Source organism: Acetivibrio cellulolyticus CD2 (assembly GCF_000179595.2).
GTDB lineage: Bacteria > Bacillota > Clostridia > Acetivibrionales > Acetivibrionaceae > Acetivibrio > Acetivibrio cellulolyticus.
Genome location: NZ_JH556653.1, coordinates 3346 through 61016, shown reverse-complemented (window position 1 = coordinate 61016; position 57671 = coordinate 3346). Strand labels below are relative to the sequence as shown.

The window sequence follows — 57671 nt, the reverse complement described above, 5'->3', positions numbered from 1 at the left end:
CAAATACGAATACTTGGGGGATTTACTGGACAACGAGCAACAGACCGAAGACTTAAGATACTTATCGACTCCCTATATATAGAAAGACACAGAATCATATATGGAGTTGCAGGACTTTACTTTGTAACAAAGACAGGGCTTTCTTTTTTTGGAATCGACACAACACCAAGTAAGCCAAGATTAGACCAGATATACCATGACATAGCTGTAGTTGACACTGCCATATACGTTATGAAATCCAGAAATATAAAATCCAGTGACATCAAAACTGAAAAGCAGTACAGAAAAGAACAAGGCTTTAACCCAAGAAAGCATCTACCTGACTATATATTTATAAAAGATAACAAAACCTACTGTGTAGAGGTTGAACTAAGCCTAAAAAGCAAACCAAGACTAGAAAAAAACATAGCAGAAAACTATTCTAACTATGACAGTCAATGCTTCATCGTTCCAAGGAATAGAGGCATTATAAAAGAAAGAGTAAAGGATATAAGTAAAAAATACACAGATATAGAGCTTATAGACTTAGAGGACATAGAGCAGTATGTACTGGGGTTATAATATCATTCTTTTGGTGGTGTATATAATGAGTAGTGAACATGAAGACCTTAAACACCCAAAGGATAAGGAAGATAAAAGTAATAAAACTGAGAAAAAAGCAAAAAAGGAAACAGCTATAAAAATAACAAGAAGCTTTAATGAAACTGGCAAGCCCTTCCACGAACTAATGAAAGACATATTCATTTATCTAATGGATATGTAATAACCACTAATCACTAATCACCAACCCCCAATCACCTTAAAAAATTTCCAAAAAATAAATGTAAAACATTGCTCAAACCCTTGAAAAATCTACATTTTTATGATATACTATTGGTAATTGGTAGGTAGTTATCTAAAAAACTTTGAGCGAAAAAGGAGACGTGAAAATATGTTTGCTCTTATAGATAACTACAGTAAAAACATAGATAAAAAAATATATAATGCAGGTCTTTACCTCCGAATATCCAAGGAAGATGAAATTTCTGGTGAATCGGAAAGTATAACAAATCAAAAGGACTATATATCAAGATATGTAATAGAAAACGGTTGGAATTTAACAGATATATATATTGATGATGGTTATACAGGTACAAACTTTAATAGACCTGAATTTAAAAGAATGTTAAAAGACCTTGAAGCAAAGAAAATAAATATGGTAATCACCAAAGACATGTCAAGACTTGGAAGAGACTATATAGATACAGGCTACTATATAGAAAGATACTTTCCAGAGCATGATATAAGGTACATAGCAATTAATGACGGAATAGACACCTTTGCACTAAACAACAGTAACAACGATATGAGTCCTTTTAAGTCAGTAATGAATGACATGTATGCAAAAGACATATCAAAGAAAATAAGAACATCACTGAGCGTAAAAAAGAGAAACGGCGAATACACAGGAGCATTTACACCATATGGTTATATAAAAGACCCAAAAGACAAAAACAAGCTACTAGTAGACCCAGACACAGTAGGAATAGTAAAAAGAATATACGAAATGTATGTGGGAGGACAAAGCTTCAGACAAATACAAACAACACTAAACAATGAAGGAATACTATCCCCGGGAGCATACAAACAACAAACCACTACATACAAAAACACATCACGCTATGGCTTATGGTCATTTGAAGGAGTTAAACAGATACTTATAAACCGTACCTACACAGGAGATATGACACAGGGGAAATTTGTAAAACTAAGCTACAAAATAAAAAAATCAAAACAGCTATCAAAAGACCTATGGGTAACAGTAGAAAACACCCATGAGCCGATAATAGATATAGACACCTTCGAGCTAGTACAAAAAATGATAGCAAGAAACGCAAGTTTTGACTTTACAGACAGAGCAAAACCCCATTTATTAGCAGGGCTAATGTACTGTGCTGACTGTGGCGGACGAATGACATTCATGCAAAGTGGACAAAAAGACGGAACAAAAATATACTATGCTGTATGTTCAAGCTACAAAAGATATAAAAAATGTACACGTCACTCAATAAAAGAAACTGACCTTGAAGCCTGTGTAATAAATGACCTAAAGCAAATATCAGAATACACGATAAACCGAGAAAAATTCCTCGAAGCAATAAAAGACAAGCCAAAAAAATCAAAAACAGAAACAACAGAAAAAGAAATAAAAGCTATAGAAGTGAAGCTCCAAGAGATCAAGAAAATAATCAAAAGCCTATACGAAGACAAAATAAAAAACATCATAGACGAAACAACCTTCATGGAGCTAACAAAAGACTACAGCAAAGAAAGAGACCAACTACAAACAAGACTTGTAAACCTAGAAGAAGAACTAAAAAAGCACACAGAACAAAAAGAAAAAAACAACGATATGTATAAAATGATTACCGAATTTTTAGACCTAGAAAACATCAATAAAACAATGTTGACACAATTAATTGAGAAAATAGTAATTGATGAAAATAGAAATGTTGAGATTAAATACCGCTTCAATAAACCTTTCTAAAAAGATGGAAAAGCATACCAGTAAATTTGTTCCAAATTAAAGTAAGCATATGATGACAGTGGAAATATTATTGAGAAGACTGATAGAAGAAATAGCACTTTTAAGTTCAATTATGATGGTATGAACAGGCTTACATCATCTTTTGTATCATGTTCTGACAGCAGCGGGAATGCATACTATGTTTACATGTATGATGGATTTGGAAACAGAATAGGTACGAGAGGCGGAACGATAGAAACTCTGACATTCAACGATATGGGATATGCAATATCAGATAAAAACTCAAAGGAAGAAATAAAACCTGCCTTTTCATCAAGAGTTGACTTAAGATGTGAAACAGGCGTAAAATTTGGAGCCTCTTCTTATGATAAAAGAGCAGATGGGAAAATCCTTGCCGCATATACAAAGGACAATTTAGTTGTGATTTCTACTGCTGACAGTGAAGAAGATGTATTTAATAATGCTAATGAGCTTGCAGCGAATGAGTCAGTCATTTATACTAGTTATTCTGGCATAGTTTCAGGCAAGATAACAGACCTACAGAAGCTTGCAAACGGCAATTACTTGCTATATGTAAATGAGCGTGGGGTAAAGGGAGATTCTGGTAAACCCAATAAACTGATAGTTTATGAAAGCACAGACGGAGGGCACAACTTCAGCTATAAGTCCACAATAAGAAGCTTTAATATGTCTCCAATCACAACTACAGTTCAAGATAATTGTGTTGTAGCAGGAAATGCAATACAGATGCCATCAGGAAGAATAATAATCCCGTTTGGCGGTTATACAGTACGTTACACTTATCAAGGCTGGGGAGGAGTGCTTTGTGCCTACTCGGATGATAATGGTGCAACGTGGTCGGTGGTAGATTTGTATACCAATACATACGCAGCCCCAACCTTCGGAATTGCAAAAATGGGAAATATGCTTGTAATGCAGATGAATAATTACTATGGTTCAGGAAGTTCATTTTTTAAGTATTCTACAGACAATGGCGAATCATGGTCAAGTATGAGTGTTAATTCTACTGGTGGTAACGGATTATACTCACAAATTTACTGGGGAGAAGGGGACGGATACTCATACTGGGTGCAGAGGAATCTAACGCCGGAACAAGTGTGGATATACAGAAGAAAAGATACGGCGGCTTTACCTACAACAGGTCAGGATCCATATATAAAGGGAGGTTCAAGTGCAACATGGGAAGGGCCGCTAAATACAAGCGCATTACCTATATCCATTTTAGATTTGTTTATTACATCTGAAGGAAGTATTGCTCTCACTGGAAGTTATTCGTATTACGGTAGTGATAGGTCTTGCGTAATACAAGGAAGCAGAAAGGTTAAAAAAACATGTGACTATAATGCCAAAGGATTGATTGTGGAAGAGTTAATGTTCAATATTGCAGGATTGCAGATAGAGAATATCACGTATTCATACGATAAACTGGACCGTCTTGAATATGTGTATGAGAATAACCAGGAAATAGCTCATTACACATATGATGATAATGGGAACAGAGCCAGCTTGGCATATAGCAACGGTAATTCGGCGGTATATACATATAACCTTGCGAACAAGCTGGTGTCACTGTCAAATTATGATGGTAACACCTTGGTATCCCAGTATACTTACACTTATTATCTGGATGGAAATATGGAAAGCAAGACTGATTCAAATGGCGCAACTACGTATGAATATGATGGCCTTAGCAGATTGTACAATGTGTCAGAGCCGGATGGAGCAGTAACTACATATTCATTTGATGATTATAACAACAGAAGTTTAAAAACAACAGTAAGCGGACAGACAACAACTGTGGTAAGTTATAGCTATAATCAAGGGTGTAGACTTTTGAGTGAGACTACTACTGTTAATGGAACACCAACGTCTACAGTAAACTACCAGTATGACGATAATGGAAATATGACATCGGATGGTACAAAAACATACAAATATGATGGTTTTAATCAACTGAAAGAGGTACAGGTAGGAACATCAAAGTATTTGTACAGTTACGATGGAGATGGTTTGAGGACCTCAAAGGTTATAGACGGAGTAGCAACGAATTTTATTAATAAAGGCGGAAACGTAGCACTTGAACTTGACGGCAGTGGAGTTATGCAAAGAAAGAACATATGGGGTATAAACCTGATTGCATCAGATTATAACGTAAGTGCTTCAAAAGATGACGTCTAGCTATATCACGATCATTGCGATAAGCTAATGGTGTCATTTTTTGAAGCACTTTTTATGTTTATGATTCAGCCTGCATTCTTCCGGTAAATCCTTTGACCAAGGCAGGTACTTGTCCAGAAGTTCTGGGTGGTTTTTAAAATCTGTATTAGGCATTGCTTCAAGGATATATTTTAGATACTCATACACATCCAAAATATTTGCTTTAGCAGATTCCACCAATGTATAAAGGATCGCATTAGCAGTTGCTCCCTTTGGAGTGTCAGCAAAAAGCCAGGCTCTTCTTGCTACGGCATATGGTTTGATATTTGCCTCGCAAAGATTGTTGGAGATGGGAAGCCTTCCGTCTTCTAGAAATGTTTCAAGATACTTTTTTTGATTCTTAGCATAATTTAGAGCTTTTGTTAGGTTCTCATTTGTAGTAGAAATTGCAGAGGTCTCTTCAACCCATGACCAAAAGGCATCAAGAATGGCACGTGACGCCTCCTGACGCTTCTCTTTCTTTTCGTCATATGACAGTTCCTTTATCTCATCTTCCAGTTTGAAGAGAAGATTGATGAATTCCCTTCCTTCAGCTCCTTTGGAACCCGAGATCTCTTTTCCTTTATTGTCCAGCGGAATACTTTCTATGAAATAGCGTCGACAATGAGCCCAACAAAGATTTCTTTTAATGTTCTCCGCTTTCTCATAAGCACTATACGCATCCGTGGTTAGATATCCATGAAACCCTTGTAATAGTTGCTTTGCAACATCACCGCTTCGGCTTCTGGAATAGTGGAAGAAAGCTGCCTTGATCTCTTCACAAGCTGCACTTCGCATGACCCACATGAAAGAATCACTGCTAGCTTGTTTGCCTTCTTCCTTATTACACTGGATTCTTGTTTCATCCATGTGAAGGACTTCGCATTTTAAAAGCTCCTCATGAATCCGGTTGTAAATCGGAGCCAGCCATTCTTCACTACACCGAATCGTCCAGTTTGCCATATTAGATCTTGGTAGCACCAGACCTATACGGTACCAATCGTTCTCTTGACGGTTGAAAGGAATCCCCATTGCAAACTTCTGATACATGACTTGTGCCACAAGGGATGCAGTTGCTATGGAGTGTGGCAGAACTGAAGTTGGAACCGCAGCTTTCTGGAAATGGTCTTTGGGATTTTCGCTACCTTCATTTCCACAGTTGGTACACTTAGCAACTTCCTGGAGAACCTGTACTACTTTCAGTTTTGACGGAATAAATTCCACTTCTGTGCGTACAAGCTTTTACCAATGACTTTCAGTTCTGCTCCGCACTCGGAACAGTTTTCTTCCGGAGGAATGATATATTCCTCCACCTCTTTCGGAATATTTACAAGCATTTCAACTCTGACACCAGGCTGTCTGGCAGTTCTTTGGTGGCTTGGAACGGTTATTTTTTCTGTTCCTTAAATAATTCCGCTGCCAGTTCCTGCGTTGTTTCAAACAGATTTATTTGTTCGCCTGTCTGTCTGGTAATCTCAGAAGGGCTACCAAATAGTTTCTTGCGAGCGTGCAGGAGAGCCTGAATCATGTTCTCAAGCTGGATATTTTGTTTTTGAATGATCTTATCTTTTGCTTCAAGTTCCTGCTTTTGTTTTTCAACTAAAGCCCGAAGCATTTCCAGTTCTTCATGTTCTGTCAATGGTATACACGTCCTTTTTTATCTGGTTTAAGTATACCACTTTTTAATGCCTTTTTCTATATTTTAGGAGATATTAATGGGCAAAAAAATGCTGATTTTATGCGGGTTTTTAGCCGTTTTTTCGGCATATTCACCAACCCTAATAACAGGTTTTTTCGGCACTCATTTCAACAGAATAATGTGCCTTTTTCTGTTCTATATTAAGTCCCTGAAAGAGCCATTCCATCTGCTGTAATGTAATCTCTTTTACTTCCGACGGGCTCTTGGGCCATTGAAACTTCATTCCTTCCAAAAGCTTCTTGCTGGCAAGGATAAACCCATTTTTATCATATCTCAAAACTTTAATAGCTGTTTTTCTTTTATTGCAGAAGATGAAAGCGCAGCTGTCTGAAAATGGATCGAGTTTAAACTGTAGATTCACAATCGCCACCAATCCATCAATCTGCTTCCGAAAATCTGTGGAATTACAGGCTATGTAGATATGTTCAGCTCCCTGGGTAAATCCGCCTAACATATTGAACGCAGTGTTTTTAACACTGTTGCTAGCAACTGAAGATCAGTCTTTTCGTGTATATCCAATACAAAATTGTCATACCGTATTGTGATGGAAGCAGAACCCGGATGCCTTATCACTTCTTCTGGAATTTTCATTTCTGCCCAGCATATATCTGTTGCTGAGTTCTTTTGCTTATTGAGTCTTGTAAGCCAATATTTGTAGGTTGACAATTTTATATTATTTTTTTCACACCATTGCCTAGCAGATAAGCCACTGGCTTTACAATCTAAAATTGTCTGCTTCCATATTGTCTCGGATTTTCTTTGTGCCATTTTAAAATGCCTCCTGACTTCATGAGTTTTATATCAGAAAGCATAACAGAAGTAGTTGTTAATTACACTACGGTATGTTTTGAAGCACTTACGATTATAACAGTGACAGACAGTTCTATCTGTTTAATGGACATGGCGATGTAGAGCAATTAACAGACACATCGGGAGGTGTTATAAAGGGGTATGACTACGATGAGTTTGGCAATGAAAGGAATATCGATGCAAATGATGCTAATCCGTTTAGGTATTGTGGCGAATATTACGACAAAGAAACTGGCACTATTTATCTGAGGGCAAGGTATTATAATCCTGCTACAGGTAGGTTTATAACTGAGGACAGCTACTGGGGTGAAGATATCGACCCGTTAAGTTTGAATTTGTATACGTATACAGAAAATAATCCGATATGTTACCTTGACCCGAGTGGACATATTCCTACAACATATGAAGCTGCGAATATGGCAGAACATATTTATGATGGAAAGAAAGGAGACAAAGTTTCTGGCTGGACATTGAATACTATTATAATAAATGATGAAGGACTTAAAATGGGAGTTTATTCAAGAGTAAAAGCCGATGGAACAACTGAATATTCGCTAGTTAATAAAGGTACAACGCCTACGAATTTTAGTGATTGGGTAAATAATATTCAACAACCAATAAGTTACTCAGATGACATGAAAGACTCGATTTCGGAATCAACTAAATTTGTGAATGACCATCCAAATAATGAAATAACAATGGTAGGGCACTCAAAGGGTGGTGCTGAGGCTACTGCAAATGCAGTAGCAACAAATAAAAATTGTATTATATTTAATCCTGCTACCGTAAATTTATCTGCATATGGCTTAAATACTAAAGGATATACTGCTAATATGACAGCATATATTGTAAAGGGTGAAATATTGAACAACATATTTGGTTCAGTTAGCAAACCAATAGGTAAAGTGGTTTACTTACCCAACCAAAATAAGACACCATGGTGGGTTCAGGGACTAAGTAGAGATGTTGTTAATCTTTCTAATTCAATACAAAACCATTTGATGGGATCAGTCAAAAAAGCGCTAAAGGAGGAAGGGTATAATTGAAAATAAAAATACTCATAATGATAGGAGTACTGGTATTATTAATATTTGCGGTAGTAGTATATTTTGTTGTTTGGCCATGGGCTATGATTGCTCTAGGAAATTCCTTTTTGCTAAATCCACCAAAACCTGAAATAACATATGCAGAATTTCCGTTTCGTTTGGAATATGAAATAAACGGAGAACGAAAAATTATTGAAGACACCTTAATATGTGAATATGACGGAATTGGGATGGATGAGGGACAAGGTAAATATCGTAAATGGAAGGAGCGTTTAGCCAGTGGAAAACAAAAAATAATATTAGTGAAAGTTGATGATACAAAAGAAATTTATTATCCAACTGGAAGTGCGCGATATTATATGGGGGATATGAAAGAGTATGAAAGTTATAAACAATCTTTCCCAGATGCCGCATTCGTTGAAAAAAGGGGGCGAATCACTGAAGATGGAATAATACCCTCAGATGAGTTGTTTAAAAAGTACAAAATTAAATTGATTAGTTGGGATATTAGTAAACCAATAAAGAATAATTTTCCTACAACCAAAACCAAAAAGTGAATGGTGTAAAGACTACCCATGTTTGGGACGGGCCAGTAGATGATAGCTGAATTAAACAGCTCAGGTACTGTAGCTAACTAAATAGTATAAAAAATAGGTGTCACAGGTAAAATTTGCATTTGCAATATAAAACCAAGCAAGGAGTTTATCGGGAAAAGTATAAAAGTTTAGTGTATTGCTTGAATTGTTGAGAACATCAAATAATTTCTTCTTACAGTCTAAATAGTCTAAATAATAAAAAAATAATAGCTAAATTGCGGCGAGTACATACTCCCCGGGTAAGCGGTTTACCGGTTCTTTCCAGAGTTTGTTGATTCAATTGTAAAATTGTAAATCTCATTTAATAGCAGCTTTGTCTTTAATAATTCGTAAGCGATGGAACAAAAGCCGTAGTGTAAACCCCTCCTATACTTGATAGTATTATTAGGAATAATAAATACAAGTTGGGAGGGGTTTTAGTGCCAATTAGAGATATGCAATTAGAAAAGGGAACCGGTTTACCGTTTACGTATAAACCTGAAATAATATTAGATGACGAGATGACGAGGATTATGAAAGAGTTGGGCAATTTAAATGGATTATTGATTATTGTATTCCTAAGATCAGAATAAATGGTGAACTCATGAAAATTTCTCAGTTGATTTTTGATGCTGGCAAGTCGGATGTTGTACTGCATAAGAATGGAAATATTTATGATTTTTGCAGGGATAACTGTTCTGTATGTGACGCTCATACTTATAAATATAGGTGTCTGGCTGAAGCCATATATTATGGTGTAGCTAAAGCTAAAAAGGCATGGGCTGCCAAGGTTTATGATACAGGCATAAAACAAAGCTATGAGACTTATCATTCTGAGTGGGAGGCTACAGTTGCAGCAGATTATCATGCAATAATCAAGTATAAGGATTTTGCGTTGAGGAACTTTCTGGAAGTTGGGATTTAAAAGTTAAAGCTTAATTATGAAGAAATTCTGAAAGCGAACCAGGAATATATTCCGGAATACAAAGCTCTTGTGAGGCAGGGGAAAAAGGTAAAGAGCAGAGAAGTCACATCAAAGTATGTTGGAGTTTCATTTAATAGGCGAATTAATAGATGGACTGCACAGATAACTTATAATTATAAAATGTATCATTTGGGAAGATTTGATGATGAAATAAAAGCGGCAAAAGCTTATGATAAAAAAGCCCTGGAACTGTTTGGCGAAAAGGCAAAGTTGAATTTTAAGGATTAGTAAATTCAATATATAATTTTAAATTGGGGTTTTACATGAATGGACGAATTCTTATCTATGTGTTATAATATGCCGTAAACTAAAAGAAGGATGGATGTAGATATGATTCATGCAAGTGGAATATCCCTAAGATATGGTGGACGTGCACTGTTTGAAAATGTGGATATAAAATTTACGCCCGGCAATTGTTACGGACTTATAGGAGCTAACGGTTCAGGAAAGTCAACTTTTCTAAAAATCCTCTCAGGAGAAGTAGAAGCAAATAAAGGGGAAATAAATATAACTCCAGGAGAAAGGTTGGCAGTATTAAAGCAGAACCATTATGAATTCGACGAATATGATGTTTTGAAGACGGTTATTTTGGGACACAAGAGATTATGTGAAATTATAGATGAGAAGGAAAAGCTTTATTCTAAAGCTGATTTTTCAGAAGAAGATGGTATAAGAATATCCGAGCTTGAGGGTGAGTTTGCCGAGTTGAACGGATGGGAAGCTGAATCGGAAGCAGCCACTCTTCTAAATGGTCTGGGAATTGGTGAAGAATTTCACTACAAAAAAATGAAGGATATGGATGCAAACTTAAAAGTAAGAGTGCTGCTGGCACAAGCCCTGTTTGGAAATCCTCACATACTTCTTCTGGACGAGCCTACAAACCACCTGGACATTGAGTCGATAACATGGTTGGAAAACTTCCTTTACAATTTTGAGAACACTGTTATAGTTGTATCCCATGACAGGCACTTTTTAAACAAGGTGTGTACGCATATAGCGGACATTGACTATGGAAAAATACAACTCTATGTAGGAAACTATGATTTCTGGTATGAATCAAGTCAGTTGGCACTTCAACAGGCAAGGGATTTAAACAGGAAAACAGAGGCTAAGATTAAGGAACTTCAGGAGTTTATTCAAAGATTTAGTGCAAATGCTTCAAAGTCCAAGCAGGCTACATCGAGGAAAAAGATGTTGGATAAGCTTACATTGGAAGACATTAAGCCATCATCAAGAAAGTATCCGTTTGTCGACTTTAAGCCTGATAGAGAAGCGGGTAATGACCTTCTTATGGTTAATGGTATAAGTATGACAATCGAAGGAGAGAAGCTCCTTGATAATGTTAGTTTCACTGTTAACAAGGGTGATAAGATCGCTTTTGTTGGCCCAAATGGTCTTGTTAAGTCAACTCTTTTCAGAATACTTATGGACGAACTTAAGGCAGATAGTGGAGATTTCAAGTGGGGTATAACTACTTCGCAGGCATATTTCCCAAAGGACAATTCCGAGTACTTTGATGGAGTAGATTTATCACTTGTTGATTGGTTAAGGCAGTATTCAAAAGATCAGACAGAGACTTTCCTCAGAGGCTGGCTTGGAAGAATGCTTTTCTCGGGAGAAGAAGCATTGAAAAAGGCGTCTGTGCTTTCAGGGGGAGAGAAGGTTCGATGTATGCTGGCAAAAATGATGCTTTCAGGTGCTAATGTTCTTATATTGGACGAGCCTACAAACCACCTTGACCTTGAATCCATTACCGCCTTAAATAATGGACTGATAAATTACAAGGGTACGTTATTGTTCGTATCTCATGACCATCAATTTGTTCAGACTGTTGCCAACAGGATAATTGAAATAACACCTAAAGGCTTGATAGACAGACCTGTTACTTATGATGAGTATTTGGAAAACGAAGAGCTTACTGCACTTAGAAAGAGCATGTATGCTTAATTAGGACAATACTTAGAACCTCTTTATCATTTTAAGCTTATTCCTATGAAATGGAGCTTAAAGATAAAGAGGTTCTTTTTCTCGAAAACCTACCATTAAAAATCACCGCTGTGAAACTTTTGAAAATGGAGGCTTTGGTTAAACTGTCGCTTGTTTGTTCTTACCCAAATTTTATAGAAAAACTACTAAATTTAATAATAAAAAAGTTATGATTTTTGTGAGTTTTGTTATATAATATTTCACAGAGCTCAATGGTGAGCAAGCTCAATGATGAGGAGTAGATATTATGCCAAAAAGATCTGATATTAACAAAATAATGATAGTAGGCTCAGGTCCGATTATTATCGGGCAAGCCTGTGAGTTTGACTATTCAGGTACTCAAGCCTGTAAAGCACTTCGTAAATTAGGTTACCAGGTAATACTGGTTAATTCAAATCCAGCAACAATAATGACTGATCCCGGGATGGCAGATGCAACATATATCGAGCCATTAAACGTACCACGCCTAACTGAAATAATCGATAAAGAGCGTCCGGATGCAATTCTTCCTAACCTTGGTGGTCAATCAGGATTAAATCTTTGCTCTGAACTGGCAAAAGCAGGGGTGCTAGATAAGTACGATGTAAAAGTAATAGGTGTTCAACTTGATGCCATCGAACGTGGCGAAGACCGTATAGCATTTAAGGAAACCATGAAAAGATTGGGTATTGAAATGCCTCAAAGTGAACCTGCATACACAGTGGAAGAGGCAAAAGAAATTGCAAAAAAACTAGGTTTTCCTGTTGTAATCCGTCCTGCTTACACTATGGGAGGTACAGGCGGCGGTTTGGTTTATAATATGGAGGAACTCGAAGTTGTTGCAGGGAGAGGAATATCAGCAAGTATGGTAGGTCAGATACTTGTAGAAGAATCAGTTTTAGGTTGGGAAGAACTTGAACTCGAAGTTGTTCGTGACTCAAAGAATCAAATGATTACAGTTTGTTTTATTGAAAATATTGATCCTATGGGAGTTCACACAGGAGATTCCTTCTGTTCTGCACCTATGCTGACTATCAGCACAGAACTTCAGCAAAGACTGCAAAAATACGCATACTCTATTGTAGAGGCAATTGAGGTAATAGGTGGTACCAATGTTCAATTTGCACATGATCCAAAAACCGACAGGGTTGTAATTATAGAAATAAATCCAAGAACTTCACGTTCGTCAGCTCTTGCTTCTAAGGCAACAGGTTTTCCTATTGCATTGATTTCTTCACTTCTTGCAGCTGGTCTTACTCTTGATGAAATTCCATACTGGCGCAGTGGAACACTTGATAAATATACACCATCAGGGGATTATATAGTAATCAAGTTTGCTCGTTGGGCATTTGAGAAATTCAAAGGAGCAAAAGATAAGCTCGGAACTCAGATGAGAGCCGTCGGTGAAGTAATGAGTATAGGTAAAACCTATAAGGAAGCATTACACAAGGCAATCCGTTCATTAGAAATAGGACGCAGCGGTATGGGCTATGCAAAGGACTTTAACACAAAGACTCTTTCGCAGCTCATGGAAATGCTTGCAGAGCCAACAAGTGAAAGACAGTTTATTATGTATGAAGCCTTGAGAAAAGGTGCAGATGTTGAAGAACTTCATAAGCTTACACATATAAAGAAATATTTTATAGAGCAGATGAAAGAATTGGTATTGCTCGAAGAAGATATGCTCAAATACAAAGGTGGAACTTTACCGGATGAGTTACTTATTCGTGCAAAAAAGGATGGATTTTCAGATAAGTATATTGCAAAAATTCTTTCTGTTGAAGAGTCTCAAATAAGAAGCACACGTACAGAACTTGGTGTTGTTGAAGGATGGGAACCGGTGCCTGTAAGCGGGGTGGAAAATGCTGCATATTACTACTCGACTTACAACGCTCCTGATAAAACACCTGTAAGTAACAATAAGAAGATTATGATACTTGGAGGAGGTCCTAACAGAATCGGGCAGGGTATTGAGTTTGACTACTGCTGCGTCCATGCAGCATTGGCAATACGTGAAATGGGATTTGAAACCATTATGGTAAATTGTAATCCTGAAACAGTATCAACAGACTATGATACATCCGATAAACTGTACTTTGAGCCTCTTACAGTTGAAGATGTTTTAAGTATATATGAAAAGGAAAAACCTTTAGGTATAATTGTTCAGTTTGGAGGACAGACACCTCTTAATATAGCGTCAGAGCTTGTACGTGCAGGTGTAAAAGTATTAGGCACAACTACAGATGCAATAGACCTTGCAGAAGATAGAGATCGCTTCCGTATTATGATGGAAAAGCTTGAAATTCCTATGCCTGAATCAGGTATGGCAAGCAATATGGAGCAAGCTGTGAAAATAGCAAACAGGATTGGATATCCATTAATGGTGCGTCCTTCGTATGTTTTGGGTGGCCGTGGTATGGAAGTTATACATGATGAAGAAATGCTCAAGCAATACGTTGAAGCAGCTGTTGATGTGACTCCAGAACGTCCAATTCTGATTGACAAGTTCCTTGATAATGCAGTAGAAGCTGAGGCAGATGCCATTTCTGACGGAAAAGACGTATTTGTACCTGCAGTAATGGAACATATTGAATTAGCTGGAATTCATTCAGGAGATTCAGCATGTGTTATTCCAACTATCAGTATACCGGAGAAGCATCTTGTCACTATACGAAAATATACTGAACAGATTGCAAAGGAACTTAATGTTATAGGATTGATGAATATGCAATATGCCATTGCAAACGATAAGGTATATGTACTGGAAGCAAACCCACGTGCATCAAGAACTGTTCCGCTTGTTTCAAAAGTATGCAATATTAAGATGGCACATATTGCAACTGAGCTTATGATTTCGAATATGGTAGGAGGCAGAAAGTTCTCCGACTATAATTTCAAACTCCTTGATGTACCTCATTACGGTGTTAAGGAAGCCGTTTTCCCATTCAATATGTTCCAGGAAGTAGACCCAATCCTTGGACCTGAAATGCGTTCGACTGGTGAAGTATTAGGGCTTGCCGATTCATTCGGTCTTGCTTTCTTCAAAGCTCAGGAAGCTACCCAAGTATCACTGCCTGAATCGGGAACTGTTCTGATTAGTATAACTGACAGGGATAAAGCACAAGCGCTTGAAGTTGCAAAGGAATTTGTAAAACTCGGTTTTAAAATCAAGGCTACTGCTGGAACCCATAAGTACCTGTCAGAAAACAATGTTGAGGCTGAAATGATAAATAAGATACATGAAGGAAGGCCAAATATTGTAGACAGCATTACCAATAAGGAGATCCAACTGATAATCAACACTCCTATTGGTAAAAGAAGTCAGGATGATGACTCATATATCCGTAAGACTGCCATAAAGTATAAAATTCCATATATAACAACAATGGCTGCTGCCAATGCCAGCGTTAAAGGTATTGCTGCATTTATAGAAAGTAAAAAAGGAGTTACACCTATCAAATCGCTGCAGGAATATCATGGGAATATTGGTTAAGGCAAAAGATTCCAAGAGGATTGCTAAGGAATAGCTGAAATATTACTTAGGTTTTTCATGCGGCTATGTAAAGTTATCTTACAAATGAATAATATAAATTCAAAAAGACAAGGTTTTTTTAAGCCTTGCCTTTTTGTGTATTAGGCAATAAATGCAAGCTATGCTAGGAGAGCAAACAAGCTTTAGCTTCAAGTATCGACTGTCTGGCGAAAAATGGACTCAAAACAAAAAAGTTAATTGCCGATATATAAATGTCGCAGAAAAATTTATTGCTTTCACCAATAACGAAATAACGAACACTAAAATAAAAATAGGGGTGCAGCAACTTCGATTGACCAGGGAAGCTTACTCAACTTTTAAAGGACGATAGAAGTTATTAAGCAAGATAATAACGGTCAATTGAAATTCCTAAGAATAAGGAGGATAAACTTTATGGGGAAAAGAGTACTTTTAGTTGATGATTCCCTAATGGTTCATTTTTTGTTAAGGAGAGTTCTGGAGGAAAATGGATACGAAGTGTGTGGCGATGCTAAAGATGGGAGTGAAGGCGTAGAATTGTTTATAAGTCTTATGCCTGATTTGGTGTTTATGGATATAACAATGCCTGTTATGGACGGAATTGAGGCAACAAAAAAAATAAGGGAAAAGGACGTTAATGCCAAAATTGTAATGCTTACAGCAATGGGAGACGAGGGTATCATGTCCCAGGCGAAGGATGCCGGGGTAGCTATATTCTTAAAAAAGCCATTTGATGATAATAAAATAATAAGCGCAATATCCAAATTACTAAAGTAGCAAAGGAGGAAACCATGGATAAGAGATTGTCAGATCCTTTTTTTAGCAGTACAAGAGAAATTATTAAACAAATGGCTGATATAGATATTAATATTAATGAAGTTCAGGAAATAGATAATAGTGAAATAGTTTCATATGGTGTCGCCTCAATAATTAATTTTTCAGGCAAGATAAAAGGAAGATTTATGATTGATTTAGAGGCTGACCTGGCATTAAAAATAGCTGGAAATATACTTGGAGAACCCTGCACTAATTTAAAAAATAGAATATTTGTTGCTGCAATTTCAGAATTAAATAATGTTATTGCAGGTGATGCAAATACATATATTAATAACAACTATTCATTAGACCTTCGTCTTGCTACTCCTGTAGTTTATTCAGGCAAAAATATAGTTATTGTAACGTCAAAGATTATTTCAACGACTTTGTTGTGTAGCACAGTCTATGGAAAAATGAAACTGAATGTCGGTTTCCAGGGAGGGTTGGTGTAATTTGAATTCAAAACATTTAGATCCTTTTTTAAAGGCAGTTGAATTAGTATTAAGCCAAATTGGTATCAGCGATATCAAAAAGGGCAGCATACAGGTAAAGGAAGAAATGTATGTTGATAAAGATATTACTGCTTTTATAGGAATCGTTGGAGAAATTAAGGGAAATGTTTCATATTCCTTTGACTCACAAACAGCAATGAAAATAGCCTCAGCCATGATGATGGGAATGCCTGTAACACAATTAAATGAGATAGAAAGAAGTGCTTTGGCAGAATTGGCAAATATGATTACCGGGAATGCAGTTGGAGGGTTGACTGATGTTAAAGACATTGATATTACTCCACCATCAGTTATAATGGGGCAGGACATATTTTTTGTAATCGGTACAGTATCAACCCTAACAATAAGTATTGAAACTTCGGTAGGATCTATAGAAGTCAATTTTGGCCTTGAGACACAAGATAATTGTTTAGGTAATTAAATTTCTAAAACCTCAAATCATCTTATACCCGCTTAAAATCCGCAAGCTTAAAAACTATGTTTACCTTGAAACTGATTTAATTAAGAAATATTTCTAGCATTTAAGAAATCCAGTAATTTTATTAGATTTTAGGGAATAATAATAATACGATAATTATACCTCTATAAACAGTAAACTAAAAGGAGGATTTTGTATGTTGATATGTGTTCCTAAATCTGATTTCAGAAAGGTATCAGACGGAGAGGTAATAGCACTTTTTGAAGATGATACATTTATCGGATATGCAAGCGTTCTTACTGTGTTGGAAAGTATAATCATTCTTGAGGTTGGACAAAAGATAGCAAAATTATATGAGGATTTGATTAAGCAAAATAAAATTGCTACTTTCCACATATATTAAAAAGGTAGCAATGGGTTAGTGAGAAGTGGAGTTTGGGTATTTTGAATTATCTAAGGTCAAAATTGATAAAATTGGTACATAGATGAAGAGACAAGGTCTTATAAAAGCCTTGTCTCTTCATCTTATATGGAATATAATGATTGTTTAAAATCTATGCTACTATAATTTCCTGAGCGGCAGCAATTGCTTGATCGGCACTCCAGAAAACCTTATCTTCACCAATATTTTCTGCCAGATTGCTTTTCTTCAACATTTCCCTTACATTTGGTTGAAGACCGCAAAGCATAAGCTGACAGTTCTTTTGTTTCAATTGATGGAATAGCTCATCAAGAGCTTGTACACCTGAAGTATCAATGAGAGGTACTCCACGCATTGATAGAATCAGCACACTGGTTTTTTCGATATCAGCCAGTTGGGTATTCAACTGCTTTACAGTAGCGAAGAAAATTGGACCTGTGAAATAAACTACACGTACATCCTTCAAAGGTTTTGTAAGAGACATACCATTTTTTTCGCTAAACCTTTTTTCATCAACTTCATGAATACTGATTCCCATATTTGAAATTTTGACCAAAAACATGAAACTGGCGAAAACAACACCGATGATTATGGCCTCTGTAAGATCAAACACTATAGTTGCAAACATTGTAATAATGTACTTAAAGATTGCACTTGTGAAACGTTTTGAGAATATGTACTTAATGTTTTCCCATTCATTCATACGCCAAGCTGTTACCATAAGTACACCGGCAAGGGCTGCAAGCGGTATTTGGGACATAACAGGTCCAAGAACAAACATGGATATCAAAAGTCCTACTGCGTGGAAAATGCTTACAAGCCTTGTTTGACTGCCTGATTTTATAGCTACACTTGTTCTTGCAATGGCTGCTGTTGCAGGTACCCCACCAAAGAACGGTATTATAATATTACCAATTCCCTGAGCTACAAGCTCACGGTTTGCATCTAGTTTTTCACCCTTCATCTTGCTGCCTACTTCACCGCAGAGAAGGCTTTCAATCATTCCAAGTGCTGCGATGCTTAACGCCGGCATTATCATTCCCTGAAGGTCTGATAGTTTAACAGAAAAAAGGTTTAGTCTAGTATCGGGAAGAAGAGTTTTAGGTATTTCACCAATAACTGCTACAGGTAAATTAAAAATCATTTTTACAATAAGTGCTACTATAAGACCGACAAGAGAAGAAGGTACTATCGAATTCCACTTCTTTGGCCACAAGAGCATCGTAGCAATTACTAAGCATCCAAGAAGAACTGCATTCCAATTAGGGTTTATTCCCGTTTGAAAATAGTGTATAAATTTTATAGCTGAGGAATCAGCTGCTGCAGATTTTATACCAAAAAAGTTATCTATTTGACCAATGGCAATTATTAGAGCGATTCCAGAGGTAAACCCGGTTACAACAGGGGATGGAATATAAGATACAATTTTACCAAACTTCAAAAGACCAGCAATTACAAGAATTATACCAGACATTGCTCCTGCCAGCCATACTCCGTTAAGACCGTATTTTTGGAAAAGTAGAATTAGGATTGCTGTCATTGCACCTGTAGGACCTGAGACCTGAAAAGATGCTCCAGAGAGAGAGGCGATTATCAAACCTGAAATAATTGCGGTAATTAAACCTGCCGCTGCTGTTGCGCCGCAGCCTACACCAAAGGCGAGTGCTAATGGAAGAGCAACTGCAGTAACTGTTAGACCTGCAAGGAGATCTTGCTTTAACTTTTGGGCATTATACCCTTTAAACTCCTGTTTTAGGTCGCTTATGTATTCATTTATCATTCTTTTCACTCCATTCTAAAACATACATACTTGTTTATTTTAAAAGTATTAGGAAATAAAAACAATAGGCAAAAAGGTTCAAATATTATATCTATGTACCAAAAATGTTGATGTCCTGCGTTTGTGTCCTTATTTATGTGAAATTCTCTAATAAATTTAAGTTTACTTTAATATTGGGATGAGCTTGTATTTTTGTAATTCGCAAACGCTTACACAATAAGCAATGCAATTATACGTTCACTGGCATAAATAAATTAATGTAAATAGTGGTAAACTTCTTAAAAATGGTGAATAGAATGTAAGGGGTGATAATATGCAAAAATGGTGGACTTGTCCTAAATGCAGAGATCACAAAATGATAGATGTAAACTGTAAATTCGTAAGATGCTCGGGGTGTGGACGTAATTTCGATGAAAATGATAAAGAGGTTTACTTATGTGTATCACTTGATGATATAAATTCCCAAAGTACGGAATATGATTTACGTTAGAAGAGCCGGAGGGCTCTTTTTTTTGGAGTTTGTTTTAATGTCATCAAAAGAAATGGTATACTGTTTTTAGTAAATTTTATCTTGTAAGTTTTTTAGTATAAGTAGAGCTTTTTAGGATTAAAGGTTATCGTAGGATCTCTATATATGATATAAAATAACTTTATGGAAGGATTTAAAGTAATGGAATGTAGAATAGGATGTGCTGCATGCTGTGTTATTATATCAATATCATCGCCAATACCAGGAATGCCTGAAGGAAAGCCTGCGGGTATAAGATGTATCCAATTGACAGATGATAATAAATGTAAACTTTTTGGTAAACCTGAACGTCCGGCTGTGTGTTTAAGTTTGAAGCCATCATTAGAAATGTGCGGTATGGAGTGTACTCACGCTTATTCCTACCTTGAGGCTCTTGAAAAATCTACGAAGCCGGGCTAATGTAAATTTATACCTGTATAGCTTACGCGATTATTGCATAATACCTTATATATGTCCAACGTTTAATAGCAACGGTGAAGATGCGAATATAGTCTGGAGTAACGGTAATAAAAAATTTTTTTTATTACCGTTACTCCAGACAATTTAATGAGTATAATTATATAAAACATCACATATGATTGGTGTGTTTACTATGAACAAAGACAGAGACAACATGTTGGTTGAGAGTACCTTAAAAGGTGATGTGAATTCTTTTGAGGAGCTTGTTTCATTCTATCAGGGCAGGATATTCAATTTTCTTTCAAAAATGACAGCAACACGGGAGGATGCAGAGGAAATAACCCAGGAAGTTTTTATTAAGGTGTATAAAAACCTCTATAAATATAATTGCAAATGGAGTTTTTCTACATGGATATACCGTATTGCCGTTAATACGCTGCGGAGCGAGTACAAAAAAGTAAAAAAGGCAAAGAATATCGACTACTATGCGAGTATACCTGAGTTGCCTGCAAGTTTTAGCGATTATCCTGATATAGCTTATGAAATAAAGGAGCAGCGTGTGGAAATCATAAAGCTGATTGATGGCCTGAAAGAGGACCAGAAGACAGCATTGCTTTTGCGTTGTATGCAGGATTTCTCGTTTAAGGAGATTGGAGATATACTCGGAATTTCACCCGAAGCTGCAAAAATGAAGATACAGAGGGCTAAGCAGACTATATGCAGAAAGTATGAAGAACTGCAAGAGAGGGGTAGAGTAAAATGAAATGCAATTTCAGCGTTGAAGATATAATTAAGTATACGGAAAATCAGTTGTCGGATGAGGATAATAAGAGAATAAGGGAACACTTAAATTATTGTGAGAAATGTAGAAGGCAATACGGAGTACTTAATTTTACCGAAAGCTATGCAAAAGAGAGTTCTCCAATAAATGAGAGCATTAGAAAAAATGTAATGGAGGCGATTGATTTGAGTAGATATAGCAAGGACAAGAAGGTTTTAAGAGGTTCAATCTATAGAGCAATGCCTGTAATAAAGCCTTTATTGGCAGCGGCAGCGGTGTTCGTTTTGGTATTTCTTGTTGCATCAAATTATAATAACTTTAGAGGAATGATGGGCAATAGCAACAAGACGGGTGTCATGGCCACTGATTCTGCTAGTAAACCCCAAAATACCGATGAGGGTATAGTGACTCCAGAAACGACAGATTCAGGAATTGAGGAATTAGTTGATAAGAAAACTATTACCCTTTATTATGGAAACGCTAACGCTGATGGAGTGGTTGCAGAGAAGAGAGTAGTTGAAGTTGGAAAAGACATACAAATCGAAAGAGTGGTATTTGAAGAATTGCAGAAAGCACCAAAAACGAAACAATTGCATTCAACAATACCTGAGGGGACAAAGCTTATATCGGTGGTAACCGAGGATGGAATTTGTACGCTTGATTTGTCTAAGGAATTTGTAGATAACAGTCCAGGAGGATCAGCAGGAGAATCTATGACTCTATGCTCAATAATCAATTCATTGACGGAACTTCCAGGTATTAACAAGGTGCAGTTCCTGATAGAGGGGCAAAAACAAGAGGTCTATATACATGCGGTATTTGATGAACCTTTTGCAAGAAATGAAGAGATGATTAAAACTCTGGATGAATCATCTATAAATATTTCAGGTGAACCATTAGACGATTATTTGAAAAGCAGAAATGAAATTGCTATTACTGCTATTAAGGAAAAAGATATGAAAATGCTGGCGCAATTAGTGCATCCGGTTAAAGGCGTACTTTTTTCCCCATATTCCAATATAGATTTAGAAAAAAATAGGGTGTTTACTCAGGGGCAAATATCTAATATGCTTAAGTCCGAAACAATATACAACTGGGGGGCATATGACGGAAGCGGCGAGCCTATAAAATTGACATTTGCACAGTATTACGATAAATTCGTATATGATAGGGATTTCAAAAATGCAGAAAAGATTGCTTACAACCAGTTGCAACAGAGTGGAAACATTATTGTTAATATTAAAGATGTGTACCCGGAAGGCCAGTTTTATGACTACTATTTCTCCGGTTTTAATCCCGAATATTCAGGAATGGACTGGGAAAGTCTGAGATTGGTATATGAAAAGTATAATGGACAGTGGTATTTGGTGTGCATAGCACATGGGCAATGGACAATTTAAAAACATTTGCTTTTTCTTTGCACCGTTCTGGTAAAACGATTGTAATGAAAACACTGTATTGTTTGATTTGTAGAACAAAAAATAAAAGGCATGGAAATAGATGTAAGAACTATAATGGATAAGATAAAACCAGCCCGAAGAATTGGAACTTTGGGCTGGTTTTATCTTATAGGCTTATTAGAATAACTAAATTTTTTTGATTTTATCCTTTAATGCAACGAACTTATCATTTAATTCGGTGCTTAAATCATACCTCATGCCAGCATCTATTGCTATGAGGGCATCCCTGCGCAAACCTGCTTGTATAAGACAATCGGCTAGGTTATACCAATTTTGGGGCAAATCGGGTTCTTTTTTAACTCTCTTCAAATAGTAGGGAACAACATGGCTGGAATAATATGTACTTATATCATTTGATGGTTCAAGTTGTGAGCCGTTCCACTGAAGTAATTCAATATTATAGGCATCATTTTCTTTCCTTTTCCATACTGCAAGTTTTACTTCAGATGTACTTCTATCACTGCCAGGTAATTTTAGGACTTGCAGTCTATTGCAGTTTACTGCGAATAACTCGTTAAATTTGTCTTTATCGAGTGAGTAGCCACGCAGGACAGAATCCTTGTCTTGAGATGATAAAGCAATTATCAGCTGTTTTCGTCCTTCGCCAGTCAGATCTACAACATCCCTGTAGCTAATACTCTCATACTCTGGAGTGGCAATTTCGGCTACTTTATACCAATTGTCAGTTTCTTTCTTTAGTATAATAGTTTTTACTTCGTTAACATGCCTGAATGATGCTATCAATTCGTTTCTTGAGTCACCATCTATGTCTGCAAAACTAATACTTTGAGAGCTTGAAGGGCGTTTGGGTGTCAAGATAGTGCTGCCTTGAGGTATGAAATTAGCCACAATCTCATCATAGTTCTCAAGCGGCTGCTTTTTCAGTATACCTGATAATTGCCTGTTTAGTCCATTAATTAGAACTTCAAAAGGGTTTTTAACAGTTAAAGGTTTGACATCAGTGGGTCTTCTTGGCGGAAAAGGTTTTATGGGGAATTTTTGCCCTATTTTATTAGAATCCCCATTTGGCTTTGATAATAGCATTCTACCAGCTAGAGCAACTCCGACTAAATGTATTGGAAACATAGCTTTTGTCTCCTTTTGAAAAGATATTCTGGTGACATTATATGATATTGATTAAAAATGTGTTAATGCCAACCGGAAAAATTTTATGTTTCTTAAGCTGTGATAAGTCCATAAACTGCTATTGTACTTTAAAACTATGTTTGATATAGTATTATTATCAAAAAGGCATATCTTATTATTCTTGAACTTCAATAAAATAAATATGGGGGTTTTTTACTTATGAAAAAAGGCATTGTAAGAAGCATATCGCTGTCGATTTTAGTGTGTGTAATTGCATCATTATTGTTTGCTTGTAACTCAACCAATGTAACCCTTGTAACTCAAGATCAAAATCAACCTACTGTTACCCCAAATTCTACTGCAGTACAATCAACTAATGGTAATGTTGTCGCTGAAAGTACGCCAACAAGTACCGCTGAAAATTTGAATGCAAATCAAAAGAAAATTAAGGCTAAAGGCTTATATTTAACTGGCTCATCAGCGGCGTCAAGGCTGGATCACTATATTGAGCTTGCAAATACTACAGAGATAAACAGCTATGTAATTGACCTTAAGGATGACTATGGTATTGTAAGCTATGACTCTAAAGTTCCTTTGGCATCTGAAATAGGTGCAATCGAAAAGCTCTTTAATATTGATACACTTATAAAGAAATTACACGAGAATAATATCTATGCCATAGCGAGGATTGTGTGCTTTAAAGACCCTATATTGGCAAAGGCCAAGCCTGAAATGGCAATAAAGAATACACAGGGCGGGCTTTATGTTCACAACAAAATGAACTGGGTAAATCCATATAACAAGGATGCATGGCAGTATAATATAGATCTTGCAAAAGAAGCTCTTGCAAAAGGCTTTGATGAAGTACAGTTTGACTATATCAGATTTCCTGATGGAAAGAAGAGCCAGATGGTTTTTGATGGCAAGGATGATAGAGAGCTATATGAAGTTGTAAACGACTACCTGGCTTATGCAAGACAGGAGCTTCCAAATGCGATAATATCGGGTGATGTATTCGCGATTATCTTAGAGAGCCCTGGTGATACTGAGGGAATCGGACAATATTTTGAGTATATCGGTAAAGACCTTGATTATTTGTGTCCAATGGCTTATCCATCACACTATGCTAATGGGCAGATAATTAATAACGTTAAGTTCCCAAAGCCTGATTTAGATCCTTATGGAGTAATCAAAAATACACTCTTAAAAGCAAAATCAAGATATGAAAAGGTTCAAGGAGACAAACCGATTTTGAGAACCTATCTGCAGGACTTTACTGCAACATGGATAGGAGCAGGCAATTGGCAATATTATGAGGATGAACAGATTAGACAGGAAATACAGGCTGTGTACGATGCAGGGTATGAAGAGTGGTTCTTGTGGGATCCGATGAACAAATATAGAGAAGGAGCATTTAAAAAGGAATAATAATTAAGTAGGAATGCTGAAAATTTATTTTCGGGTATTCCTTAACAAAATAATAAGCCGCCCTATGGGCGGCTTTAGTTTTACTATGATATACAGTTCAAAGAGAACTATAAATAGTATAGGATGTTATAAAGCTGAAAAATATAGAGCTTTATTTTTTTTATTCTTTCAAATATAATTAAATTCCTATTTAAAAATTAATGAGTGTCACGTAATATGATTTTAAGGTATAAGTAGATAAGAAATGTTTAATACTTAATAGACTAAAATTTGGAGTGTTAAAAAGCGCTAGTACTATTAATAATGGGAGGTACATGAGTTATGGCTGCGGAAAAGCATTCGGCGTATAAGGAAGAGCTGGAAAGGTGTAATTATACACTTGGGTATGTTGAAAAGAGCCTGGAATCGACTGTTAGGAAGAAGGAGCGATTAGACAATGATATTGATAGTGTACAAAAACATTTTACTTCAGAAAACAGCCAGAGCTATATCGATCTAATGATTAATACGACAATTAGGGATACGCTAGCACTAAGACTCAGAAATCTTTTGGTAGCAAGGAGTAAACCTTATTTTGCTCGGATAGATTTTAAAGAGAAGGACAGCAGCAAAAGGGAAAATCTATATATTGGCAAGATGTCTCTAATGAGAGATGAAGATCAGGAAGTTATTATTGTTGATTGGCGTGCGCCCATAGCGAACCTTTACTATGAAGGGAGAATAGGAGAGGCGGATTATTGGTGCCCTGGCGGCAATATAAAAGGTGAGCTCACATTAAAAAGACAGTTTGCGATTAATGAAGGTATTTTACAGGAGATTTTCGATATTGACATAACAACCAATGACGAATTCCTGCAAACATATTTAGGGGCAACCAGTGACAATAGACTTAAGGAAATTGTATCTACAATACAGGTTGAGCAGAACAAAATAATCAGGGCCGATATGTGGAAGCCCTTAATTGTGCAAGGTGCCGCCGGAAGCGGTAAGACAACTATTGCACTTCACAGGATTGCATATCTTGTATACACGTTTGAGAAATCCTTTGAACCTGAAAACTTCATGATTATAGCTCCTAACAAGCTTTTCTTAAATTATATATCTGAAGTACTGCCGGAACTCGGTGTTGAAAGAGTTAAGCAGACCACTTTTGAAGATTTTGCTATGGAATTGATAGGCAAAAGGTTTAAGCTTAAGGATCCCTTTGAGAAGCTTACAAAGTTTGTAAATCACAATGTGACAGAAGAGCAGATATATGCAAACCGTATTTTGAAAAAATGTTCTCAGTTTAAAGCGTCAATGCTGTTCAGAGAAGTTATGGATGATTACGTCAAGCATATTGAAAGCTCTTTTATCCCAAAGGAACACTTTAAAATTGCAAACACGGTGGTATTTAAATATGCAGAGATAAACGATTTATTTCTGAAACAGTATAAAAACTGGCCGATTGTACGCCGTATTGACGAAATAAAGAAGTATCTATCAAATAGATTGAAGCAGAAAAAGGACGTTATAATATTTAATCTCAACGAACAGTGCGATAATGTAATACGTAATTTAAAAGATATCATGGAAGACAGTGAAGACAGGCAAAGGCTGATAATTGAAGCAATTGACAAAAGGGATGCTGTGGTCGGCAAAATTGAGAGCTATGCTAAAAGTGCTGTAAATGAATATATAAAGAAGATATCAAAGTTTAGTCCATATGAGTATTATTCAGATCTTATTAACAATGAAGAGCTGTTTAACAAGCTTCTATATAGCAAGGCAGAAAAGGAATTGATTGATTATACCAGAAACCATACGAGAGAGACTTTGAAATCAGGATATCTGGAAATTGAAGATATTGCTCCGATAATATACTTAAAGTATCTAATACATGGAATGGATGAGAAAATACCTGTTAAGCATATTGTAATAGACGAGGGGCAGGACTTTAGTGCATTTCAGTTTTATGTGCTTAGAAAGATTGTAAAGGACAGCTCATTTACAATCTTGGGTGACCTATGCCAGAGTATTCATTCCTATAGGGGTATAAGGACCTGGCAGGATGTTGTGGATGATGTTTTTGAAGGCCAGAAGTGCGGATTCCTGACGCTAGAGGAGAGCTATAGAACTACAGTTGAAATTATGGGTGCTGCAAATACCGTAATAAGTAAAATTAAAGACCATGGTTTGGTGCTTGCAAAACCTGTTATAAGACATGGCGATAAAGTAAAAATAATTGAAAGGCAAAGCATAAAAGAGATTGCAGAGGATATATCGGCAAGGATTAAGCGGTGCAGAAGTGAAAATTTCAAAACAGCTGCGGTAGTTTGTAAGACTGTTGAAGAATGCCAAAATATGTACAAACTCTTGAAAGGTAAAATAGACGATCTGAATATAATAACAGGTAAGGAAGAAGAATATAAAAACAGTACACTTATTGTGCCATCCTACCTTACAAAAGGGTTGGAGTTTGATGTTGTAATAATAGCTGATGCGGGTATCGATGTGTACAAGGAAGATGAACTGGACATAAAACTTTTATATGTGTCAATGACGAGGGCGCTGCATAAGCTTTGTATATACTATAATGGTGAGATTTCGTCGCTGCTTGATAATGTGGGGGCACATTGTGAGCGAGACAGTAATTGATACCAAAAATCTCATTGATTACTTTTGTAGGAAAGGTATATAATGGGAATGAAAGTGAGGGGAAAATTATGGGTGATAAAAAAGCCGAAAACAATCAAAAGGTTTTATTGGTTATAGATATTCAGGAAGATTATACAGGGGATACTGCGACGCGTCCCTTCCCATACAAAGACTCTGATCAATTTATTGCCGGAGTGAATAAAATAATAGAAGCTGCATCAATGAAAAATATTATTGTAGTGTATATTAAACAAGAATTTGATAATTTTATGGGTAAGATGTTTTCGCAATTGTTTTGCGGAGGCACTGCTATTAAGGGAAGTCCTGGAGCACAGATTGATAAAAGAATTAATATCAAGTCCGACTTTTGTTTTTCAAAGCCAGGGGCGGACGCATTTTCAAGTGTAAAATTTAGAGAATTTCTCAATGAGTATAAGGTTAGTGAATTATATCTGGTTGGATTAGATGCCCAATTCTGCATCTACTCTACAGCAAAGGGTGCCAAAAAACATGGATATGATGTAACCATTATTAAAGATGGGATTATATTGATGGATGAAAAGAAATGGGATGAACTTTTAAAAAAATATGAACGTAACGGTTTTAAGCTTATTTCAAGTGTAGAATTATAACATTTAAACTTTAGGAAGTGTTGAAATCATATTACTAAAAACTAAAGTTCAATGTTGGAGGAAAAAATGATTGAGAAAGTGAGAAAAATAAAGTTTGAAGAGCTTAGTAACTTGCTTGAGCTATACAAGTACTTGAATCCTGAAGATCCTGAACTGAAAGTAGATGAAAAACTGGAAACGTTGTGGAATGAGATGTTTAAAGATCCTCATTATTATTGTTTGGTAATTGAAGAGGATGGTATAATAGTTTCTTCGTGTATACTGGTCATTATAAGAAATTTGACAAGAGACGCCAGGCCGTATGCATTGATAGAAAATGTAGTGACACATGGGCAATACCGCAAAAAAGGATATGGAACTGCAGTTCTAAAAAAAGCAGTTGATATAGCAAAAGAAAAGAACTGTTATAAAGTTATGCTAATGACAGGCAGAAAAGAAGAAAGCACGCTTAGATTTTATGAAAAAGCGGGTTTTGAAAAGGGGCAGAAAACTGCATTTATTATAAGGTTTTAAGCAGTGAAAATAATTTTTGCCGGGGAGTACATAAATGGATTCAAAACAAAAAATGAGGGGATTTAGAAGCCCTGATATTAAGGTCTATCATGAATTGCAAGGCTATTCCAAAGGTCAAATATATGAAGGCTTTATTGGCTGTGGTGGTTTATACCTGGTATCTAAAATGCTTAGATTAATGAATATCAAAAAAGGCGGAATTATTCTTGATCTTGGTTGTGGTTTTGGATCAGCAGCTTTATTTCTTGCAAAAAAGTTTGATGTTACAATTATTGCAGTAGATTTGTGGAATTCACCTCAAATGCTGGTAGAAAGGGCCAATGAAGAGGGATTCATACAAAAAATTATTCCCATGCAACTTGATATAACTAAAAATATACCATTTGCAGAGAACTATTTTGATGCGATCTTTTGTATGAATTCACTGTTTATGTTTGGCGGAGAATCAGACTTCTTAAAAAGGTTGTTTGGTACCTTAAAAGCTGGGGGAACACTTTGCATAGGAAGTGAATGCTTTAATAAGGAGCCTGATTATGAGGTGATTCCTGAAGTTTATAATTTCGATTGGGATTGGAGTGTATGGGATGGTTGCTGTTCAAAGTATCATTCACCTGAGTGGTGGCATTCAATGATAGATAGTACAGGAGTTATAGACATCCAATACTGTGAGGAACTTGATGACGGAAGGATATTGTTTGAAGATTTTGTTATGAATTATCAGGATTATGTGAGTAAAAACATTATTGATATGGGTGCGGTAATACCCCAGGAAAGACTGGCCCAACAGGTTCAATATGGGATAGAATACGGATTATGTCCTACTTTATACATATTGAAAGGAGTTAAGAAATAGCTAGGGCTTTGAATTTTTTACAAATAAAATCGTACGATAACGTTGGTCAAGCGAAAACTATAGCATAATAGTAATATTTATTGTATAATAAAATGTATGAAGTGTTTATATCTTTAGTCTGTTTTGCAATTTAGGAATACTGAAAATATAAATTCAGCTATTCTTTAGCATGTCAGGGGTTTCTTAAATAATTATATTCTTTTAATATTCTAAAGAAGGAAGGAATCTATAGATGAATAAAAAGGACAAGCTGTTAAGTCTTAACAAAGTGCAGTGTATTGTAATGGTATTCATTTTAGTTATTGGTTGTTTGGTTACCTCGTTTACATACGCAGTAGAATCTTCTATGCAGGTAAATTTGGCTGCTGTAAATGGAGATCCGGGAACTACCGTTACTGTACCTTTGACACTTAAAAATGTTCCTTCATCCGGAATATATACATGTAGTTTTTGGGTAACTTACGATCCTCAAACTTTTACCTCTGTAAGTATAGCATCAGGAAATTTGATAACCAATACAAATGATTTTCACTCTAATGTTAACAGTGAAATGGGATTTGTAGCTATGACTTTTGAGGCACCAGCTGATGGAAGCAGAATGATAAAAAGTGACGGCACAATTGCACAAATCCAGTTAAAGATTAAGAGCACCGCATCTGATGGTATATACAACCTCAATTATAACCTTTCAAGGTGTGCTGTTTATGCTTCAGGAACAGATGAGATTACTGGTGTTATATATAATGGTGGTTCGGTAATAGTTGGAGATGCAACGCCAACTATAGCACCTACAGCGATAGCTACAGAATCTTCGATTCCGACAGTAACACCTTCAGCCATAGCAACAGTTAAACCAATATCTGTGGTAACAACTACAGCTACACCGACGCCAGCAATAACTACTTTAGCTGAAGTGACAATGATACCATCCACTCAATTAACACCAACACCATCTCCTGAGGTAACTATAACGCCGATTATAACAGGTGAATTAGCAATTCCCAAAGATATAAATACTCATTGGGCAAAATTATATATCACTAAGCTGATTAAACTGGAAGTTATTCAGGGGTATCCTGACGGAACAATAAAGCCGGACAATAACATAAATAGAGCAGAAGCTGTAACCGCTCTTATGAAGTCGAAAGGATATAGCCCATCAGAAAATGCAGAATTTAGCTTTGCAGATAGCAATGCAATACCTACATGGGTTAAGGGCTTCCTAAAAACAGCTTTAGATCTTAAGGTTGTAGGTGGATATGAGGATAATACATTTAGAGCATCAAGAAATGTCACAAGACAGGAAGTTGTTGTAATGCTTATGAAAACCTTCGGTTTTGAGGCTTCAGAAGGCCAAGACTTAGTAATTGCTGATGAAGGGAAAATTGCTTCATGGTCCAAAAAATACATCAATACAGCATGTAAATTAGGAATAGTAAAGGGCTACAGTGACAATACATTTAAACCAGATAAGAATGTTACAAGGGCGGAGCTTTTCACTATGATTTCTAAGTGTCTTGAGTACATGGAAAACCAATAACAGTAGGGAATAATGTGCTGAATATTTTGGAATATTCTCAAATAAAACGCCTGCAAGACTTATATTTTAAGTCTGCAGGCGTTTTCAGATCTATAGAAAGTTTATATAACTCTTACCATTCTAACACCGCTTATCGATTTTAATCTGTTAACTACTTCCTCTGATAGTGAGCCTTCGATATCAAAAATGGTATAACCTATTTTATCTCTATGACGGCTGAGCATGTCCCCAATATTTATTTTATACGAAGCTATGGTAGAAGTTATTTGTCCAAACATATTTGGTACATTGTCATGGGCAACAATTACCCTCCTATCCCCTGAACGTGCGAGTTCTGAATCAGGGAAGTTTACAGAGTTTTTGATATGACCTTTTTCCAGGAATTCACGCATTTGAACAGCAGCCATCATTGCGCAGTTTTCTTCGGATTCCGGAGTTGATGCACCGAGGTGAGGTATTGCGATTACCTTATCAAGACCTAACAACTCGTCGCTTGGAAAATCTGTTACATAGCAAGCAACAGTATCGTTTTCCAAAGCTTCAAATAGATCCTTATTCACAACAAGACCGCCTCTTGCAAAGTTTAATAACCTTACACCCTTTTTCATTATATTGAACAAATCTTTATTAATCATACCTTTTGTGCTATCCATGTAAGGTACGTGAATAGTAAGGTAATCGGATGTTGAAATCAACTGTTCAAGGCTTGTAGCTCTATGAACGCTGCTTGAAAGATCCCAGGCAGCATTTATAGATATATAAGGGTCGTAGCCTATAACATCCATACCAAGTGAAAGAGCATCATTCGCAACCATAACACCTATTGCTCCCAAACCTATGACACCAAGTCTCTTACCTTTTATTTCAGGACCTTCAAATTGGGATTTTCCTTTTTCAACCATTTTTTCAACTTCACTGCCGTTACCTTTAAGGGTTTGCGCCCATTCTATTCCTTTGAAGATTTTCCTGGAAGAAAGCAAAAGGGAAGCAATTACAAGTTCCTTAACTGCGTTTGCATTTGCTCCTGGTGTGTTAAAAACTACAATTCCCTTTTCTGTACATTTGTCTATAGGAATATTGTTTACACCTGCCCCAGCTCTTGCTATAGCCTTAAGATTGCCCTGTAATTCCATTTCAAGCATATTTGCACTTCTAACAAGAATTGCGTCAGGATTTGTCATTTCGGATGCTATATCATATTTTTCTTTCTCAAATACATCCAGACCTGTGGATGAGATTTTGTTGAGCGTTTGTAATTTAAACAAGATAATTCCCCCTAGTTTGTTATTTTTTTAAAATTACTTATAAATTCAACCTGTTTCTTATCACCTTCTAGCAAAATTCTTGAGAAGTCTATAAAATCATATAGAAGGTTTGCTTCTTCATGGGTTGATAGTCTATACTGGATTTACAAATAAAACAACACGGATAGTTTATTTTTTAACAAACTTTTTGCAAAAAAAACAACCTCCACCAAAAAGTATGCTTAAAAAAATAAATAGCCATATATCTAATCTTAGTTTGAATAAGATTAATCTTGAATTCTATTATACTACCATTTAGCTTCGTTCTTCAAGTCTTGATGGGAAAAGAAAATGTATTTTTCTAAAAAAGTTTCAATCTAGACAATCGATGCGATAACCAAGATAAAGAAAACTCAACAAGATTTAATAAAATGTTTACAAATTATTAATTGACAAGTTAATATTATTTATTATAAAATTAAAATTGTTAATAGGATATTTTTGTAAAGCTTATATAGATTTGCTGATATATAATTGCGCTTAGAATATTTATCCAGGAATAAAGGAAGTAACGGTCTATATATGTTACGGAAGGCAAACTGTGAATACGTTAGAGTTGCGGACGTTTAGTCTATAAGTCGTGAGACCCTGAAGCTTACTATTACGGTATGGGTGCGGGGGTTTTATTTAACTTTAGGCATAATTTTCTTTACAATGTAATAGACTAATTCTATGCGCTCCAAGGTTTCGCTAGCAACATTGAAAATGTGATACTGGATGTTTTTACATATTGGAAAGGAGAGGGTTTATGAATCTTGGTTCAAATGAAATAGCTTTGTTAAATAGAAATTCTATAGTAAGAGACCCAAACAGCCCTTCAAATTTGATTGTCGAAGAAGTTTACCTTGATGGGAAGCTTATAAAGGCAGAGTATGTCGATGAAGAAGAAAAGAGCTTTGGGATATTTATGCATTCCCTTGTACTTAGTAATTATGCTGAAGTTATTAAAATTAACAATAGAGAAGTTGATATAATAGGCGATGAATACGAAAAGGCAATTTTTCATTATGCTGCTTCGAAGGGGTTCGATAAGAAGCTTATTGAGACTATAGCACCAAAAGTAAATGAGCTTACGTTTGAATATGATAACAGCCTAAAAGTATCTACACATATAATTAATGAAAAGTTGAGAATAGTATCGAAAGGTACTCCGGAGGAGCTATTGAAGAGATGTTCTCACATATTGATGGATTCTAAATTCGTGAAGGTTACAAGGAAATTGTATAAAGAAGTGAATATGGTATTGAAAGATATGCTCAATAGATGCAGCAGTGTTTATGCAATAGCATTAAAAGATGTTTCGAGTATTTCCAAAGTGTTAACTAAGGATAAATATATAAACCATATGACTCTAGTTGGACTGGTAGGCATGGCTAGAGCTTAGCAAACTTAGTGTAGATAACCATTATTATAAAATATTTGTGCCTCGTAACATAGTTAATTTCCAGAGCTTGCGAGGACAAAAAATAACTTTCACTGTTTTGCTTAAGGCTTAATTGTACAAAAGGCCACGCACAGAATGAAAGTTATTTTTTGTTATTGATTACATCTTTTATTTATACATAAAGAAGCATATGCCGATAAAGTGTGTTAATGCCCCAAAAAATACGAATAAATGCCATACCATATGGTGATATTTGAAACCTTTGCGGGCATAAACAGCAGCTCCGGCAGAATATAGTGCTCCTCCGGCAAGAATAAGCCAGAAAAGAAGAGGGTTGGCTTTTTGGAAGAATAACGGCATGAAAATAATAAGTGTCCAGCCCATAACTAGATATATCATAAGCGAAAACTTTGGCATTGAATTTTTGGAAATGGACTTGTAAAGAATGCCGAATAAAACCATAGCCCATTGTATTGAGAGTATAACGATCGCTTGCCATCCACCTATGACAGATATTGCTATAGGGGTATATGTACCTGCAATTGCGACATAAATAAATATATGATCAAATATCCTCATTATTCTTTTGTGTTTTGTTTCATGCTCCATTATGTGATAAAACGTTGACATGAGGAACATTAAAAAAATTGACACACAAAAAATAGTGACGCCTACTACATCATATATTGAGCCTTTGGTGTATGCAATGATTGATACTAAAGGGATGGAAAACAGTACAAGCAGTGATGCTACACCATGGGTTATAGCATTTGCAACTTCTTCCCCAAATGTGAGTTTTAATGGTAGCTTTGACAATTGTACAACCTCCTTCTAAGGGTATAAAATAACTCTTGATTAAATGTACCATTTTCCCAAAGATATTTCAATGTTTTGAAATTAATTCTTGAAGTTTAAAGAGATAATATATATTATTATACAAAATACAAAATAGTAAAGGACTGAGTTAATGGTTGCAAAGGAGAGGTATGAAAAACGAAGGGATTGCTATTTAAGGCTAAACCAAAAACATGTTAAGGCTATAAATACAATTAGTAACTTAAGATTATTAGTGTTTATATCAGGTATTGCATTAACCGTCTTTTTATTCATAATTAAGTACTACATTATAATGGCTGCGATTTTTATAGCATTTGCGTTCTTGTTCGGTTACTTGATGGTTCAACATGATAAATTGTTTAAAGCTAAAATGTATTCTTCAATGCTTGTAAAAATAAATGAAGATTCTTTAAAGCGTATAAATGGAGAGTGGGATACATTCCTTGATGACGGCAAGGATTTTCTTGATGGGAATCACGAATATGCATATGATCTTGACATTTTCGGAAACAGGTCTATGTTCCAATGGATTAATGTTGCAAATACCTATTTAGGGCGAAAGGCATTAGGCGGATTGTTATCTGGAAGCAGCAAAGATGCAGCCCGCATAAAAATGCGTCAGGAAGCAGTAAAAGAGCTAGCCTTGAAGTTGGGGTGGAGGCACAGGTTTTTGGCTGAAGGACTGGTTGTGTCAAATAATATGAAAAACCCTGAAAAGCTTATTGATTGGGCCAATGAAGAACATTCATTTTACAGAAAAACATGGCTCAACATAATTGTAAAAGTATTGCCTGCAGTTACCATACTATCTTTAATACTGTCAATATGGATTTCGGCAATCCCTTACTACATACCAGCGATCTTGATAATTGTTCAATATTTTATATTGCGCTATAAGCGTTTGGAAAGACATGAGATTTTCAATACAGCCGATAAGTTTAACAAGGATATAAGAGTTTATTACAAAATGTTAAAGCTCTTTGAAAATAAGAAATTCGAAGCTACGTTAATAAAAGAAATTAGTACTAAGATGGCTGGGAAAGTAGCAAAGCCTGCATACGAGCAGGTAAACAGACTGGCAAAAATAATTGATTCTATTTCCAATAGACATGCTCCGTTTTATTTTGTTTTTAATATACTTACCCTTTGGGATTATCATAACATGATTACTTTGGAAAAATGGAAAGACGTGTCAGGAAGGTATTTAAAAGCATGGCTTGAAGGGATTGGTGATGTTGAAGCTTTAGCCAGTCTGGCAATAATAAACCATGATAATCCTGACTGGGTGATGCCGGAGATTTCGGAAGGTGACAAAGAGAGTTTTGAAGCTGTCCAGATGGGGCATCCACTTATAACATTAAACAGGGTATACAACAATCTAAATTTTAATTCGCCGACAAAGGTACTTCTCATTACTGGTTCAAATATGTCCGGTAAAAGTACGCTTTTGAGAACAGCTGGAATAAACCTGGCTCTGGCTTATACAGGAGCTCCGGTTTGTGCACAGGTTTTTCGTGCATCTATCATGGATATACATAGCTGTATGAGGGTTAGTGATGATCTGGGCAAAAGCATTTCCTCATTCTATGCAGAGCTTTTAAGGATCAAGGAGATTCTTAAGGAAGCCAAGGAAGGACGAAAAGTCTTTTTCCTTCTGGATGAGATATTCAAAGGAACCAATTCTAGAGACCGACATACAGGAGCAAGGGTTTTGATTGAGGAACTCAGTAGGACTAAATCCATTGGAATGGTATCTACCCATGATTTTGAGCTTTGTGATTTAGAGTTGAAGAACCAGAAGATAAGGAACTATCACTTCGAAGAGTACTATAAAGATAACAAGATCCATTTTGACTATAAGCTTCGTAATGGCGTTTCAACAACACGCAATGCCATTTATCTCATGAAAATGGCAGGTATTGATATAGATGAAAGTGCACTTTGAGTGTAAAAAATAGCTATGGCTTAGGGAGCATAGCTATTTTTTGTGTTTTCTATTATAGATGAAAAACTCTAAAACTAAATTTAGCTGCATTCGCACTTTTCCCAATTAGGATTTCCACTTGGCTAACGCATCAGCAAGTGCCGAGTTTATAGCTTCGCCTTTATCCTGTTGCTTCAAGAAACTTGTAACTTCCTTCTTGTTTACCTGCTCACCTTTACGCTTTTTGAAAGCATCCAGTTTTTCTCTATATCCACATGCGCAATAGAAGGATTTGTTTTCATCCTCACCACGGATTTCCATCTTTTTATGACATTCAGGGCATCTGGCATTGGATACTAGAGATATGGATTTTCTGAAGCCGCATTCGCGGTCAGGACACACAAGCATTTTACCCTTCTTGCCATTTACCTCCAATAGATATTTACCGCATTCACATTTTTCCCTTGTAACGTTATCGTGTTTGAAGACTTCATTACTGGAGACTACATCCTTAACAAGCTTTGTTGCGTAGTTTCTCATTTCAGAAACAAAGGTGTCCGAATTAGTTTTGCCCTTACTTATGAGGGCGAGCTGCTGTTCCCACTTGGCAGTCAGTTCAGGAGATTTCAGATCTGAAGGAACAATGCCTATAAGTTGGATTCCTTTAGAAGTTGGGAAAATCTCCTTACCCTTTCGCTCAACATAGAAGGTGTTAAACAGCTTTTCAATTATATCTGCCCGTGTTGCAGGTGTTCCGAGTCCGCTTGTGTTCTCTAGTGCTTCTCTCAAGGCTTTGTTTTCCACGAATTTTCCCGGATGCTCCATTGCAGATAAAAGGGTAGCTTCAGTGTATCTTGCAGGAGGCTTAGTCTTGCCGTTAACAGGTTTTACAGAGGTTAAAGCAGCCTTTTGACCCTGTTTGATATCAGGAAGAGAATGACTGTTTTCGTCATCATCGTCATCTTCTTCCAGTTTGCCAAATCCCTCATATACACTTTTCCAACCCCATGACTTCACAATCTTTCCTTTTGCATAAAATAGCTCACTTTTGACGTCTACCTTAACAGTAGTCTGCTCATACTCAAAAGGAGGGTTTAAAACGGCGATAAACCTCTTTACGATCAAATCATATATATTGCGTTCCTCTGTATTTAAAGAAGCCAAATTGACATACTGTTCAGTAGGGATTATGGCATGGTGATCTGAAACTTTGCTGTTATCTACGAATCGTTTTGTTACGACAATTTTGTTTCTTATTATGCTTTGCACGGGTTTGGCATAAGGCCCCACAGCAATGCTTTTTAAACGCTCAGTAAGTGTTGGTACAATATCGTCGGTTATATACCTTGAATCTGTCCTTGGGTAAGTAACTAACTTATGAGATTCATATAATTTCTGCATGATATTTAAAGTTTGTTTTGCAGAATAACCGTATTTTCTATTTGCATCACGCTGGAGTTCAGTCAGATCATAAGCTAATGGCGGAAGCTCCCTTTTGGCTTCCTTACGCACTTCAACAATTTGTCCGGTTTGTCCTGTAACTTTTGCTACAATATCATCAGCTTTTTTCTTATCAAATATCCTTGTTTGACCTGAAGCCTTATCCTGCCATTGGACTGTAAAGCCTTCAAAGCCAGCATTAATGCTCCAATAATCTTTTGGAACAAATTTTCTTATTTCGTTCTCGCGTTCTACGATCATAGCCAGTGTAGGAGTTTGAACTCTACCAGCTGAGAGTTGGGCATTGAACTTGCAGGTTAATGCACGTGTTACATTAAGGCCCACCAGCCAATCTGCCTCTGATCTGCTCTGAGCGGAGAAGAACAGATTATCATAATCCCTTGCAGGTTTGAGATTTGCAAAACCATCCTTTATAGCTTTGTCGGTTTGTGAAGAGATCCATAAACGTTTTATTGGCTTTCGAAATCCTGCCTTTATAATTATCCATCTTGCCACAAGTTCGCCTTCTCTACCTGAGTCTGTAGCAATGACGAGCTCGTCTATATCATCCCTGTGCATTAGGTTTTTTACAACGCCAAATTGCTTGGATGTTTCTCTTATAACAACAAGTTCCATTTTCTTTGGCAGCATTGGCAAATCTTCTATATTCCAAGTCTTATATCTGTCACTGTAGCTCTCTGGGTCGGCTAGTGTTACAAGATGTCCTAATGCCCAAGTTACTATGTATTTTGGACCAGCTAAGAATCCATTCCCTTTTTGGTTGCTGTTTAGCACTTTGGCAATATCTCTTGCTACGGAAGGTTTTTCTGCTAAAACTAAAGTCTTTCCCATTTGTATAATTTCCTTTCAACTTTTATCTTGTTAGTATATATTAGCACTATTATTTATCTAAGTATATAGTTCTATATTCACCACCATTAAGTTATAGCAGTATTATAGCATACACCCGGATAAGCAAACTACTTCGTAATATAAAAGTAATATTTTAACATCTCTTAGTTCGTATGAAGTATATTTGTTTATCATTGCCATCCATTAAAGGAAATGAGGGTTGACCAAATTTGGACAACCCTCACTTTATACCAATTTATAATTTTACTTATAGCTATGCACTTTAATAATTACTCGCATTTATCGATGTTGAAATTGATATCTTTTACTGCCTTCTTACCGATTTTTATTTTATCTGCATCTTGAATCGTGTGCACTGTTCCTGTTTTGCTATAGAAGCCTTCTGTCATGTAATCTGAAGTGTCATACTGACCAAAGCTCAATGTATAGTCACTTTCCGGTACTACATAAATTTCATAGGCAATTGAATTTTGACCTTCAGTAACGTTAAAATATTTACTACTATAAATATCATCATAAAAGCATTCAGTTGTGTTACTGTCACTGGTAGCTGTAACATAAAAGGTACTTGGAGCAATTTCTCCCCTATTTGCTTCTTCAATGTTAATAACACCTGATATTTTTACACCTTTTATTGCTGAGAGCTTTATGTCCTTGACACCTGAATTTCCAACCAATATTGGTGTAGCATCTTTATAATTGCCTACCATTCCTTTTTTGTTATAATAAGAGGTGCTTACATATTCATCCAGATCACCGTATAAGTTGAAACTAAGTTTGTAACCGTTTTTCAATCCAGGTGCAACATAAAGGGTAAATGGAACTTTGCTTTTACCGTCGGCATTTATACTTGTGTAGCTACATAGATCATCCATGATAAAATCGGGTGTACCATTTTCATTTATTGCATTTATATAAATACATAGATCGGATTTATTTACTAGTTTTTCAGGTATTTTCAATTCACCTTTGAGTTCAACACCTTTTAGGAGTGTAAGGTTAATGTTTTCTACAGTATCAGTATCCTTGTCAACTATTATAGGAGTAGCATTTGAGATGCTATAGCCCATTCCTGACTGACTGTAATATCCCTTGTTAAGATATTGAGTTTTTTGATCTGTATAATAGTCATAGTTTACAAAACAGCTTGTTTTTTCCTTAGGGTAAACTTCAAGAGTATAAGGTGCAAAATTTTCGCCTTCACCAATATAAATACTTCCATATGCTGAAATTCCATTAGTGCTGTCCTTAGTGGAAATATCAGTGGAAAGAGCGTTTAAGGATATTTGCAAACCGCCCTCAGGAGCTTTTTCACCATTAGGTAAACTTACTTTTCCACATAATTTAACACCCTGTAAAATCTTAAAATCTATTTCTTTTTCAAAATCAGAGATTTTTGTTGCATCTTGTATGTTAGCTGCTGTTTCGACAGAATTATAGTACCCCTGTTTGTAGGTTGAATACGTAGTATCCCAAAAACCATAATTTAGAACATAGTCTGTCTTCGAAGGATCTACCGTAATATAGAATTTTGCTGAGTTACTGCCACCTTCAATATAAGAATTAGCGTAATAAGAAGCATCATCTTCATAGTTTTCTGGTGTCATATTATCAGTCTGTGCGTTTAGGTCAATATAAAATCCTTCAGTAGGAACAGTCATTCCCTCAGGTATTGAAATTGTTCCTTTTAAAACTGCACCTTTAGCTAAAATTATATTAATATCAGTCACTGTTTCTGCTCCAACTACAACAGGTGTAGCCTTTGAAGGGTCAATAGTACTGCCATTTTTGCAATAATAGCCTTGGTTGAATAATCCTACTGTGTTTTGATCAATAGTATAATTCAAAATATATGATGTAGATTTTGAAGGTACAACTGTTAAAGAATAATTTACTGAGTTTTCCCCTTGAGGAATAATGCAGTTTGTGTAGCTATAATAATCGTCTTCCCAAATATCGGGTGTGCCGTTATCTGAATTTGTATTTACATATACATTTATACCGCCTTCAGGTGCTGTCATGTTATCAGGCAAATTTAATGTTCCTTCAATGTTTACGCCTTTAGCAAGTTTAATATTTACATTTTCTATATCCTGATCTTTAACATTTACAAGGGATGCATCTAAATTGCTAAGAACTGTTCCATTTGTATTGTAATATCCTCTGTTTAATACTCCGGGAATACTGTTTATATCGAATGACATACTGTAATCACGGTCTTCCAACACACTTATGGAATAAGGAAATGAATTTACTCCAACCGGAACTTCTATCGAAGCACTATTGTAATAGTCATCGTCATAGTTATCATCAGTATTGTTATTAGAATTAACAAATAGATTCATGTATCCGCCTTCTGAAGGAGTTACTATTCCTTCAGGAAGATACACAATACCTGAAATCGATTTTCCTTTAATGAAGTTTAGGTTAATATTTTCAGCATTACACGACATAACGTCGATTTTGGTGGAATCCAATTGATTCATAACAGTACCTGATTCATTGTAATATCCATAATTCAAAATGTTCTTTGGAAGGGTACCATAACACCAAAAACTTACAACATATCCTTTGCCGGAAGGCACATTCAAGGTATATTCTGCGTAACTGGTATTTTCTTTTAATAGGACTTCAACATTGTTCTCGAAGTAATTCTCATTTTCGGACATGTTAGTGTATACGCTAATAGATACATATGTGTCGTTAGATGCAACAATTCCTTTCGGAAGACAAACTTTTCCTGATATTGTTTTGTCCCATGTTTCTTGAACCTGTGGTTCATCCTCTTGTGCAAATGCAGGACTAAATAGAAGTAAAAAAACTGTAATCATCGTTAATGTAGAAATTATTCTCTTAATACTTGTCTTCATAAATAAATAGACCCCCTTTTAATATTTTTGATATATTTTTGATATTATTTATTTTTTATTCCCTAAATGCATTTTTATAATTTATCTCTTATGTATCACCTTCTCCCGTAAAAGTAAAACAAATTGATTAAACACTCACTTCTATGGCTGAACCCTTTTTTATATCCTGTTTTTAGTATAAAACAAAATAAAAGTAAAAATAAGATATCATAAGTCATAATACGATGTGACTAAAGTCATAATATTTTTAAAATAAAAAAGTCAGCTTTGCCGATTTATAGCTAAGGTATTTCTCTGCTGTAAAAAGCCTTTCGGTAGACTTTTTTGATGCCAGAAAGAAATGCAATTTCTTAGGCATTAAAAAAACGGGCACATATTATGACCCGGTTGGTATAGATATTTTGTGAGGATATTAATAGATAACATTTAAGTGCTTATTGGAAACCAAATCTTAATTGAAAAGTGTCCAAAGAAACTGAAAAAGAGAGAGTCGCTAGCTACATTTAAGTAGGTTTGCGACTCTCCCTTTTATTTTAAATAATAATTACTATATTCTAGCTACACCGGTTTTCCTTGCAGCTTCTTTAACAGCTTCCGCAACAGTTGAACCAACTCTTGGATCAACTGTTGCAGGGATAACAAATTCTGGATTTAATTCTTCGTCACTAACGAGAGAAGCTATAGCTTTTGCAGCTGCAATCTTCATTTCGTCGTTTATATCGCTTGCTCTTACATCAAGAGCACCTCTGAAGATACCAGGGAAAGCAAGTACGTTATTAATCTGGTTTGCGAAGTCTGAACGACCTGTTCCGATAACTTTTGCACCGGCTTCTTTAGCTTCATCAGGCATAATTTCAGGAGTTGGGTTTGCCATAGCAAATATTATTGCATCTTTTGCCATATTCTTAACCATTTCCTTAGTAACCATATTAGGAGCAGATACTCCAATGAAAACATCAGCACCAACAAGTACATCTTTCAATGTACCTTTGATCTTCTGAAGGTTAGAGATTTTAGCCATTTCTTCTTTTTCAGGATTGAGGTTGTCTCTGCCTTCGTATATAGCACCTTTTGTATCGCAGAGGATTACCTTTTTGAGTCCCATGCTCATCAAAAGTTTTGTTATTGCTATACCAGCTGCACCTGAACCGTTAACAACTACAGATATATCATTTATATCCTTTTTAACGATTTTTAATGCGTTTATCATAGCAGCAAGTGTAACAACAGCTGTTCCGTGCTGATCATCGTGGAAAATTGGAATATCACATTCAGCTTTAAGTCTTCTTTCTATTTCAAAACATCTTGGAGCTGAAATGTCTTCAAGATTTACACCACCGAAACTACCAGCAAGGAGTTTTACAGTGTTAACTATTTCGTCAACGCTTTTTGATCTTACGCAGAGAGGGAAAGCATCTACATCTCCAAAAGTTTTAAAGAGAACACATTTACCTTCCATAACAGGCATACCTGCTTCTGGACCTATATCTCCAAGACCGAGAACTGCAGTACCATCAGTAATAACAGCAACTAAGTTTCCTCTTCTTGTTAATGTGTATGAAAGATCAACATCTTTTTGAATAGCTAAACATGGCTCAGCAACACCAGGAGTATAAGCTAATGACAAATCTTCCTTATTTTTTACAGGTACAGTACTAACTACCTCAATTTTGCCTTTCCATTCACCATGAAGTCTCAAGGACTCTTTTCTATAATCCATCTTTCTTAACCTCCTATTTCATAAGTCTTTTATTTTATTATTATAAATCTTTTACTTCATTAAGAACAGCCTTAACACTTTCTGCAGAAGCTCTTAAAGCAGCTTCTTCTTCAGGTGAAAGAACAAGTGGTATTATACTTTGTACTCCATCTGAATTAACTATTGAAGGAAGACTTAATGCAACATCTTCAATTCCGTAGTTTCCATTGATTACACTACCTACTGTTCTGATAGTGTTTTGATTTTTCAAGAGTGTTTCAACTATTGCATTAACTGTGATTGCTATTGCATAGTAGGTAGCACCCTTGTTTTTGATTATTTCTGCACCTGCAGTTTTTACTTCCTGAGCAATTTGGATCTTGTCTTCAGCAGTAAAAATTCCGCTTGCACCCTGTGAGTACTCACTAATGCTCTGTCCTGCAATATGTGTAGCACTCCATGCAGGAAGCTGTGAATCACCATGTTCTCCAATAATATAACCGTGTACGTTTCTTACATCGACATTAAGTTTTTTGCTAAGAAGGTATCTGAATCTTGAACTGTCAAGAACAGTTCCTGAACCCATAACTCTGCCATTTGGAAGACCTGACCACTTAGAAATCATGTAAGTGAGTATATCAACAGGATTTGACACAACAAGAATTACTCCTGAAGTATAGTGCTTCATGATATTTGCTGTGATTTCTTTTGCTATCGATACATTCTTTTTAGCAAGGTCAAGACGTGTTTCACCGGGTTTCCTATTTGCACCAGCTGTGATAATTATTACATCCGCGTCTTTTACATCGGAATAATCTCCTTGGTAGACTGCCATCTGTCCTACGAATGCAAGACCGTGGTTGATATCCAAAGCTTCACCATAAGCTTTTTCCTTGAATACATCAATGAGAACTATTTCTGTGGCCATTTGCTGCAAAGCCATTGCAAAAGCTGTTGAAGAACCAACAAAGCCTGCTCCAATTATTGCTACTTTTGACTTACTTTTAATCATATAATTGCCCTCCGTTTACATATTAATATTTATCGCATAAAGTATAAAAGTGTATGTTTTTTTATCAGTACAAAAATGCGCATGATTAATATTTTAACATAATTTTTTTTAAAAGTATAAATCAAAATAACATGAAATTCAGATGAATTTGTCCAAATTAAGCGGATTTTTTAATCTGTTCCAGCATGGAAGCCAGTATCTTAATTTGGCTAATTACTATGACAATATGCGATTGTTATATAGTATACTTTTGTTCTTTTTATGTATCTTATTTTTGTATCTACCTATAAGACAAAAAATTATGTCAATAGCAACGAAAATAGAAATATAAAAAATATATAAAGAATGTAGCCGTTTATTACGATATATATTTATATCCTCAAATGAATTGCTTATTATTCCCATTTTTGTACCTCGTAAGCTATCGTAAATATGGCATACGTGGTATTTGTCTGGTTTATTTTCAACAATATCAATACCCGAAAGTAGGAGGAGAATATGGCGATTGAATTAACTGCATTGCTTAGAATGGCTGTGGAATTAAAGGCGTCTGACCTACATCTTACAGTGGCAAGGGCTCCTTCATTCAGAGTGAACGGCAACATAAAGGAAATTGATGCTCCGAAACTAGCTAGGGAAGACACCCTGCAATATGCAAAAGCTTGCATGGATAACGAAAAATTTGAACACTTGATGGCTTATGGAGAGGTAGACTTTTCCATGACAGTGCCTGAGGTATCCAGATTTAGAGTTAATGCTTTTTTGCAGAGGACTTCAGTGTCAATGGTGTTTAGAACATTAGCATCAAATATTCCTACAATTGAAGCTCTGCATCTTCCGCCTGTAATAAAGCAAATCTGCGAAATAAAAGAGGGGTTAATTCTGGTTACTGGTCCAACAGGAAGTGGAAAATCAACAACTATGGCATCCATTATTAATGAGATTAATTCAACCAGGTATGGGCATATACTAACTCTTGAAGACCCTATTGAATATATTTTCAAACATGGTAAATGTATTGTTAACCAAAGAGAGATAGGTCATGACAGCAAGACATATGATAGTGCACTGAGGGCTGCATTAAGAGAGGACCCTGATGTAATATTTATAGGTGAGATGAGGGATGTTGAGTCGATAAGTATAGCAGTTACTGCGGCTGAGACCGGTCACCTTGTTCTTTCAACTCTTCATACACTTGGAGCTGCCAAAACCTTGGACAGGCTTATTGACGTTTTTCCGCCTCATCAGCAGCAGCAGATAAGAGTACAGGTGTCTACTGCGCTTAAGGCTGTTATATCGCAGAGGTTGATCCCTGAAGGAAGCGGCAATGGTAGAGTAGCGGCGCATGAAATAATGATTGTTACACGCGCAATAAGCAATCTTATCAGAGAAGGTAAATCTCAAAGCATCAATACATGTATACAAACTGGAGGAAATATTGGAATGCAGCTTTTGGATAAATGTATTGGTGATCTGTACATGCAGAATAGAATAACGAAAGAAGATGCATTGGACTTCTGTGTTGACAAGGATGGAATGCAAAATTACTTGGAAGTTTCCCAGAAAGGTCGATTATAAGATTAACCCTTGAAGAAGTTGATAAAAACGTAGCAGTACAGAGGTATGCTCTCTATTAGTAGACAGTTTTAAGTAAGAAAACTGTTTCTATACAGGGGGCATATTTTTATGAACAGTAAATAAGTATTTCTTAGTAAAATAATAAGCTATAATGTATAATATTAATAAGTATTAGGTCTTATATAATATGGATGTAATATTTAAATTTCATTAAAATTGTAGAAGTGTAAGGGTATTATGTAAATGTTTAAGACTGACAAAGATAGTGAAAAATATCTAATATGAGAAAAGGATTGATTTGTTGTGAATATACTGGTTGATGCTGATGCTTGTCCTGTTAAGCAGATCATAGTAAAGATTGCAAAAGAAGAAAAGATACATGTTATTATGTTTATAGATACAAGTCATGTAATTGACGATGGATATTCAGAAGTAGTAACTGTTGATAAGGCAAGGGATTCTGTGGATTTTGCTCTTGTTAATAAAGTCCAGAAAGGAGATATTGTTGTGACGCAGGACTATGGTGTTGCTGCAATGGCCCTTGCAAAGGGAGCTAGAGCGATAAATCAGAACGGAATAGTTTACTCTGATGAAAATATGAACAAGCTCTTGTTTGAAAGGCACATATCTCAAAAGGTAAGAAGGTCGGGAAATAGAGTCTCAGGACCTTCAAAGAGAACAAAAGAACATGACGAAAGGTTTGAAAATGCATTTAAGCAATTGCTGTCAAACACGTAAAAGATTTTAGCTAATAAGTGCAGTAATATGATATAATAAATTATATGAATGTTAGTTGTATTAGTTCGGAATGGTGTAAGTGATAGATGTTCAATTCTCAAGAATTAGTCAAGACTGCATATACATAGGAATTCTGAAAATATAACTTCGGCTATAATTTCATGGTTTATCAAAAGGTTAACATTGTAAAACCTGGTGAAAACCAAAGTAAGTAAATTTATTTGTTAAGGAGTAAGTATATGCGCTTTTCGGAATCCTTGTACCAAGTTCGGAAAATTGACAATTTAAAAGATATGATTGAGCAGAGTGTAAAACTTTTTGGGAGCAAAAATGCTTTTTTAATAAAGGGTAGTGATTCAATCTATAATGGTATTACTTATGACCAGTTTAAGAAGGATATTGACTACCTTGGAACAGCATTGACCAATCTTGGATTGAAGGATGGGTTTATTGCTGTGGTAGGAGAAAACCGGTATGAGTGGTGTGTAACGTATCTTGCAACTATAAATGGCGTGGGAGTGATTGTGCCAATGGATAAAGAACTTCCTGCCTGCGAGATGCAAAATCTCTTATCGATTAGTAATGCAGAAGCTATTGTGTTTTCGGGAAAGCTTGGAAATAAGATAAAGGAAATCTTGGGCAGCTTGGAGTCTGTTAAATATTACATTGATATGGATCTCAAAGAGGACAGCGGTGAATACCTTTCATTTGCAAAACTCATTGAGAAGGGAAGGAAACTCGTTGAAAATGGAGATAAGGAGTATCTGGACGCTGAGATAGACAACAATAAAATGAGTGCACTTATATTTACATCTGGGACAACCGATAGTGCAAAAGGTGTTATGTTGTCACATGGGAATATCTGTGCAAATATTATTTCTGTATGTTCAACTGTACATGTAGATGAGAATGATTCTTCGCTGTCAATTTTGCCTCTTCACCATACTTATGAATGTACTCTTGGTTTTTTGCTTATGATGTATAAAGGTGGAACTTTAGCTTTTTGTGAAGGGCTTAAGCATATAGTAAAGAATCTTAAGGAAGTAAAACCGACTGTTTTGATTTCAGTACCCCTTTTGCTTGAGAGCATTTATAAGAAGATTTGGGATCAAGTTAAGAAAAAAAGAGGTGCAAAAACTCTTCTTAAGATAATGATTTCAGTAAATAGCTTTTTACGCAGTGTGCTCAAAATGGATTTAAGCAAAAAACTATTTAAGAAAGTTCATGAAAATCTCGGAGGTAGAATAAGGCTTGTTATAACAGGGGCTGCAGCTATTGATCCGATTGTTCCTAAAGGGTTTAGAAAACTAGGGATACCTATACTTCAAGGGTATGGGCTTACAGAGTGTTCTCCTCTTGTAATTGGGAACAGAGATAAACAGTATATTGACAGCTCCATTGGTTTACCTATTCCAAGGGTAGAGGTTAAAATAAAAGATCCAGATGAGAATGGAATTGGAGAATTAATTGTCAAAGGTCCTAATATAATGCTGGGCTACTTTAATAACGAAGAGGCCACAAAAAGAGTTATAAGAGACGGTTGGTTCCATACCGGAGACCTTGGTAAGAAAGATAAGTCCGGGTTTTACTATATTACCGGCAGAATTAAGAATGTGATAATAACGAAAAACGGTAAAAATATTTTTCCAGAAGAGCTGGAAACGTATATCAATAGAAGTCCGTTTGTACAGGAATCTTTTGTATATGGTAAATTTGACAAGACTTCCGGGGATACACAAGTAAATGTACAGATTTTTCCAAACATTGATGTTATTAAGGAGAAATTCAAGGAGGTAAATATATCGAAGGAACAGATCATGGAAGTACTTTCGGAAGTTATCAAAAATGTAAATAGAAACATTCCTTTATATAAGCATATAAAAGGTTTTACAATTCGTGACAACGATTTTATCAAGACTACAACACAAAAAATAAAAAGATATGTTGAGATTCAAAAGACTAATTGATATAATATAACAAACTTTACAGAAACGTTATTACATAAAAGTCTCTGAAGCTTTCGGGCTTTCGGGACTTTTTAGTTTTATAAATTATATCTTGGGGTGTGGATTTTTTGAAGAATTTTATAAGAATACTGAAACAGGCAAGACCTTATTGGAAATACTTAATTATTACGGGGATAAGCTTAATTATTATAACCGCATTGAATCTTGTTACGCCTTGGAAAGTCCGCGAACTGATTGATGTATTATCCCAGGAGGATACGGGCAACAAGATTTCAACAATCAGGAACATTTCAGTTATACTTTTTATTGCATATGTGGCAAGGGCGGTTTTTACTTATTTGAATCGTTATCTAAGCCATGTAGGTGCTATGAAACTGGTTGCCGATATGAGAGTAATTGTATATGAACATTTGCAAAAGCTGTCCTTGAGTTTTTATCAGGATAAACAAACCGGGCAGCTAATGTCTAGAACAATAAATGATACAGCAACTTTTGAGGTGCTTTTAGCTCATGCTGTTCCTGATCTTATAACAAACATACTTATTCTTGTAGGGACAGGAATTCTACTGTTTACAATCAACCCACTACTTGCAGCTCTTACGCTTATACCAATTCCTTTTCTGATATTGGGTGGAGTCGTTTTTGTTAAAAGAATACAGCCTAGCTTCAGGAAAGCTCAGGGAACTCTTGGAGATTTAAATGCAGTAGTTCAAGACAATATTTCAGGAATTAAAGAGATACAGGTTTTTAATCAGGAGGCCAGAGAGCGTAAACGTGTTGAGAGAAGAGCACAGAAATACACTTCAGCGGTGCTAAGTGCAATGAAGCTAAGCTCTATGTTCCATCCTGGAGTTGAGATGATGAGCTCGCTTGGAACAGTAATTGTAGTTGCATTTGGTGGATGGCTTGCATTAGGAAACTATGTTTCAATTGCTGATATTGTGGGATTCATAATGTTCTTAGGACTCTTTTACCAACCAATAACGACTCTTGCAAGAGTAATTGAGGATTTACAGCAGGCTTCAGCAGGTGCAGAAAGAGTTTTCGAACTTTTGGATACCGAGCCGGATATTGTTGACATTAAGGATGCCAAGGTGATTACCCGGTCAAAAGGGGAGATATCTTTCAATAATGTAAGCTTTCATTATATTCCTGAAAACCCGGTTTTAAAGAATATCAGCTTTACAGCAGAGCCCGGGAAAATGATAGCACTTGTAGGTCCTACAGGGGTTGGGAAAACTACAATTATAAGCCTTATTGCTCGGTTTTATGACCCGTTATCGGGTGATATTCAGATTGATGGGATAAACGTTAAAAATGTAACGGTTTCTTCACTTAGAAACCAGATAAGTATAGTTCTTCAGGATATATTCCTTTTCAATGGGAGTGTAGCGGAAAATATTGCTTATGGAAGCAAGGAGGCTTCAATTGAAGATATCATAAAGGCTTCAAAAACCGCAAGGGCTCATGATTTCATTAGTGAACTGCCGGAAGGTTATGACACTGTAATTGGCGAGCGTGGCATAAAACTCTCTGGAGGACAAAAGCAGCGTTTGTCAATTGCAAGAGCTGTTCTTAGAAATACGCCTATTTTGATACTTGATGAAGCAACTGCTTCTGTTGACGTACAGACCGAGATACAAATCCAGCAAGCAATTCAGGAACTGACAGGAAGCCGCACAATTATTGTGATTGCCCACAGGCTGTCTACAGTTAAACAGGCAGATCAGATACTGGTTTTGAAGGAAGGGGAAATTGTTGAGTCCGGCACTCATGAAGAGCTGCTTAAACAGGATGGTTTATACAGCGAGTTGTGTGAAGTACAGTTTGGGGGATAGGCACTAGGCTCTGAACCTATAACCTGCACCCCACACTGTTTCTACGTATTGAGGGTTAGAGGGATCCGTCTCGATTTTTTCCCTGATCCTTGCTATGTGAACAGTAACAGTTGCAGCATCGCCAAGGGAATCAAAACCCCATATGCGCTCGAACAGTTCTTCTCTCCCGAAGACTCTGTTCGGGTTTTGTACCATGAATAAAAGAAGCTCATATTCCTTCTGCGCCATATTTAGTTCTTTACCGTTTACAAATACCCTTCTGGATTCCTTTTGTATCTCAAGTCCCCTAATGGTAAAGGTTTCGTTTGGATTCTCGTTGCCATATTTGCTCTTAAGTCTTTCATATTTGGATATATGGGCATTTACTCTTGCAACAAGTTCTCCAGGACTAAAAGGCTTGGTGATATAGTCATCTGCTCCAAGGCCAAGTCCTCTTATCTTGTCAATCTCTTCTTTCTTGGCAGATACAAGTAAAATGGGTATATCCTTTACATCTCGAACACGCTTGAGTATTTCAAAGCCATCTATACCTGGGAGCATAATATCTAAAATAAGCAGGTCAAATTCTTCTTCCTTAATGCAATTTAAACCACTTACACCTTCATTGCATATCTTTACTGAAAAACCGTTTATTTCAAGGTAGTCCTTCTCGAGTTCTCCTATACTATGGTCATCTTCAACTATAAGTATCCTTTTCATTAACAATCCTCACCTTCCGGTACTTTTTTTAGAGATAACATTATGCTGGTACCTTCATTTTCAATGCTTCTTACCCATATTGAGCCACCATGCCCCTCAATTATCTGCTTTGCAATAGCCAGTCCAAGGCCGCTGCCTTTCATTTTACTTCTTGCAGCATCAGCGCGATAGAATCTGTCAAATACATAGGGGAGATCTTCCTTCGGTATGCCGGAACCATTATCTGATGTTTCAATTACTATGGTTGCTTGAGTTTCCCTGAGAATGATTTTGATTTCCCCCGCTGATTTGTTCATATATTTTTTTGAATTATCTATGATATTGGTGATAACTCTTCTAAGCCTTTCCCTGTCAATCAAAACATAGGTGTCTGTTGTCAACTCATTTTGAAGTTTAAGTGTTATGTTGGATTTTTCCAATTCGGCTTCATTTTCCAGTACGCAATACTCAAAGTATTTTACGATGTCTGTTTTCTCAAAATTGAAGGGGATCTGGTTGAGATCAAGTTTGGAATATAGCAGTAAATCGTCTATCATAGAATCAACCTGAGCAGCTTTTGTATGCACAGTCTTTAAGTATTTTTCAACCTTCTCAGGAGTATTGGCAACTCCGTCAATAATTCCTTCAACGTAGCCTTTTATCGATGTTATAGGTGTTTTCAGGTCATGGGATATACTCGATACCAGCATTTTTCTATTGTCATCATATTTCATTTGAGTATAAACGGACTCTTTTAGCTTAAGTCGCATTTGTTCAAAGGATTTGCACAGCTCTCTGATCTCATAATCTCCATCTTCAATAACCTCATAATCAAGGTTGCCTCGACTGATCTCTCCTGCAGCAGTTTGAAGCTTTGAGAGGGGAGAGAGTATACCTTTTGAAGAATTAATTGAAACAAGTAAATTTGTAATGAAAAAAGAAATAAGAAAAAATCCAGCTGAAAAGTATAAGAGTTTTTCTGAAGCTGAGGTCTCTTTCCCAATTGGAGCCAGTAAAATAGCCCAGCCATCACTTCCATTTGAATATTTTAAGGGCAACGCTTTAACTATATATGATCCATCGTTTAATTGGACCGAGTTGTTTAATAAATTTTTCTTATTTGTCTCAAGGCATTTTTCTATTTCAATCGGATTTATCATTTTTGTTGAAAAAAGAATATCATATTTCCTTAATACTACTATGTATGAGTTTAGCTCATTGAATCTTTCAGTCACATATTGCTGGAAATCTTTTTGTAAAAGCTTGTCAGGATTACCGTCGAGTAGATTTCCATCAGCCGTAAAAAATTCATATTGAATTTTCGTAAGTTTTTGTATGCTTTCATAGCTTAAATCAGCGTTAAAAACATGTGAACAGATAAAAATATATACAAAGGAAGCTATGATGGTTATCAAAACCGGAATAGCTACTATAGCAGCATTTTGTATAATCAATCGTTTCTTAAGATTCATAAACCCCCACCTGTGTGTATTACAATTATTATAAATCTCTTTTATCAAACAGGTAGTACCCTGCTGTAAAAAACATTATACCATATCCCAACATAATAAGAAATTCTCTTGAAATTTTGGATAAAAGCATTGTATCTGCAATCCAAAGCGTGTGCCAGTTAAGCATTGAGGTTATGAACAAGCCTGAGAAGGGTTGAAAAACTGTTCCCATCACATAGCTTACAATATAAAACATTGCAAAAATGAAAAAAACTGCCGAACTGCTTTTAAAAATATTTGAAAAGAATACTACGATGAGAGCCAAAACCATAATAGGTAAAAGTGTTACCAAATAGGAAACAATTATTCTAATTATACTTATAAATGTAATTGAAGAAAAATTGCATATCAGTCCTACAATTGTAGATAGAAACATTACAATTAGTAGATTTGCCAATACAAAGAATGCGATAGCAGCTACTTTGGCTGAGAACAGCTTGAATCTTGAAATTGGTCTGGTTAGGGAAATTTTCATAGTATTATGCGAAAATTCACCGGAAAATAAATCTGATGCTACGAGTGCTGTGAATAGAGGAAGTAAGGTATTTGCCAGTACAGATAAAACTGATATGGGAGAAGCAGCACTTACATTAAAAGTCCCTCCTATACCAAAGTTACTAAACCCTAATGATATAAGCTTTCCTATTACAATGACAGTTACCGAAATAATTAAAATTACAGTCATCTTTTTCTTTTTATACATTTTTTCGATTTCATTGATTAGCGCTGCTTTAAAGCTTTCCATTTTTGTCAACCTCGCTTATAAAGTAGTTTTCAAGAGAAGCATAGTTAGTCAGAATATTTTGTATAGAGTCAATATTTAAGATTTTTCCTTCGTAAATAACACCTATTCTTGTACAGGTAAGCTCTACATCATGTATAAGATGGCTGGATATAAAGAAGGTTGTCTGTTCCGTTTCTGCAAGTTTTTTAACCAACTTTCTTATTTCAATCATACCTTCCACATCAAGCCCGTTTAGTGGCTCATCAAGAATAACAAGATCGGGTTTTGAGAGGATTGCTGCAGAGATGCCTAGGCGCTGCTTCATTCCAAGGGAAAAGTTTCTTGCCTTTTCATTTCTGTATTTTGAGATGCCGGTGAGTTCGAGAACTTCGTCGATTCTGTCATCATTGATGTTTTTATAATATCTTGAGAACAGTTTGAGATTTTCGTATGCAGTCAGGTATGGGTAGGACTCTGCTGTTTCAATAATACAGCCTACTCTTTGCATTGCCTTTTCATATTCATCAACGATGCTGTGCCCAAATAGCTTTACATCACCACTGTCTGCCTTCATAAGGCCAGTCATTATTTTCATAGCAGTTGTTTTTCCTGAGCCGTTTGGACCTAAAAATCCAAAAATGTCACCTTTATGTATGTCCAGGTTGAGGTTGATGATTCCTCTTCCGTTTTTGTACATTTTAGTAAGTCCATTTATTTCAATAACTTTCTCCACTAATATACCTCCAAAAAAATTTCTTTAAGGAATACCGGTGCAATGACCGGTATTCCCTTTTTGTTTTTAATTCTTTAATCTTCGAATACTCTGTTGAATGATGAGTCTACAACCAATGGTTGTGTATTAGTTCGCTTTTGTACATCTAAATTGAAGTAGAGCTTTCCGAGAGTATCGTCAAAATACATAGAGCCTGATTCTTTATAACCTTGAGTGTTTGTACATTCAAAATTAGCTTGATTATAATCAACTATTTGTGCATCGAAAGTAAATTCCGTTTTTTCTTTTGAATACTCAGGATATTCATCTTTATAATTCTCGTAGTATCTGCCTGAAACATGTTTATCATCAATTTTTTCAATTAATACAGTTCTTTCGCCGATTTTTACAAAGGAATTGTCTTTTTCAATTATTATATCGTTTTTGTAATCTCCAATATATTTCTTTGATAAGGTTTTGTCCGTCGGAGTTTTATATTCTACACTTTTTTCTACTTTCTTTCCTGTAAGATCTGGTTTTGTTACAACAGTTGAGTTTATATCATAGAGTCTTACCAATACCTCTAATGTAAGATCATGAGATACTCCATTTGTGTCTTTCCCTGACACAGTGCCTATCCCCAATAGACTCTCAAGGATTCCGTCTTTATTTACAGAGGCTTTACCTCTAACATTTTTTATAAATAAATCATCTTTAAGCTCGGGGAAAATATTAGTAATTCCTACGCCAAATTTAGGAAGGCTGTTTTTAAATGCAAATGAAGATACTGCATTAATAAGGGCCGGAATTTGAGCATCATCTAAAGAACCGGAGAATTCCTTGTTACCATCTGGCTTTTCAGTGAGAATAACATAGTCTTTGAGATTACCTATACCAGCATCGATGATTTTTTCAATATCCTTCATTCGATCATCCTCAAATAGGTCTGAAAATTGAGGATCTTTTTGCTCTTCTGTATATTCAAATACATGATATACATCTTCGACAAGGTTGTGACTTATGTGGCATTTTTTGTCGCAGTAGGAGTTGTTGGTGGTTTTCATACCATTAAAGTCCTCTGAAATAGATGTACTTTCCTTAGCACCAATGGAATTGTCAAACTTATCAGTTTCTGTATTTGCACAAAGGACACGTTCGTTATCCTTTAATGTAACTGTGAATTGGGCGGTAAAACTTTGAAGGCTCTTGCTACAGCTTTTGGATGTATACTTTATTGCACTTTTCAACTGCTCGTAACCCGACATGGATACTATGTCAGCAAATGCAGTTGAAACAAGCAATGTAGCTCCTAATGTGAAGCTTAAAGCCATCATCAGCTTTTTATTTTTTATCATGATATATCTCTCCTATAAATTTTTTTAGGAAGTACTTCCCATAGTTTAATTCTAAAGTACACATATTGATTTCATCTAAAGGATATCTAAACAAATTATAAACATTTATTGCATAAAAATAAAGCAAATACAGAATAATGGGTAAAAATTAGGAGAATTGTAGAGTGAAAGAATATCTTTACTATTGTATTTCTTTAACTTAATAAGTAAAAAAAGCTTTTTTACAGGCTTTTAATATATTGAATATAATTAGAAATACCGAAAATATAACCTTAGATAAATTTTTACTTCCAGCCTTATTTGTTCCAAAGATTCCACATAAAAAATCTGAAGTAATATTACAGGTATTCCTCATATACTACTTATGATTTATTGATAATGGCAACTGCTTATTTACGGAATGAGCTACCAACGTTGCACAGATTAATTTAATTATATCTCCCGGTAAGTAAGGCAGACTACCTAACATAAATGCCTGATAAAAACTTAATCCGGAAATTTGACCAAGCCAGAATGAACCTATAACGTGAACAACAATAATACCTCCTATTAAATTTGAAGTAGCAATCATAAAAAGGTTATTACTTGATGCTTTAATAAGAGAAATTACTACTGCTCCTGCTAAAAATCCTATCAGATAACCTCCGCTCTTGCCGGCAAAGACTCCAAATCCACTTTGTCCCCCTGAAAATACAGGGAGTCCTATACTTCCAAGTGCAAGATAAGTCATAATACTTAGGGCTGCCTGTTTTGGTTTTAGCATGCTTCCAGCAAGCATTACTCCTAAAGTTTGCCCTGTAATAGAAGGACCATTAGGAAGTGGGATACTTAGTAAAGCTAAAATTGATATTAATGCAGCGAACATTGAGGAATATAAATAGTCCTTTAAATAAATATTTTTCTCCATTTGTGTTCCACCTTTGTTAATAGAAAATTGAGTGCAATTTTAGATTGCAAATTTATGTATAACCTCAGTTTACAGCCTACTGAATAGATTGTCAACCATAAACGTTATGAAGGGTTAACAATTAAAAAGGTATTAAATGATTATATATAATATAGAAAGAGATTTGAATTTTGAAATGCTGAAAATATAACTTTAGCTATTCCTTAGTAAAAAGTATTTTCTAGATAAGAGGATAATTATTTTTTTACTGCATTGATTTGAAAGAATTCGTTAGTATGTAGTCCTGTTAAATAAGACCCATGAATATTCATCTACATATAAAAATGGCTGTAACGTAGTTAATGATGAAGGTTGTAAACAAATGCGGCGGATTTTGAATTATAAGCCAGAAAAATGACAAATTATTAAGTATAAGTGGTATAAATTAATTTATACCGTATATTTGACTACTCATTCGAATTGAACAAAAGCTAAATAGGTGGTATCTTATTAAAGCTGTCGCTGATGCCGACGACGAAACGCTGAAAGTAATACTGGAAGCTGCTCGGAAGTTAACACAAAAAAGTTTTAAAAAAAGTGTTGACAAGAATGAAGCGACATGTTAACATAAAATTCCGCGCTGACGAAGCGAGGGAAATGGACTTTGAAAAGTAAACAGTGTAAGACGATAAGGAACTCGTTAATTAATTGAGTAACTTGCGAAACAAATATACGCGAGTAAGTAATTTAGAGCCAAAAGGCTTTCTAAAATAAATATTTTTTAGAGAGTTTGATCCTGGCTCAGGACGAACGCTGGCGGCGTGCTTAACACATGCAAGTCGAGCGGAGAATATAGTAATATATTCTTAGCGGCGGACGGGTGAGTAACGCGTGGGCAATCTGCCTCATACAGGGGGATAACACTGGGAAACTAGTGCTAATACCGCATAAAATAGTGAAGTGGCATCACTTTATTATCAAAGGAGCAATCCGGTGTGAGATGAGCCCGCGTCCGATTAGCTAGTTGGTGGGGTAACGGCCCACCAAGGCGACGATCGGTAGCCGAACTGAGAGGTTGATCGGCCACATTGGGACTGAGACACGGCCCAGACTCCTACGGGAGGCAGCAGTGGGGAATATTGCGCAATGGGGGGAAACCCTGACGCAGCAACGCCGCGTGAAGGATGAAGGTTTTCGGATT

At 35.9% G+C, this 57671-nt stretch carries 50 protein-coding genes and 1 other annotated feature (1 of these 51 running past the window's edge); of the genes, 32 read left to right on the top strand and 18 right to left on the bottom strand.

The window, feature by feature from the left end:
* From ACECE_RS0202545 to ACECE_RS0202530, 4 genes are all read left to right on the top strand, one after another.
* On the top strand, positions 1-561 hold the 3' portion of the coding sequence (locus ACECE_RS0202545) for a replication-relaxation family protein (protein WP_010243861.1). Its footprint begins 69 nt before the window's first position; 561 of the gene's 630 nt are visible here — the last part of the coding sequence; its start codon lies beyond the left edge, outside the window; the stop codon is at positions 559-561.
* Between the two features lie 25 nt (positions 562-586).
* Positions 587-763, top strand: a complete 177-nt coding sequence (locus ACECE_RS30910; protein ID WP_162862467.1) for a hypothetical protein — start codon at positions 587-589, stop codon at positions 761-763.
* Positions 764-931: 168 nt separating this feature from the next.
* Positions 932-2527 (top strand): recombinase family protein, encoded by a 1596-nt coding sequence (locus ACECE_RS0202535; RefSeq protein ID WP_010243860.1) that lies wholly within the window; start codon positions 932-934, stop codon positions 2525-2527.
* Positions 2528-2647: 120 nt separating this feature from the next.
* Positions 2648-4726, top strand: a complete 2079-nt coding sequence (locus ACECE_RS0202530; protein ID WP_010243859.1) for an exo-alpha-sialidase — start codon at positions 2648-2650, stop codon at positions 4724-4726.
* Between the two features lie 33 nt (positions 4727-4759).
* On the opposite strand, the gene tnpC is transcribed toward ACECE_RS0202530, so the two are convergent.
* The 4 genes from tnpC to tnpA form a co-directional block, all read right to left on the bottom strand.
* Complete coding sequence (tnpC, locus tag ACECE_RS26365; protein WP_010243858.1) at positions 4760-5968, bottom strand: IS66 family transposase; 1209 nt, start codon at positions 5966-5968, stop codon at positions 4760-4762.
* A 163-nt stretch (positions 5969-6131) separates the two neighbouring features.
* Complete coding sequence (locus tag ACECE_RS31610) at positions 6132-6383, bottom strand: hypothetical protein (RefSeq protein WP_010243856.1); 252 nt, start codon at positions 6381-6383, stop codon at positions 6132-6134.
* A 139-nt stretch (positions 6384-6522) separates the two neighbouring features.
* Positions 6523-6897: an IS66 family insertion sequence element accessory protein TnpB gene (tnpB, locus tag ACECE_RS0202520; protein WP_010243264.1), complete on the bottom strand. Its 375-nt coding sequence runs from the start codon at positions 6895-6897 to the stop codon at positions 6523-6525.
* A complete protein-coding gene (gene tnpA, locus ACECE_RS26355; RefSeq protein ID WP_010243263.1) occupies positions 6891-7211 on the bottom strand; it encodes an IS66 family insertion sequence element accessory protein TnpA in 321 nt (106 codons plus the stop codon). The genes tnpB and tnpA overlap by 7 nt, the downstream gene beginning before the upstream one ends.
* A 21-nt stretch (positions 7212-7232) precedes the next feature.
* On the opposite strand from tnpA, the gene ACECE_RS32520 reads away from it, so the two are divergent.
* The 12 genes from ACECE_RS32520 (at position 7233) to ACECE_RS0202455 (ending at position 17484) form a co-directional block, all read left to right on the top strand.
* Positions 7233-7355 (top strand): hypothetical protein, encoded by a 123-nt coding sequence (locus tag ACECE_RS32520; protein WP_456048988.1) that lies wholly within the window; start codon positions 7233-7235, stop codon positions 7353-7355.
* Complete coding sequence (locus ACECE_RS29975; protein ID WP_083878393.1) at positions 7331-8299, top strand: RHS repeat-associated core domain-containing protein; 969 nt, start codon at positions 7331-7333, stop codon at positions 8297-8299. The genes ACECE_RS32520 and ACECE_RS29975 overlap by 25 nt, the downstream gene beginning before the upstream one ends.
* The gene (locus tag ACECE_RS0202500) at positions 8296-8856 is read left to right on the top strand and encodes a hypothetical protein (protein ID WP_010243851.1); all 561 of its coding nucleotides are present in this window, start codon (positions 8296-8298) and stop codon (positions 8854-8856) included. The genes ACECE_RS29975 and ACECE_RS0202500 overlap by 4 nt, the downstream gene beginning before the upstream one ends.
* A 458-nt stretch (positions 8857-9314) precedes the next feature.
* Positions 9315-9467, top strand: coding sequence for a hypothetical protein (locus ACECE_RS30905; protein ID WP_162862466.1), 153 nt, complete (start codon positions 9315-9317; stop codon positions 9465-9467).
* Between the two features lie 11 nt (positions 9468-9478).
* Positions 9479-9799 carry a hypothetical protein gene (locus ACECE_RS0202490; RefSeq protein WP_010243849.1) on the top strand — a complete coding sequence of 107 codons (321 nt, stop codon included), beginning with the start codon at positions 9479-9481 and terminating at the stop codon, positions 9797-9799.
* Positions 9800-9868: 69 nt separating this feature from the next.
* A complete protein-coding gene (locus tag ACECE_RS0202485; RefSeq protein ID WP_010243847.1) occupies positions 9869-10087 on the top strand; it encodes an AP2 domain-containing protein in 219 nt (72 codons plus the stop codon).
* A gap of 102 nt (positions 10088-10189) precedes the next feature.
* Entirely contained in the window at positions 10190-11806 is a 1617-nt protein-coding gene (locus ACECE_RS0202480; RefSeq protein WP_010243845.1) for an ABC-F family ATP-binding cassette domain-containing protein, read from the top strand.
* 286 nt (positions 11807-12092) lie between these two features.
* Positions 12093-15317 (top strand): carbamoyl-phosphate synthase large subunit, encoded by a 3225-nt coding sequence (gene carB, locus ACECE_RS0202475; protein ID WP_010243842.1) that lies wholly within the window; start codon positions 12093-12095, stop codon positions 15315-15317.
* 432 nt (positions 15318-15749) lie between these two features.
* Complete coding sequence (locus ACECE_RS0202470; protein ID WP_010243838.1) at positions 15750-16112, top strand: response regulator; 363 nt, start codon at positions 15750-15752, stop codon at positions 16110-16112.
* A 14-nt stretch (positions 16113-16126) separates the two neighbouring features.
* Positions 16127-16603 (top strand): chemotaxis protein CheX, encoded by a 477-nt coding sequence (locus tag ACECE_RS0202465; protein ID WP_010243836.1) that lies wholly within the window; start codon positions 16127-16129, stop codon positions 16601-16603.
* Between the two features lies 1 nt (position 16604).
* Entirely contained in the window at positions 16605-17084 is a 480-nt protein-coding gene (locus ACECE_RS26345; RefSeq protein ID WP_010243834.1) for a chemotaxis protein CheX, read from the top strand.
* Between the two features lie 193 nt (positions 17085-17277).
* Positions 17278-17484, top strand: coding sequence for a hypothetical protein (locus ACECE_RS0202455; RefSeq protein WP_010243832.1), 207 nt, complete (start codon positions 17278-17280; stop codon positions 17482-17484).
* Between the two features lie 151 nt (positions 17485-17635).
* Here ACECE_RS0202455 and ACECE_RS0202450 read toward each other — a convergent pair whose 3' ends face one another.
* On the bottom strand, positions 17636-19282 hold the full coding sequence (locus tag ACECE_RS0202450) for a SulP family inorganic anion transporter (RefSeq protein WP_010243830.1): 1647 nt from the start codon (positions 19280-19282) through the stop codon (positions 17636-17638).
* A 313-nt stretch (positions 19283-19595) separates the two neighbouring features.
* On the opposite strand from ACECE_RS0202450, the gene ACECE_RS30900 reads away from it, so the two are divergent.
* The 4 genes from ACECE_RS30900 to ACECE_RS0202430 all read left to right on the top strand — a co-directional run bounded on the left by ACECE_RS30900 (position 19596) and on the right by ACECE_RS0202430 (position 22391).
* Positions 19596-19772 (top strand): hypothetical protein, encoded by a 177-nt coding sequence (locus tag ACECE_RS30900; protein ID WP_010243828.1) that lies wholly within the window; start codon positions 19596-19598, stop codon positions 19770-19772.
* Positions 19773-19952: 180 nt separating this feature from the next.
* Positions 19953-20210, top strand: coding sequence for a hypothetical protein (locus ACECE_RS0202440; protein ID WP_010243826.1), 258 nt, complete (start codon positions 19953-19955; stop codon positions 20208-20210).
* A gap of 175 nt (positions 20211-20385) precedes the next feature.
* Complete coding sequence (locus tag ACECE_RS0202435; RefSeq protein WP_026073669.1) at positions 20386-20973, top strand: RNA polymerase sigma factor; 588 nt, start codon at positions 20386-20388, stop codon at positions 20971-20973.
* Positions 20970-22391 carry a GerMN domain-containing protein gene (locus ACECE_RS0202430; protein ID WP_010243822.1) on the top strand — a complete coding sequence of 474 codons (1422 nt, stop codon included), beginning with the start codon at positions 20970-20972 and terminating at the stop codon, positions 22389-22391. Before ACECE_RS0202435 ends, ACECE_RS0202430 begins: the two co-directional genes overlap by 4 nt.
* A gap of 186 nt (positions 22392-22577) precedes the next feature.
* Here ACECE_RS0202430 and ACECE_RS0202425 read toward each other — a convergent pair whose 3' ends face one another.
* Positions 22578-23537, bottom strand: a complete 960-nt coding sequence (locus tag ACECE_RS0202425) for a hypothetical protein (RefSeq protein WP_010243820.1) — start codon at positions 23535-23537, stop codon at positions 22578-22580.
* Between the two features lie 219 nt (positions 23538-23756).
* On the opposite strand from ACECE_RS0202425, the gene ACECE_RS0202420 reads away from it, so the two are divergent.
* The 6 genes from ACECE_RS0202420 (at position 23757) to ACECE_RS0202395 (ending at position 31140) form a co-directional block, all read left to right on the top strand.
* Positions 23757-24965: a putative glycoside hydrolase gene (locus ACECE_RS0202420; RefSeq protein ID WP_010243819.1), complete on the top strand. Its 1209-nt coding sequence runs from the start codon at positions 23757-23759 to the stop codon at positions 24963-24965.
* Between the two features lie 321 nt (positions 24966-25286).
* Positions 25287-27602 (top strand): RNA polymerase recycling motor HelD, encoded by a 2316-nt coding sequence (gene helD / locus ACECE_RS0202415; protein WP_010243817.1) that lies wholly within the window; start codon positions 25287-25289, stop codon positions 27600-27602.
* Between the two features lie 68 nt (positions 27603-27670).
* Complete coding sequence (locus ACECE_RS0202410; RefSeq protein ID WP_162862465.1) at positions 27671-28234, top strand: isochorismatase family cysteine hydrolase; 564 nt, start codon at positions 27671-27673, stop codon at positions 28232-28234.
* Between the two features lie 66 nt (positions 28235-28300).
* Positions 28301-28747, top strand: a complete 447-nt coding sequence (locus tag ACECE_RS0202405; RefSeq protein ID WP_010243815.1) for a GNAT family N-acetyltransferase — start codon at positions 28301-28303, stop codon at positions 28745-28747.
* A gap of 34 nt (positions 28748-28781) precedes the next feature.
* Entirely contained in the window at positions 28782-29600 is an 819-nt protein-coding gene (locus ACECE_RS28955) for a class I SAM-dependent methyltransferase (RefSeq protein WP_010243814.1), read from the top strand.
* Positions 29601-29832: 232 nt separating this feature from the next.
* Positions 29833-31140, top strand: a complete 1308-nt coding sequence (locus tag ACECE_RS0202395) for an S-layer homology domain-containing protein (RefSeq protein ID WP_010243813.1) — start codon at positions 29833-29835, stop codon at positions 31138-31140.
* 101 nt (positions 31141-31241) lie between these two features.
* On the opposite strand, the gene ACECE_RS0202390 is transcribed toward ACECE_RS0202395, so the two are convergent.
* A complete protein-coding gene (locus ACECE_RS0202390; RefSeq protein WP_010243812.1) occupies positions 31242-32405 on the bottom strand; it encodes a phosphoglycerate dehydrogenase in 1164 nt (387 codons plus the stop codon).
* 787 nt (positions 32406-33192) lie between these two features.
* On the opposite strand from ACECE_RS0202390, the gene ACECE_RS0202385 reads away from it, so the two are divergent.
* Positions 33193-33828 (top strand): cation-transporting P-type ATPase, encoded by a 636-nt coding sequence (locus tag ACECE_RS0202385; protein WP_010243811.1) that lies wholly within the window; start codon positions 33193-33195, stop codon positions 33826-33828.
* 168 nt (positions 33829-33996) lie between these two features.
* Here the strand turns inward: ACECE_RS0202385 and trhA are convergent, their stop codons facing one another.
* Positions 33997-34644 carry a PAQR family membrane homeostasis protein TrhA gene (trhA, locus tag ACECE_RS0202380; RefSeq protein WP_010243809.1) on the bottom strand — a complete coding sequence of 216 codons (648 nt, stop codon included), beginning with the start codon at positions 34642-34644 and terminating at the stop codon, positions 33997-33999.
* 151 nt (positions 34645-34795) lie between these two features.
* On the opposite strand from trhA, the gene ACECE_RS0202375 reads away from it, so the two are divergent.
* Positions 34796-36610 carry a MutS family DNA mismatch repair protein gene (locus tag ACECE_RS0202375; RefSeq protein ID WP_010243807.1) on the top strand — a complete coding sequence of 605 codons (1815 nt, stop codon included), beginning with the start codon at positions 34796-34798 and terminating at the stop codon, positions 36608-36610.
* 105 nt (positions 36611-36715) lie between these two features.
* Here ACECE_RS0202375 and ACECE_RS0202370 read toward each other — a convergent pair whose 3' ends face one another.
* From ACECE_RS0202370 to ACECE_RS0202355, 4 genes are all read right to left on the bottom strand, one after another.
* On the bottom strand, positions 36716-38881 hold the full coding sequence (locus ACECE_RS0202370; RefSeq protein WP_010243805.1) for a DNA topoisomerase III: 2166 nt from the start codon (positions 38879-38881) through the stop codon (positions 36716-36718).
* Positions 38882-39171: 290 nt separating this feature from the next.
* A complete protein-coding gene (locus ACECE_RS0202365; protein ID WP_010243803.1) occupies positions 39172-41772 on the bottom strand; it encodes a hypothetical protein in 2601 nt (866 codons plus the stop codon).
* A gap of 547 nt (positions 41773-42319) precedes the next feature.
* Positions 42320-43492 carry an NAD(P)-dependent malic enzyme gene (locus ACECE_RS0202360; protein WP_010243801.1) on the bottom strand — a complete coding sequence of 391 codons (1173 nt, stop codon included), beginning with the start codon at positions 43490-43492 and terminating at the stop codon, positions 42320-42322.
* 40 nt (positions 43493-43532) lie between these two features.
* Complete coding sequence (locus tag ACECE_RS0202355) at positions 43533-44483, bottom strand: L-lactate dehydrogenase (protein WP_010243799.1); 951 nt, start codon at positions 44481-44483, stop codon at positions 43533-43535.
* A gap of 498 nt (positions 44484-44981) precedes the next feature.
* On the opposite strand from ACECE_RS0202355, the gene ACECE_RS0202350 reads away from it, so the two are divergent.
* From ACECE_RS0202350 to ACECE_RS0202335, 4 genes are all read left to right on the top strand, one after another.
* Positions 44982-46061: a type IV pilus twitching motility protein PilT gene (locus tag ACECE_RS0202350; protein ID WP_010243797.1), complete on the top strand. Its 1080-nt coding sequence runs from the start codon at positions 44982-44984 to the stop codon at positions 46059-46061.
* 303 nt (positions 46062-46364) lie between these two features.
* Positions 46365-46799 carry a YaiI/YqxD family protein gene (locus ACECE_RS0202345; protein ID WP_010243794.1) on the top strand — a complete coding sequence of 145 codons (435 nt, stop codon included), beginning with the start codon at positions 46365-46367 and terminating at the stop codon, positions 46797-46799.
* Between the two features lie 239 nt (positions 46800-47038).
* The gene (locus ACECE_RS0202340) at positions 47039-48766 is read left to right on the top strand and encodes an AMP-dependent synthetase/ligase (protein ID WP_010243793.1); all 1728 of its coding nucleotides are present in this window, start codon (positions 47039-47041) and stop codon (positions 48764-48766) included.
* A 107-nt stretch (positions 48767-48873) separates the two neighbouring features.
* Positions 48874-50604, top strand: coding sequence for an ABC transporter ATP-binding protein (locus tag ACECE_RS0202335; RefSeq protein ID WP_010243791.1), 1731 nt, complete (start codon positions 48874-48876; stop codon positions 50602-50604).
* A 3-nt stretch (positions 50605-50607) separates the two neighbouring features.
* Here ACECE_RS0202335 and ACECE_RS0202330 read toward each other — a convergent pair whose 3' ends face one another.
* The 6 genes from ACECE_RS0202330 to ACECE_RS0202305 all read right to left on the bottom strand — a co-directional run bounded on the left by ACECE_RS0202330 (position 50608) and on the right by ACECE_RS0202305 (position 56491).
* On the bottom strand, positions 50608-51303 hold the full coding sequence (locus ACECE_RS0202330) for a response regulator transcription factor (protein ID WP_010243789.1): 696 nt from the start codon (positions 51301-51303) through the stop codon (positions 50608-50610).
* Positions 51303-52754 carry a sensor histidine kinase gene (locus ACECE_RS0202325; protein WP_010243787.1) on the bottom strand — a complete coding sequence of 484 codons (1452 nt, stop codon included), beginning with the start codon at positions 52752-52754 and terminating at the stop codon, positions 51303-51305. Before ACECE_RS0202325 ends, ACECE_RS0202330 begins: the two co-directional genes overlap by 1 nt.
* Before the next feature lie 28 nt (positions 52755-52782).
* Complete coding sequence (locus ACECE_RS0202320) at positions 52783-53538, bottom strand: ABC transporter permease (protein ID WP_010243786.1); 756 nt, start codon at positions 53536-53538, stop codon at positions 52783-52785.
* Positions 53525-54250 (bottom strand): ABC transporter ATP-binding protein, encoded by a 726-nt coding sequence (locus tag ACECE_RS0202315; protein WP_010243785.1) that lies wholly within the window; start codon positions 54248-54250, stop codon positions 53525-53527. Before ACECE_RS0202315 ends, ACECE_RS0202320 begins: the two co-directional genes overlap by 14 nt.
* 74 nt (positions 54251-54324) lie before the next feature.
* Entirely contained in the window at positions 54325-55584 is a 1260-nt protein-coding gene (locus tag ACECE_RS0202310; RefSeq protein WP_010243784.1) for a hypothetical protein, read from the bottom strand.
* Positions 55585-55942: 358 nt separating this feature from the next.
* The gene (locus ACECE_RS0202305; RefSeq protein WP_010243783.1) at positions 55943-56491 is read right to left on the bottom strand and encodes a biotin transporter BioY; all 549 of its coding nucleotides are present in this window, start codon (positions 56489-56491) and stop codon (positions 55943-55945) included.
* Between the two features lie 795 nt (positions 56492-57286).
* Positions 57287-57647 (top strand) — a sequence feature (16S ribosomal RNA rRNA prediction is too short).
* The last annotated feature ends 24 nt before the right edge of the window (positions 57648-57671 follow it).

Coding starts and splice junctions, on each gene's coding strand:
- ACECE_RS0202395 (WP_010243813.1), top strand. CDS start 29,833: ATGAATAAAAAGGACAAGCTGTTAAGTCTTAACAAAGTGCAGTGTATT.
- ACECE_RS0202490 (WP_010243849.1), top strand. CDS start 9,479: ATGAAAATTTCTCAGTTGATTTTTGATGCTGGCAAGTCGGATGTTGTA.
- carB (WP_010243842.1), top strand. CDS start 12,093: ATGCCAAAAAGATCTGATATTAACAAAATAATGATAGTAGGCTCAGGT.
- ACECE_RS0202370 (WP_010243805.1), bottom strand. CDS start 38,881: ATGGGAAAGACTTTAGTTTTAGCAGAAAAACCTTCCGTAGCAAGAGAT.
- ACECE_RS0202355 (WP_010243799.1), bottom strand. CDS start 44,483: ATGATTAAAAGTAAGTCAAAAGTAGCAATAATTGGAGCAGGCTTTGTT.
- ACECE_RS0202310 (WP_010243784.1), bottom strand. CDS start 55,584: ATGATAAAAAATAAAAAGCTGATGATGGCTTTAAGCTTCACATTAGGA.
- ACECE_RS0202425 (WP_010243820.1), bottom strand. CDS start 23,537: ATGTTTCCAATACATTTAGTCGGAGTTGCTCTAGCTGGTAGAATGCTA.
- ACECE_RS0202480 (WP_010243845.1), top strand. CDS start 10,190: ATGATTCATGCAAGTGGAATATCCCTAAGATATGGTGGACGTGCACTG.
- ACECE_RS0202530 (WP_010243859.1), top strand. CDS start 2,648: ATGAACAGGCTTACATCATCTTTTGTATCATGTTCTGACAGCAGCGGG.
- ACECE_RS0202350 (WP_010243797.1), top strand. CDS start 44,982: ATGGCGATTGAATTAACTGCATTGCTTAGAATGGCTGTGGAATTAAAG.
- ACECE_RS30900 (WP_010243828.1), top strand. CDS start 19,596: ATGCAAAAATGGTGGACTTGTCCTAAATGCAGAGATCACAAAATGATA.
- ACECE_RS0202385 (WP_010243811.1), top strand. CDS start 33,193: ATGAATCTTGGTTCAAATGAAATAGCTTTGTTAAATAGAAATTCTATA.
- ACECE_RS30910 (WP_162862467.1), top strand. CDS start 587: ATGAGTAGTGAACATGAAGACCTTAAACACCCAAAGGATAAGGAAGAT.
- ACECE_RS0202410 (WP_162862465.1), top strand. CDS start 27,671: ATGGGTGATAAAAAAGCCGAAAACAATCAAAAGGTTTTATTGGTTATA.
- ACECE_RS0202470 (WP_010243838.1), top strand. CDS start 15,750: ATGGGGAAAAGAGTACTTTTAGTTGATGATTCCCTAATGGTTCATTTT.
- ACECE_RS0202430 (WP_010243822.1), top strand. CDS start 20,970: ATGAAATGCAATTTCAGCGTTGAAGATATAATTAAGTATACGGAAAAT.
- ACECE_RS0202325 (WP_010243787.1), bottom strand. CDS start 52,754: ATGAATCTTAAGAAACGATTGATTATACAAAATGCTGCTATAGTAGCT.
- ACECE_RS0202365 (WP_010243803.1), bottom strand. CDS start 41,772: ATGAAGACAAGTATTAAGAGAATAATTTCTACATTAACGATGATTACA.
- ACECE_RS0202420 (WP_010243819.1), top strand. CDS start 23,757: ATGAAAAAAGGCATTGTAAGAAGCATATCGCTGTCGATTTTAGTGTGT.
- helD (WP_010243817.1), top strand. CDS start 25,287: ATGGCTGCGGAAAAGCATTCGGCGTATAAGGAAGAGCTGGAAAGGTGT.
- ACECE_RS0202405 (WP_010243815.1), top strand. CDS start 28,301: ATGATTGAGAAAGTGAGAAAAATAAAGTTTGAAGAGCTTAGTAACTTG.
- tnpA (WP_010243263.1), bottom strand. CDS start 7,211: ATGGCACAAAGAAAATCCGAGACAATATGGAAGCAGACAATTTTAGAT.
- ACECE_RS0202450 (WP_010243830.1), bottom strand. CDS start 19,282: ATGATAAATGAATACATAAGCGACCTAAAACAGGAGTTTAAAGGGTAT.
- ACECE_RS0202320 (WP_010243786.1), bottom strand. CDS start 53,538: ATGGAAAGCTTTAAAGCAGCGCTAATCAATGAAATCGAAAAAATGTAT.
- ACECE_RS0202330 (WP_010243789.1), bottom strand. CDS start 51,303: ATGAAAAGGATACTTATAGTTGAAGATGACCATAGTATAGGAGAACTC.
- ACECE_RS0202435 (WP_026073669.1), top strand. CDS start 20,386: ATGATTGGTGTGTTTACTATGAACAAAGACAGAGACAACATGTTGGTT.
- ACECE_RS0202465 (WP_010243836.1), top strand. CDS start 16,127: ATGGATAAGAGATTGTCAGATCCTTTTTTTAGCAGTACAAGAGAAATT.
- ACECE_RS0202455 (WP_010243832.1), top strand. CDS start 17,278: ATGTTGATATGTGTTCCTAAATCTGATTTCAGAAAGGTATCAGACGGA.
- ACECE_RS0202375 (WP_010243807.1), top strand. CDS start 34,796: ATGGTTGCAAAGGAGAGGTATGAAAAACGAAGGGATTGCTATTTAAGG.
- ACECE_RS0202535 (WP_010243860.1), top strand. CDS start 932: ATGTTTGCTCTTATAGATAACTACAGTAAAAACATAGATAAAAAAATA.
- ACECE_RS0202440 (WP_010243826.1), top strand. CDS start 19,953: ATGGAATGTAGAATAGGATGTGCTGCATGCTGTGTTATTATATCAATA.
- tnpB (WP_010243264.1), bottom strand. CDS start 6,897: ATGTTAGGCGGATTTACCCAGGGAGCTGAACATATCTACATAGCCTGT.
- ACECE_RS0202305 (WP_010243783.1), bottom strand. CDS start 56,491: ATGGAGAAAAATATTTATTTAAAGGACTATTTATATTCCTCAATGTTC.
- ACECE_RS32520 (WP_456048988.1), top strand. CDS start 7,233: ATGAGTTTTATATCAGAAAGCATAACAGAAGTAGTTGTTAATTACACT.
- ACECE_RS28955 (WP_010243814.1), top strand. CDS start 28,782: ATGGATTCAAAACAAAAAATGAGGGGATTTAGAAGCCCTGATATTAAG.
- ACECE_RS0202340 (WP_010243793.1), top strand. CDS start 47,039: ATGCGCTTTTCGGAATCCTTGTACCAAGTTCGGAAAATTGACAATTTA.
- ACECE_RS0202360 (WP_010243801.1), bottom strand. CDS start 43,492: ATGGATTATAGAAAAGAGTCCTTGAGACTTCATGGTGAATGGAAAGGC.